The sequence below is a fragment of the Zwartia hollandica genome (assembly GCF_019923725.1).
Taxonomy (GTDB): domain Bacteria; phylum Pseudomonadota; class Gammaproteobacteria; order Burkholderiales; family Burkholderiaceae_B; genus Zwartia; species Zwartia hollandica.
In genome coordinates, this window is record NZ_JAHXRI010000004.1 from 1 (window position 1) to 55628 (window position 55628).

Annotated in this window: 58 protein-coding genes, 1 other RNA gene and 1 pseudogene (1 of these 60 running past the window's edge); 40 read left to right on the forward strand and 20 right to left on the reverse strand. The window is 52.3% G+C overall.

From position 1 onward, the window contains the following. Positions 1 to 934 (forward strand): thioesterase domain-containing protein (locus KZZ10_RS02005; RefSeq protein WP_259659833.1); only part of this gene is annotated, 934 nt, incomplete at its 5' end. 55 nt (positions 935 to 989) lie between these two features. Here KZZ10_RS02005 and KZZ10_RS02010 read toward each other — a convergent pair. Together KZZ10_RS02010 and KZZ10_RS02015 are read right to left on the reverse strand one after the other, a co-directional pair. Next, positions 990 to 1895, reverse strand: a complete 906-nt coding sequence (locus KZZ10_RS02010; RefSeq protein WP_259659834.1) for a phytanoyl-CoA dioxygenase family protein — start codon at positions 1893 to 1895, stop codon at positions 990 to 992. A 128-nt stretch (positions 1896 to 2023) separates the two neighbouring features. Further along, positions 2024 to 3442 carry an amidase gene (locus KZZ10_RS02015; RefSeq protein WP_259659835.1) on the reverse strand — a complete coding sequence of 473 codons (1419 nt, stop codon included), beginning with the start codon at positions 3440 to 3442 and terminating at the stop codon, positions 2024 to 2026. A gap of 172 nt (positions 3443 to 3614) precedes the next feature. Between KZZ10_RS02015 and KZZ10_RS02020 the strand changes: the two genes are divergently transcribed. Further along, positions 3615 to 4841, forward strand: a complete 1227-nt coding sequence (locus KZZ10_RS02020; protein WP_259659836.1) for an MFS transporter — start codon at positions 3615 to 3617, stop codon at positions 4839 to 4841. On the opposite strand, the gene KZZ10_RS02025 is transcribed toward KZZ10_RS02020, so the two are convergent. Genes KZZ10_RS02025 through KZZ10_RS02040 form a run of 4 tightly spaced genes read right to left on the reverse strand, consistent with a single transcriptional unit; the run spans position 4838 to position 8958 of the window. After that, positions 4838 to 6022: a CaiB/BaiF CoA transferase family protein gene (locus tag KZZ10_RS02025; protein WP_259659837.1), complete on the reverse strand. Its 1185-nt coding sequence runs from the start codon at positions 6020 to 6022 to the stop codon at positions 4838 to 4840. The genes KZZ10_RS02020 and KZZ10_RS02025 overlap by 4 nt on opposite strands. A 44-nt stretch (positions 6023 to 6066) precedes the next feature. Next, positions 6067 to 7053, reverse strand: a complete 987-nt coding sequence (locus tag KZZ10_RS02030; protein WP_259659838.1) for an NAD-dependent epimerase/dehydratase family protein — start codon at positions 7051 to 7053, stop codon at positions 6067 to 6069. Next, a complete protein-coding gene (locus KZZ10_RS02035) occupies positions 7053 to 8072 on the reverse strand; it encodes a Bug family tripartite tricarboxylate transporter substrate binding protein (RefSeq protein ID WP_259659839.1) in 1020 nt (339 codons plus the stop codon). Before KZZ10_RS02035 ends, KZZ10_RS02030 begins: the two co-directional genes overlap by 1 nt. 1 nt (position 8073) lies before the next feature. Next, the gene (locus KZZ10_RS02040; RefSeq protein ID WP_259659840.1) at positions 8074 to 8958 is read right to left on the reverse strand and encodes an ABC transporter substrate-binding protein; all 885 of its coding nucleotides are present in this window, start codon (positions 8956 to 8958) and stop codon (positions 8074 to 8076) included. A gap of 277 nt (positions 8959 to 9235) precedes the next feature. On the opposite strand from KZZ10_RS02040, the gene KZZ10_RS02045 reads away from it, so the two are divergent. From KZZ10_RS02045 to KZZ10_RS02055, 3 genes are all read left to right on the forward strand, one after another. Beyond that, positions 9236 to 9616 carry a hypothetical protein gene (locus tag KZZ10_RS02045; RefSeq protein ID WP_259659841.1) on the forward strand — a complete coding sequence of 127 codons (381 nt, stop codon included), beginning with the start codon at positions 9236 to 9238 and terminating at the stop codon, positions 9614 to 9616. Positions 9617 to 9763: 147 nt separating this feature from the next. Further along, entirely contained in the window at positions 9764 to 10108 is a 345-nt protein-coding gene (locus KZZ10_RS02050; RefSeq protein WP_259659842.1) for a hypothetical protein, read from the forward strand. Between the two features lie 13 nt (positions 10109 to 10121). After that, a complete protein-coding gene (locus tag KZZ10_RS02055) occupies positions 10122 to 10535 on the forward strand; it encodes a DUF2306 domain-containing protein (RefSeq protein WP_259659843.1) in 414 nt (137 codons plus the stop codon). Between the two features lie 2 nt (positions 10536 to 10537). On the opposite strand, the gene KZZ10_RS02060 is transcribed toward KZZ10_RS02055, so the two are convergent. Beyond that, positions 10538 to 10786 carry a hypothetical protein gene (locus KZZ10_RS02060; protein WP_259659844.1) on the reverse strand — a complete coding sequence of 83 codons (249 nt, stop codon included), beginning with the start codon at positions 10784 to 10786 and terminating at the stop codon, positions 10538 to 10540. Between the two features lie 132 nt (positions 10787 to 10918). Between KZZ10_RS02060 and KZZ10_RS02065 the strand changes: the two genes are divergently transcribed. The 4 genes and pseudogenes from KZZ10_RS02065 (at position 10919) to KZZ10_RS02080 (ending at position 14381) form a co-directional block, all read left to right on the forward strand. Then, entirely contained in the window at positions 10919 to 11248 is a 330-nt protein-coding gene (locus tag KZZ10_RS02065) for a catalase family protein (protein ID WP_259659845.1), read from the forward strand. A 436-nt stretch (positions 11249 to 11684) separates the two neighbouring features. Then, positions 11685 to 12779, forward strand: coding sequence for a Fic family protein (locus tag KZZ10_RS02070; RefSeq protein WP_259659846.1), 1095 nt, complete (start codon positions 11685 to 11687; stop codon positions 12777 to 12779). A gap of 190 nt (positions 12780 to 12969) precedes the next feature. Further along, positions 12970 to 13107 (forward strand): annotated as a pseudogene (locus tag KZZ10_RS02075) (recombinase family protein); the annotation flags it as partial. Between the two features lie 1001 nt (positions 13108 to 14108). Beyond that, the gene (locus KZZ10_RS02080; protein WP_259659847.1) at positions 14109 to 14381 is read left to right on the forward strand and encodes an AraC family transcriptional regulator; all 273 of its coding nucleotides are present in this window, start codon (positions 14109 to 14111) and stop codon (positions 14379 to 14381) included. A gap of 34 nt (positions 14382 to 14415) precedes the next feature. On the opposite strand, the gene KZZ10_RS02085 is transcribed toward KZZ10_RS02080, so the two are convergent. Next, entirely contained in the window at positions 14416 to 15279 is an 864-nt protein-coding gene (locus KZZ10_RS02085; protein ID WP_259659848.1) for a DMT family transporter, read from the reverse strand. 361 nt (positions 15280 to 15640) lie between these two features. On the opposite strand from KZZ10_RS02085, the gene KZZ10_RS02090 reads away from it, so the two are divergent. The 6 genes from KZZ10_RS02090 to KZZ10_RS02115 all read left to right on the forward strand — a co-directional run bounded on the left by KZZ10_RS02090 (position 15641) and on the right by KZZ10_RS02115 (position 18601). Continuing rightward, positions 15641 to 15931: a type II toxin-antitoxin system RelE/ParE family toxin gene (locus KZZ10_RS02090; RefSeq protein ID WP_259659849.1), complete on the forward strand. Its 291-nt coding sequence runs from the start codon at positions 15641 to 15643 to the stop codon at positions 15929 to 15931. Beyond that, positions 15928 to 16215 carry a helix-turn-helix domain-containing protein gene (locus tag KZZ10_RS02095; RefSeq protein WP_259659850.1) on the forward strand — a complete coding sequence of 96 codons (288 nt, stop codon included), beginning with the start codon at positions 15928 to 15930 and terminating at the stop codon, positions 16213 to 16215. Before KZZ10_RS02090 ends, KZZ10_RS02095 begins: the two co-directional genes overlap by 4 nt. A 245-nt stretch (positions 16216 to 16460) precedes the next feature. Continuing rightward, entirely contained in the window at positions 16461 to 16655 is a 195-nt protein-coding gene (locus KZZ10_RS02100) for a hypothetical protein (RefSeq protein ID WP_259659851.1), read from the forward strand. After that, complete coding sequence (locus tag KZZ10_RS02105) at positions 16652 to 17095, forward strand: LacI family transcriptional regulator (RefSeq protein ID WP_259659852.1); 444 nt, start codon at positions 16652 to 16654, stop codon at positions 17093 to 17095. The genes KZZ10_RS02100 and KZZ10_RS02105 overlap by 4 nt, the downstream gene beginning before the upstream one ends. A gap of 230 nt (positions 17096 to 17325) precedes the next feature. Continuing rightward, the gene (locus tag KZZ10_RS02110; RefSeq protein WP_259659853.1) at positions 17326 to 17733 is read left to right on the forward strand and encodes a GNAT family N-acetyltransferase; all 408 of its coding nucleotides are present in this window, start codon (positions 17326 to 17328) and stop codon (positions 17731 to 17733) included. Positions 17734 to 17902: 169 nt separating this feature from the next. Then, positions 17903 to 18601 (forward strand): glutathione S-transferase family protein, encoded by a 699-nt coding sequence (locus KZZ10_RS02115; RefSeq protein ID WP_259659854.1) that lies wholly within the window; start codon positions 17903 to 17905, stop codon positions 18599 to 18601. Positions 18602 to 18941: 340 nt separating this feature from the next. Here the strand turns inward: KZZ10_RS02115 and ssrA are convergent. The 4 genes from ssrA to ompA form a co-directional block, all read right to left on the reverse strand. Continuing rightward, positions 18942 to 19304, reverse strand: a transfer-messenger RNA (tmRNA) gene (gene ssrA, locus KZZ10_RS02120). A 68-nt stretch (positions 19305 to 19372) separates the two neighbouring features. Beyond that, positions 19373 to 20038, reverse strand: coding sequence for a phosphoglycolate phosphatase (gph, locus tag KZZ10_RS02125; RefSeq protein WP_259659855.1), 666 nt, complete (start codon positions 20036 to 20038; stop codon positions 19373 to 19375). Beyond that, entirely contained in the window at positions 20035 to 20754 is a 720-nt protein-coding gene (gene ubiG, locus KZZ10_RS02130; RefSeq protein ID WP_259659856.1) for a bifunctional 2-polyprenyl-6-hydroxyphenol methylase/3-demethylubiquinol 3-O-methyltransferase UbiG, read from the reverse strand. The genes gph and ubiG overlap by 4 nt, the downstream gene beginning before the upstream one ends. Positions 20755 to 20865: 111 nt before the next feature. Then, complete coding sequence (gene ompA, locus KZZ10_RS02135; protein WP_259659857.1) at positions 20866 to 21432, reverse strand: outer membrane protein OmpA; 567 nt, start codon at positions 21430 to 21432, stop codon at positions 20866 to 20868. 462 nt (positions 21433 to 21894) lie between these two features. On the opposite strand from ompA, the gene gyrA reads away from it, so the two are divergent. The 15 genes from gyrA (at position 21895) to cysM (ending at position 38049) form a co-directional block, all read left to right on the forward strand. Beyond that, positions 21895 to 24555: a DNA gyrase subunit A gene (gyrA, locus tag KZZ10_RS02140; RefSeq protein WP_259659858.1), complete on the forward strand. Its 2661-nt coding sequence runs from the start codon at positions 21895 to 21897 to the stop codon at positions 24553 to 24555. Position 24556: 1 nt separating this feature from the next. Next, on the forward strand, positions 24557 to 25687 hold the full coding sequence (gene serC, locus KZZ10_RS02145; protein WP_259659859.1) for a 3-phosphoserine/phosphohydroxythreonine transaminase: 1131 nt from the start codon (positions 24557 to 24559) through the stop codon (positions 25685 to 25687). Then, positions 25680 to 26768, forward strand: a complete 1089-nt coding sequence (gene pheA / locus KZZ10_RS02150) for a prephenate dehydratase (RefSeq protein ID WP_259659860.1) — start codon at positions 25680 to 25682, stop codon at positions 26766 to 26768. Before serC ends, pheA begins: the two co-directional genes overlap by 8 nt. Before the next feature lie 39 nt (positions 26769 to 26807). After that, positions 26808 to 27935, forward strand: coding sequence for a histidinol-phosphate transaminase (gene hisC / locus KZZ10_RS02155; RefSeq protein ID WP_259659861.1), 1128 nt, complete (start codon positions 26808 to 26810; stop codon positions 27933 to 27935). 2 nt (positions 27936 to 27937) lie between these two features. Next, entirely contained in the window at positions 27938 to 28813 is an 876-nt protein-coding gene (locus KZZ10_RS02160) for a prephenate dehydrogenase (protein ID WP_259659862.1), read from the forward strand. Beyond that, entirely contained in the window at positions 28810 to 30126 is a 1317-nt protein-coding gene (gene aroA / locus KZZ10_RS02165; protein WP_259659863.1) for a 3-phosphoshikimate 1-carboxyvinyltransferase, read from the forward strand. The genes KZZ10_RS02160 and aroA overlap by 4 nt, the downstream gene beginning before the upstream one ends. After that, entirely contained in the window at positions 30123 to 30809 is a 687-nt protein-coding gene (gene cmk / locus KZZ10_RS02170; protein WP_259659864.1) for a (d)CMP kinase, read from the forward strand. The genes aroA and cmk overlap by 4 nt, the downstream gene beginning before the upstream one ends. Positions 30810 to 30841: 32 nt before the next feature. After that, positions 30842 to 32554 (forward strand): 30S ribosomal protein S1, encoded by a 1713-nt coding sequence (rpsA, locus tag KZZ10_RS02175; RefSeq protein WP_259659865.1) that lies wholly within the window; start codon positions 30842 to 30844, stop codon positions 32552 to 32554. A 5-nt stretch (positions 32555 to 32559) separates the two neighbouring features. After that, entirely contained in the window at positions 32560 to 32883 is a 324-nt protein-coding gene (locus KZZ10_RS02180; RefSeq protein ID WP_259659866.1) for an integration host factor subunit beta, read from the forward strand. A gap of 71 nt (positions 32884 to 32954) precedes the next feature. After that, a complete protein-coding gene (locus KZZ10_RS02185; protein WP_259659867.1) occupies positions 32955 to 33272 on the forward strand; it encodes a LapA family protein in 318 nt (105 codons plus the stop codon). Between the two features lie 44 nt (positions 33273 to 33316). Then, complete coding sequence (lapB, locus tag KZZ10_RS02190) at positions 33317 to 34549, forward strand: lipopolysaccharide assembly protein LapB (RefSeq protein ID WP_259659868.1); 1233 nt, start codon at positions 33317 to 33319, stop codon at positions 34547 to 34549. Beyond that, positions 34546 to 35475 (forward strand): D-glycero-beta-D-manno-heptose-7-phosphate kinase, encoded by a 930-nt coding sequence (gene rfaE1, locus KZZ10_RS02195; protein WP_259659869.1) that lies wholly within the window; start codon positions 34546 to 34548, stop codon positions 35473 to 35475. The genes lapB and rfaE1 overlap by 4 nt, the downstream gene beginning before the upstream one ends. Continuing rightward, the gene (gene rfaD / locus KZZ10_RS02200; RefSeq protein WP_259659870.1) at positions 35472 to 36461 is read left to right on the forward strand and encodes an ADP-glyceromanno-heptose 6-epimerase; all 990 of its coding nucleotides are present in this window, start codon (positions 35472 to 35474) and stop codon (positions 36459 to 36461) included. Before rfaE1 ends, rfaD begins: the two co-directional genes overlap by 4 nt. Positions 36462 to 36581: 120 nt before the next feature. Continuing rightward, positions 36582 to 37094, forward strand: coding sequence for a ComEA family DNA-binding protein (locus tag KZZ10_RS02205; RefSeq protein WP_259659871.1), 513 nt, complete (start codon positions 36582 to 36584; stop codon positions 37092 to 37094). 40 nt (positions 37095 to 37134) lie between these two features. Further along, a complete protein-coding gene (gene cysM, locus KZZ10_RS02210) occupies positions 37135 to 38049 on the forward strand; it encodes a cysteine synthase CysM (protein WP_259659872.1) in 915 nt (304 codons plus the stop codon). A gap of 15 nt (positions 38050 to 38064) precedes the next feature. Here the strand turns inward: cysM and mltB are convergent, their stop codons facing one another. Beyond that, positions 38065 to 39201, reverse strand: a complete 1137-nt coding sequence (mltB, locus tag KZZ10_RS02215; RefSeq protein ID WP_259659873.1) for a lytic murein transglycosylase B — start codon at positions 39199 to 39201, stop codon at positions 38065 to 38067. 143 nt (positions 39202 to 39344) lie between these two features. Between mltB and KZZ10_RS02220 the strand changes: the two genes are divergently transcribed. The 3 genes from KZZ10_RS02220 (at position 39345) to KZZ10_RS02230 (ending at position 42932) form a co-directional block, all read left to right on the forward strand. Further along, complete coding sequence (locus KZZ10_RS02220) at positions 39345 to 40094, forward strand: electron transfer flavoprotein subunit beta/FixA family protein (RefSeq protein ID WP_259659874.1); 750 nt, start codon at positions 39345 to 39347, stop codon at positions 40092 to 40094. A 2-nt stretch (positions 40095 to 40096) separates the two neighbouring features. Then, a complete protein-coding gene (locus tag KZZ10_RS02225; RefSeq protein ID WP_259659875.1) occupies positions 40097 to 41023 on the forward strand; it encodes an electron transfer flavoprotein subunit alpha/FixB family protein in 927 nt (308 codons plus the stop codon). A gap of 79 nt (positions 41024 to 41102) precedes the next feature. Next, complete coding sequence (locus tag KZZ10_RS02230) at positions 41103 to 42932, forward strand: acyl-CoA dehydrogenase (protein WP_259659876.1); 1830 nt, start codon at positions 41103 to 41105, stop codon at positions 42930 to 42932. Between the two features lie 13 nt (positions 42933 to 42945). On the opposite strand, the gene KZZ10_RS02235 is transcribed toward KZZ10_RS02230, so the two are convergent. Next, positions 42946 to 44577, reverse strand: a complete 1632-nt coding sequence (locus KZZ10_RS02235; protein ID WP_259659877.1) for a thiamine pyrophosphate-dependent enzyme — start codon at positions 44575 to 44577, stop codon at positions 42946 to 42948. Positions 44578 to 44763: 186 nt separating this feature from the next. Between KZZ10_RS02235 and KZZ10_RS02240 the strand changes: the two genes are divergently transcribed. Beyond that, on the forward strand, positions 44764 to 44922 hold the full coding sequence (locus KZZ10_RS02240; RefSeq protein WP_259659878.1) for a hypothetical protein: 159 nt from the start codon (positions 44764 to 44766) through the stop codon (positions 44920 to 44922). A gap of 44 nt (positions 44923 to 44966) precedes the next feature. Here KZZ10_RS02240 and KZZ10_RS02245 read toward each other — a convergent pair whose 3' ends face one another. Continuing rightward, positions 44967 to 45839 carry an EamA family transporter gene (locus tag KZZ10_RS02245; protein WP_259659879.1) on the reverse strand — a complete coding sequence of 291 codons (873 nt, stop codon included), beginning with the start codon at positions 45837 to 45839 and terminating at the stop codon, positions 44967 to 44969. A gap of 221 nt (positions 45840 to 46060) precedes the next feature. On the opposite strand from KZZ10_RS02245, the gene rplS reads away from it, so the two are divergent. Next, positions 46061 to 46438, forward strand: coding sequence for a 50S ribosomal protein L19 (gene rplS, locus KZZ10_RS02250; RefSeq protein ID WP_259659880.1), 378 nt, complete (start codon positions 46061 to 46063; stop codon positions 46436 to 46438). Positions 46439 to 46515: 77 nt separating this feature from the next. Further along, on the forward strand, positions 46516 to 47253 hold the full coding sequence (locus KZZ10_RS02255; protein ID WP_259659881.1) for a CoA pyrophosphatase: 738 nt from the start codon (positions 46516 to 46518) through the stop codon (positions 47251 to 47253). 9 nt (positions 47254 to 47262) lie between these two features. Here the strand turns inward: KZZ10_RS02255 and rsgA are convergent, their stop codons facing one another. Both rsgA and KZZ10_RS02265 read right to left on the reverse strand, forming a co-directional pair. Beyond that, entirely contained in the window at positions 47263 to 48162 is a 900-nt protein-coding gene (gene rsgA / locus KZZ10_RS02260) for a ribosome small subunit-dependent GTPase A (protein ID WP_259659882.1), read from the reverse strand. Then, positions 48159 to 49403, reverse strand: coding sequence for a M48 family metallopeptidase (locus KZZ10_RS02265; protein ID WP_259659883.1), 1245 nt, complete (start codon positions 49401 to 49403; stop codon positions 48159 to 48161). Before KZZ10_RS02265 ends, rsgA begins: the two co-directional genes overlap by 4 nt. A gap of 58 nt (positions 49404 to 49461) precedes the next feature. Between KZZ10_RS02265 and orn the strand changes: the two genes are divergently transcribed. Beyond that, entirely contained in the window at positions 49462 to 50052 is a 591-nt protein-coding gene (orn, locus tag KZZ10_RS02270; RefSeq protein WP_259659884.1) for an oligoribonuclease, read from the forward strand. Here orn and KZZ10_RS02275 read toward each other — a convergent pair. The 3 genes from KZZ10_RS02275 to KZZ10_RS02285 form a co-directional block, all read right to left on the reverse strand. Beyond that, positions 50042 to 51454, reverse strand: a complete 1413-nt coding sequence (locus tag KZZ10_RS02275; RefSeq protein ID WP_259659885.1) for an MATE family efflux transporter — start codon at positions 51452 to 51454, stop codon at positions 50042 to 50044. The two genes, orn and KZZ10_RS02275, sit on opposite strands and share 11 nt — an antisense overlap. Then, the gene (locus tag KZZ10_RS02280; RefSeq protein ID WP_259659886.1) at positions 51451 to 53187 is read right to left on the reverse strand and encodes an ArnT family glycosyltransferase; all 1737 of its coding nucleotides are present in this window, start codon (positions 53185 to 53187) and stop codon (positions 51451 to 51453) included. The genes KZZ10_RS02275 and KZZ10_RS02280 overlap by 4 nt, the downstream gene beginning before the upstream one ends. A 97-nt stretch (positions 53188 to 53284) precedes the next feature. Beyond that, positions 53285 to 53551, reverse strand: coding sequence for a type B 50S ribosomal protein L31 (locus tag KZZ10_RS02285; protein WP_259659887.1), 267 nt, complete (start codon positions 53549 to 53551; stop codon positions 53285 to 53287). A gap of 170 nt (positions 53552 to 53721) precedes the next feature. Between KZZ10_RS02285 and KZZ10_RS02290 the strand changes: the two genes are divergently transcribed. The 3 genes from KZZ10_RS02290 to KZZ10_RS02300 form a co-directional block, all read left to right on the forward strand. Then, the gene (locus KZZ10_RS02290; RefSeq protein WP_259659888.1) at positions 53722 to 54477 is read left to right on the forward strand and encodes a class I SAM-dependent methyltransferase; all 756 of its coding nucleotides are present in this window, start codon (positions 53722 to 53724) and stop codon (positions 54475 to 54477) included. A 6-nt stretch (positions 54478 to 54483) separates the two neighbouring features. Then, positions 54484 to 55461: an ABC transporter substrate-binding protein gene (locus KZZ10_RS02295; protein WP_259659889.1), complete on the forward strand. Its 978-nt coding sequence runs from the start codon at positions 54484 to 54486 to the stop codon at positions 55459 to 55461. A 79-nt stretch (positions 55462 to 55540) separates the two neighbouring features. Beyond that, positions 55541 to 55628, forward strand: partial view of a pyridoxine 5'-phosphate synthase gene (locus KZZ10_RS02300; protein WP_259659890.1) — the 5' portion only. It continues 677 nt past the right edge of the window; only the first 88 of its 765 coding nucleotides appear in the window; it begins with the start codon at positions 55541 to 55543; the stop codon falls past the right edge of the window.

A 55628-nucleotide genomic window follows, 5' to 3' on the forward strand; every position in this document is an offset into this window, starting at 1 on the left:
CCAGATTGAGTATTGCCACTTGGCGCATGATGAGCAGAGTATTGCGATGCTGGCACGCGCGTTTGAAAAGAATCTCGCTGAACTGGCCGAGCACTGCTTGAATGATCCGCTGGCCGTCACGTATTCGCCTACGGATGCGGTCGATAATTATGATCCGATGCTGCCACTACGGGTCACGGGCTCTAAGCTGCCGCTGTTCTGTGTTCATGCGGGAAGTGGAAGCGGTACGGTTTTCCGACCGTTGGCAGAGTCGCTTGGAAATGATCAACCTGTATGGGCACTCCACGCTAAAGGACAAGAGCCAGGTGAGTCTCCACATAGGTCGATGGATGAGATTGTTGAGTGTTATATCAAGGCAATCTTGCGCGTTCAGCCAAAGGGTCCGTATCAATTGCTAGGCTGGTCTTTTGGTGGATGGATTGTTCAAGAGATCGCGCGACGGCTCGAGCTGCAAGGGCACGAGGTTCGTCTTTTAGCCATACTTGATACGCAAATTAGACCGCCAAGTACTTGGACAGACCGTAGTTTGGTTGGTAAGCATGGCCAAGTGTTATGCATGGCGAAGGATAATCGTATTGACTTATGCGGCGCACCCAACAACTATGAGGGTCACTTGCAGGCGGTACACCAGTGGATGCAAGAGCATGGGGAGATACCACCAACTGCGACCGTAGCCTGGTTTGAAGATGCGCTAGAGCAAGTCGCAATCAGACAAAATTTAATTGTTCAGCACACAATCAAGCCCTGTACGGCTTCAATTCTTTTATTCCGAGCCGCGAGAGAACCCAGTCCAGAATATAAGGACGCCTTTGACTGGTCTCGTTATACGCACGGGGCTTTGTCGTCGATTGATATGGATGTAGAGCACGGAAAGATGGCAGATGCAGCGGCTTCTGTGGAGATCGCACAATTGTTGCAACAGAAGCTTAAATAAAAAGCGGAGCCTTGGCTCCGCTTTTTATTTGGTTAAACGTAAACGCTCAGCTCAATTATGTTTCTTCTACTGTGTTAATGAACGTTTCGGGAGGCACCCAACTAATAATGTGGCTTTTCTGTTTAAGGTATAGGCCTTCTGCAGTGTCTTGCATGGGCAGCTTCAGAGCGAGCTTTTCATCGAGTCGACCATAATTCAAAAAGTAGTTGTGCTGATCGAACGCAACACTGTTATTGGCAGCCCAGTGTGAAATCAAGCTCTGACGGGTGCGCGATACATCGTTAACGGGGCTGCCGCCGTGCACCATCCATTGATGCCAAATGACGACATCGCCTTTTTTTATACAAAATCTTTGACGGCCTTCGCGGTTTGTCCACTCCAGTTGGCACTGCTCAGCAACACGCTTTGATAAGTCCCAACAAGCGGGATCTGTACTAGCGGAGATATTCTTTGCACGAAACGCTAAGACCTCTGCATACAGTTCAGGATTCTTCTTGAGGGCACCTTCTACGTCCAGGGCATTTTTGTGGGTGCCCGGAATTAAGAAAAGCGGTCCCGAATCTTCATGCACGTCTTCCAGGGCAGTCCATACCCCAGCCATCGAGCCATAGGGTTCAACAAAAAACCAGGGTGCATCGGTGTGAGCAATTTGTTCGCTGCCTTGATCAAAAAGTAAGGTTCCCCAAAGCACGGGTTTTGCTGAGAACAATTGAGTTAAGACATTGTTCAATGCTGGATTTAGTAATGCTTTTTGAATACCAGGGCTGCCCGCATGAACATGAAGAACTCTATTCGCGCGACCCGATGGATCGTATGCCTCATCCCCAGCTTCGGCGCGAAAACGTTCAATATTTTCGATAATGTTATCGATGAACTCGTGGGAATAAAACTTAGGCAGGTGCAGGTAACCATCTTGCGCCCATTTATTCATGTCCACTTTAAAAGTGGTGTCGTGACCCATAGGGACTCCATTCCAGCGTTTGGCTAAGAAATTAATGATTCTGACCGTATTGTAGGCAGGGCAAGGGAGCTGGACTTTGCTTAAACGCAACGTTTGTGCGCATTTGCGAGATTTTTAGTGCTATTGCCTTATGCGCTCCAAAGGGACGGTTTCGTCTGGGGTCCTATTAACCCTTCAAAATGCTTTGCCACCTGCAATACGAGAGGGTCCTTATACCTTGGGCCGACAATTTGCAGGCCGACCGGAAGTCCACGGGCAAGCCCCGCTGGAACGGTACAGGCTGGTGCTTGGCAGTAGTTAAATAATGGGGTGTAAACGGCATGTCCCCGAGGCCCCGCTTCGCGTCCACCGATAATCTTTGGGCCAAGCTCATCGACCGGCCAGGATACGGTTGGGGTAGTCGGGCAAAGCAGCACATCAAACTCTTCGAAGAACTTTGCATAAGCGGCATAGATATGTTCGCGCAGTATCAATACGTCGGCGATCTCTACCGCCGAATAGGTTCTGCCCAAGATAATTTGGGCCGCGATATCGGGATCGATCTGCGACGGATCTGCGTCATAGGCTTTGCCATGTAGTGCGGCTAAGCCAGCCTGCTGAAGCTTGAGTAGTGGGTATGTGTGAACGCCTTGTGGCCATGCGGGTGCTGCAACCTCAACCGAGTAGCCATCTCTTTCCAGTGACTGGACGGCGCTTTCTACAACTTCTCTCACGTCAGCGTCAATGGCAAAGTTACAGCCGATGTCGTGGCTGTAGGCGATACGTAACTTTTTGGAAGGCGCTTCATCGAGCTTGACCTGCGCCTCAGCGTTTGTGTGCCATTGCGAACCCCAGTCGCTGTGCTTGAACTCCACCAAGTGTTTCCACATCAGTGCGACATCTTCTACGGTTCTTCCAAGCTGTCCGTTGACAGATAGACCAAAATTCGGCTCGTCAAATCCGGGGCCGCAAGGCACGAGTCCAAACGTTGGTTTCATACCCACCAGGCCACAATGTGCCGCTGGGCGACGAATGGAGCCACCCGCGTCGGTGCCAAGTGCTAGTGCACCCACGCCTGCGGCTAAGGCGCTGACTGCGCCGCCCGAAGACCCGCCTGGCGTGCGCTCAAGATCCCAGGGCGAGCGTGTCTTGCCGTAAACCAAGTTATTCGACACACCTTTACAGGCGAACTCTGAACAGTTCGTGATGCCGATGATCACGGCTCCTAACTCTTTTAGTCGTGCGACGGCCCAGGCGTCTTTTGGCGCAACAAAATCCTTGAAAAGCAGCGACCCCTGCGTAATGACTTGGCCCTCGACCCAAATATTGTCTTTGACCGTAATCGGTACACCAGCCAAGGGAAGTACTTCTCCCTTCGCGATGCGTTGATCTACTGCTTGGGCCTGACTAAGTGTCCACTGGTCGTCCTGCTGCACGACTGCGTTGAGTTTTGCATTCACTGCGTGAAGCCGCTCTAAGGCGCTACGAGCCACTTCTGTTGCGCTGACAGCTTTGCTATTTGTTTGCGCAGCGATTTCGCTTGCGGTGAATTGCCAGAGCTTAGTCATCTTGTGTGAGCCTATTCTACTTTGCTACCCGCTTTATACCTCAGTACGGATAGCATGGGCGGGCAGGCTTTTTCTAGTTATTCTTGCTTACCTATGAACGTCGTTAAAGTAGTAATCTCAGGGGTTCATTTTCCTCGACCGTAAGTTAGATTACAAAAGTGAGACTTTGTCCTTGAAGCACACCGAAACTGCGCGTTGGTACTTTGGCTGGAATATTGTGGCAGCCTCGTCTCTGCTGACGCTACTCACCGTTGGTATGCGGTTGGGGATCGGTCCGTTTTTTCTCCCCATGGTCGAAGATCTAGGTTTTAGTCGCAGCCTGCTTGCTGGAATCGTCGCAATCGGTATGTTGTTTTACGGAATCGGCATGCCCTTGGGGGGCTATCTTGTCGCTAGGCGAGGCACGAGATTTGTCTTGCTGCTCGGAGCGGCAATTGTGTTGGGTTCGACCATTTGGGCGATTTACGCGCGCACCCCACTTGGCTTCTTATTGTCCTTTGGCGTTTTTCTCTCGATCGGACTTGCCTTTACGAGCCCCGTTACGGTGACTCCGTTAATTAGCCGCTGGTTTAGTCGGCAGCGTGGTATGGCGTTGTTTTTCTTGTCCACCGGCTCAATGGCTGGCATTGCTGTCGTTACCCCGGTACTGACTGCGAGTATCGATGCCTTTAACTGGCAGATGACCCTTCTCGGTTTTGCACTGATTTTTGTAGTGGTCACCGTGCCACTGGCGATTTTCGTGATGCGCGAAGACGCGCCCGTACATGCCGACTTATTACCTGAGCAACGCGCGGCTGCGGCCGCCAAGCCGGCTTCAAAAGAGGTTCAGCTGACATTCTCGCAGGCTATTTGTACCGCACCGTTCTGGATGATTTGCTTAGGCCTCTTTACCTGTGGCTACAGCATGAATTTGCTGGGCACGCATGGCATGCCGATGTTGATGGACCACGGGTTTGATGCCTCGACCAGTGCAATGGGAATTGGATTGATCGGAGTCGTTGCGATTTTCAGTACGCTGGCACTGGGTCGTCTAGCCGACATTATTCCTCGCCGCTACATTTTGGCGGCGATTTACTTCCTTCGGGGGTTAGGATTCTTTGCCTTGATGATTGTTGGCACGCACTTCGAGTTGTACGCAGCTGCGGCGATTGGCGGACTCGTCTGGGCGGGAAGTATCGCCATGTCTTCTGCAATTTTGGCCGATATCTACGGCGTGCGGCTCGTGGGCTTTCTGTATGGCTGGGCTTACTTTAGTCATCAGATCGGAGCGACGATTAGCTCATGGTTGGGAGGCTGGGGCTACGAAACCTATGGCACGCACTGGATCGCGTTTGGTAGCACAGGTATTTTATTAATACTCGCTGCGCTACTGTCTTTGCGTCTACCAGCAGGCCGTTAGGTTTTCTTGGTCGCCGCTTCCAAGCTTTTCAACTCCGCCAAAATGTCAGCGGTGTGCTCACCCACACGCGGGGCAGGGTAGCGAAAGCCGCCTGGGCTCCCTGAAAGTCTAGGGACGATATTGTGCATCGGCACCGATCCAATATCCTTGTCTTCGAGCTCGACAATCGCCTCGCGCTCTCGAGCATAAGGGTGATCCAGTAAATCAAGTACCGAACAGACTGGGCCAACAGTCACCCCAGCGGCTTCAAAGAGTGCAAGGTTTTCGTCTTGCGTTTTACTGCCGATAAAGGCGCTGATGATGCTGTCAAGTTCGTCGCGATTTTTGACACGACCATCGTTTGTTTCAAAGCGTACATCGGTCTTGAGCTCAGGGCGTCCGATCGTGTCCAGGATGCGCATGGCCATGGACTGCATCGAGCCAGACATTGCAACGTGTTTGCCATCTGAGCAGAGATAGATGTTGCGCGGCGCAGTGTGTGAAGACTGATTGCCTGCGCGCATGGTGGCTTGTCCCGTTAGGCTGGATTTGGCTGCCTCAGAGGAAATCACTGAAAAGATCGGTTCAAAGAGCGATAGGTCAATGACCTGTCCACGACCTTCTTTTTCTGCGACGCGTAATGCGGTCAATACTCCCGCTGCACCGTAAATTCCTGCAATCATGTCGGCGAGCGCTAGCGGCGGGAGTGCAGGTGGGCGATCCGGGAAGCCGTTTAAATAAGCGAAGCCCGACATCGCCTCGACGAGCGTTCCAAAACCAGGCTTGTGTTTGTAAGGACCTGTTTGTCCCCAACCGGATACGCGAACGATCACAAGCGCTGGGTTGATCTCTAACAAGACATCGGGCCCCAGGCCCATTTTTTCGAGACCACCCGGTACAAAGTTCTCTATGAAGATATGAGAGTGCTTGAGCAGTCTCTTGAGTGTTGAAAGCCCTTCATCACTTTTTAGATCAAGTACCAGTGAACGCTTGTTACGTCCGTATACTTTCCAGTAAATATCCCAGCCTTCTTCACGCCAATTGCGTAAATCGTCGCCTTTGCCTTCGCGTTCAACCTTAATGACATCCGCACCGAAGTCAGCCAGATAAGCGGACAGCATATTGCCCGCAACCAGACGGGAGAGATCAATGACGCGTACATCGGCGAGCGGACCACGCAGACTGGGATCAAACGTTTTCAAGTAAAGCCTCCTTAGAGATCACGGGATCATAAGGTAATTTTGCTTTACCGTGCACTCGCAGGGTAAGCCTCTCCCCAGTTGAGGAAGGCGCTAAAAGCAGCGTCTGGCAGGTACGCTGGTTGATAGCCAAAGTCTGCTTGGATGCGCTCAATGCTCATGGGCGAGCGGCTCGGGCTGGAGGTACGCCCTATGGTGCATAGAGCTGGGTCGTCGACCAGTTCATAGTTAAACCCAGGGAACGCTGCGCGCATCCTCTGGCACCAATCGGCGACGTCCCAGCGTAGTCCAGCTGACAAATGGTAGAGCGGCTTGGGGTTGAAGTGACTATTCAGCGCAGCAATGACTCCAAAAGCGACGTCTACTGAGTAAACCCAGTCATCTGCGCACTCTCTTAACAGCACCGCTGCTTGACCGGCTTGCGCAGACCTGAGCAGTTGCAGAGGAATACTCAGCGTATCGCGTAAGCCTGTATCGTATTCCCAGCGTCCGAAGACGGTGCCTAACCGGAGAGCGGTTACGTTCATGCCTCGCTTCGTTGCGTAGCGTATGCAAGTGCGTTCGGCGGCGAACTTACTGATGCCGTAGAGGGATTCGGGTAGAGCAGGGCTCGAGCCCTCGTCGAGCCAAGCGCTGCTGCGACCTTGCTCGCCAAACACCGAACCCGTACTGAGTTGTACCACGCGTGGTATTCGATGCCGAAGACACGCTTCGAGCAATTCAACGGTGCCAAGTAAGTTGACCTCGAAGATTCGACGCGCCGATGATTTCTCGCGATCGAGGCCTGCTGTGATGGCCGCAGCGTTCACTACACGGTCGGGCTTGAAGGTCACGAACGCATGCTCAAGGTCAGCGGCTTGAGATACATCACCGTCCATGATGATGAGTTCACCAGGTAATTCTTTTAGTGCACGCTTAAAGCTTGGCGGAGCACTGTTCGGCCCAAACAGTGCGACCGCATGCCCTTGCGCGAGTAATTGCTCAGCAAGATTCAGTCCGACGAAGCCTTGCCCACCGGCAATCAGGACGCGCATTAGTTCAACTCAATTTTAGCTTTGGTAGCGATGTCGCGCCACTTGGCCGTCTCTGCTGCGATAAAGGCAGTCGCTTCGGCTGGAGTCATCAGAATAGGGTCGATTGCCATCTCAGCGAGCTTGCTCACGTAGGCAGGGTCGCGGATAATTTGATCATTCCAGGCCTGCAACTTTTTCTGGATATCGCTAGGTGTCTTGACGGGAACGGCAATGCCCCACCAAGTACTCGACATAATTTGCGGATAACCTAGTTCGGCAAAAGTTGGGACATCAGGTAGAGGTTTGAGACGCGTCTTGTTGGCCACAGCAATTGCACGCACTTTCCCACCCTCAATGTTGCCCTTGAGTGTTGTGAGGTCGTTGACAGTCATGTCAATTTCACCAGAAAGTAGTGCCAACGTCGCAGGACCGCCACCTTTATAGGGCACATGCAAGACATCGATATTCGCGCCCACCTTAACGATCTCAGACCCCATTTGCACGATCGATCCCATTCCTGCTGATCCGAATGTGAGTGTGCCAGGCTTAGCCTTAGCCAAAGCAACGAATTCGGCAAAGTTTTTTGCTTGAACCTTTGGGCTGACCACCATAACGTGCGGGGCATTGGCGATCAGGCCAATCTGTGCAAAATCTCTTTGGAAGTTATAAGGCAGGTTCTTCATGAGAACCTCGTTGATGGCCATCGTGCTGGTGGTACCAAAAAGAATGGTGTAGCCGTTGGGCTCAGCACGCGCGACGTTATTGGTGCCGATCGACCCAGCGGCACCCACGACGTTCTCTACGACGATAGGTTGGCCAGACAGCTTATTGAGATGCAGCGCATACAGACGTCCAACGATGTCGGCTGGGCCACCCGCCGGGAATGGAACCACCATCTTGATCGGGCGGCTAGGGTAATTATCTGCGGTCTGAGCATGTGCGCTTAGGCAGGTGACTGACGCTAGTGCAGCGCCGGCCACGGCGAGAGTGAGTCGCCGTAGTGTGTTGATTTGTCCCCAGGATTGCGTAGAGTGTGGCATATCAGTGATCTCCAAAGTTGAACACGCAACTTTCATAATTTGCGGGTGCCCGGATGGCGCCCCCTCTAAAAAAACTTTCGCTCAAGCGTTCAAATCCCGCTCGGTTGATGCTTGTACTGTGCGACCAGACGCTGCCTGCCAGGTAACGTGTAGCTGCATTGGCCAACTGCGCATGGCTGAGTTCGGGAAAATATCCGTTGACCAGTCTTGCGGTCTCGTCAGGGCCCGCGTCGTGCATCCAACGCAGCGTTGTTGCAAGAGCCGTATCGAGCGCCGCCAGTTCACTCTGGCGCGCTTTGAGCGTCGCGCGAGAGGTGATAAAGCCTGTATAGACGGTAGGACCTCGTTCGCTGGCCTCATAAAGCAGGTGAGCACCGCCGAGTAGGGCTTGGCTAACAAAGGGCTCAAAGGCCTGAATCACCTCCACCTCGTTGCGAGCTAACGCGTCGAGCTGTTCCTGCATGCTCCAGTTAGTCACGAGTTGCCGCGGGATGCTAAGACCCCTGTCGGCCAAGTCGGCTTGAAGGCACAACCAAGGTGTTGGAACCTCCCTGACTACCGATAGCCTCAGGTTGGGCAGGTCGGTGAGCGAGAGATTTTCCTGATTGGAGAGCAGACAGAAGGGGTCTCTGCCTACCGCTTCGGATAGACTGAGCAGTCGATGTTCGTCATCGGCCGAGGTGTCATGGTCGATCATGACACGCATCGGACCACCCCAAGTTAGATCGATTTTGCCTGACTTGACATCATGAATAGCGCCACCTGGTGAGCCCGGTGGTAACCATTCAATATCGAGCCCATGCTCTTGCGCCAGCGAAAGCTCTCGCAAGGCATAGTAGGGGACATAAAAGAGGCCACGGAAGTTCTCCGCGATGGTGAGTTTCACTGTATTCGTGTGGCTAAGAGCCAGATATGAGACAAAAAAACAGTCTAGATGGGTAGGTGACCTCACGCAACAAATACTTAAGGCTCTGCTAATTAAGGAGAGGTGAATTGCTCATTTGGCTAACCATAACTTTATATTTTGCTGCGATGTTCGCTGTGCGCGCGACGCGCCTATTCCTACGATCGTAGGGTTGTTTTCAGTCTGGTTCTAAAGAATACTTCTGATGCAAGTTGGCACTATATAAGAAGCGATGAGGCAACTATGCAGGAGCGAGCGATTGAATAGTGCGATTCTTGCGACTAAATCCAGTAACTCAACCGTATTTGGCTACACCCGCAGTTATCAGCCAACTTCGCTCGGGTACAACATCGTTTATCGAAGCCAGAGATCTACTCCTTCTGACCCAACTAATCCAGGTGGTGATTCGACGAGTTCTTCTCTGTCTAATGAGACGACTTCTACCGGTACGCTCACACCTACCGACCCGCTTATCCCTCCGGTTGTTGTCATTCCCAAGCAGAAGGTGGCAAATCCTGCGGATGACGAGTGCACGCTGATCAATACGTTTGAGAGTCTCCCGTCTCCAGGTAAAGCTTCATATTTACCTGCCAAGTCAAATCTATCGTGTCGCGCAACCACGAGTACTGACGTGCTTTAAGGTCTGACCGAGTAACGAGGCTTAATCCCGCCTTTTGTCGGGTACCCAGCCAAGAATTTGTTTGCTAAAAACGACCTGCAGCAGTAAGGACGAGTGTTCACTTGTACCTGTAGCTTGTGGCGGTATTTCCTTTAAGGTGAGCCATAGATGGAGCCTTTCGAAGTTTTTCGTGCTTACTTGGTCAGGCGCGTGGCGCTGCAACTAGGTATTCCGATCGAGAGCCGTACCATATGGGAAATATGGGTTGCTCTACTTGAGGAGTTCCCAGAGGTGGCCTATATTGCTAGCGACCAATGGCTTAAGCGAGACTTGCTTGTCGAGCATTTGCATTATGCTGACTGCGTGCATAATTTAAATAAGACTGAAACCTCCGTGATTCAGCAAGCCCACGAATCTCCGGAGGTTGCTCGCTATGTTGATAAGTGGCAGCAATTTAATCTGCGGATCCAGACGGCGGCTGCTAAGCGCCGAAAGGTCGACGCTTTTTCATGAAGCTTGATCAACAATGAATTTTTCACCCTTAAGTCTCTCTACCCCAGCTATTCTGATTCACTTGCTGTTTGCACTTGCGGCATTCGCTCTAGGGGGTATTCAGCTTGTTACCAAAAAAGGTACACGTACCCACCGAGCCTTGGGATATGTCTGGGTCACAGCAATGGTCGTTATTTGCGTGACATCTTTCGGTATTAAAGAAGTCATGCCAGACAGCATTTTTGGTGGATACTCACCGATCCATCTTTTAAGTCTATACACTTTAGTTCAGTTGGGCCGGGGCATCTATTTCGCCAGACATAAAAATATCAAGATGCATCGGCGCTGTATGCTGCAAACCTACATTGGCGGACTTGTTATTGCCGGCCTCTTTACATTTATGCCAGGCCGCTTGCTCTACAACGTCGTTATAGCGCCCTGGCTATAAAATCAAACCGTCTGATCTTTGACGGACGCAACTCGCTTGCGCCGATAATAAAAGAACACGGACAAAGACAATCCGAGCCATAGCAGATCGAATGGTAAAAACTCCAAAAAATAGTCGTAGCCATCTGCGAAGTAATTTCTTGCCATACAGGCCGAAGTGATTAGAGCGGAAAGGCACGCTGCCAGCGTACGCAATATTGGGAGCAACACCATAAAGCCGATTGTGCCGTTCAAGATATTCGCTGTATTCATCAGCCCAACAGAAAGAGGGTCAGAGCTTACTGGACGCAGTGAGCCGAAAGCGCATAAAAATTGGCAAAAAGAGAGTGATAGTGTTGGCGATTTGTGCCTCAAGCGGGAGTCGTTCGGCTAACCGATGCTGAAATGACTATGGTACCTAACCGTTTCCTGGATGCCGATTTATTGAATCGACTTAAACAAGGTCCGATCAAATGGGACATGGTTTTGACAATTGGTAAGAGCGGAGACGAAGAAATTAATCCGACCGTGTATTGGCCAGCCGATCGTCAAAGCGTACAAGCCGGAACACGCACCATTACCGATGTGAAGCCGCAAAAGGGCGCAAGTTGCGAAAAAAAGATGTTTAGTCCCACAGTCTTGAGCAATGGCTTTGCTCCTTCCGCGGACCCTATCCTTAATTTTCGCCAAGGCGTATACGGCGTGTCGTTTTCTAAACGCATGACCAATCAATAATCCTCAATGTATTTGTCAGTTGGCAGCGATGATGACTTCATGAAAAGAATTATTCAGTCACTTGCTAACGCCAACTTTCTGCCAAACGGAGGATCGTCTGTCGTCTAGGCCCACACACCCGCACATACCCAAACCTATAGCCAAAAAAAAGACCAACCCCGAAAGGTTGGTATGTGCGGTAATGGTGGTGGGGAGGGGGCCGGCTTATAAATATTGTCTCTGAGGAGGGTACGGCAGCTAATGCATCCTTGGAAGTCATCGTGACTTACTCGATTTATTTGGATCAGCGGGAATAGCCATTTAATCTGTATAAAAAAATGGATTTTCTGTACAGACCAAAAGCGTTATGTATAGAAAATAGAGTTTCCTATACATGATAAGTATATAATGTATAAGAAATCGAATTTTCTATATATTTTTAACAAAAAACTTGGCCATGCCTCAGATCCGCCCTCTTGAACAGTTAAATCCCTCGCGTTTTGAGACTTCCGCCATTCTTAAAAAGCTGGCAAGCAGTAGCCGCAAACTAGCAGAGCTGAAGGGTGTTGCGGCATCGATTCCCAATCAGGGCATTCTCATCAACACGCTAGGCCTTCAAGAGGCAAAAGACAGCTCTGAGATTGAAAACATTGTCACTACCCATGACGAGTTGTTCAAGGACGACGTGTTGCCTGCAAGTTTTACCAACCCAGCGGCCAAAGAGGTTCTGCGGTACCGGCAGGCTTTGCGGGTGGGGTTTGACCAGGTACGTGCGAATGGCCTGCTTACCTCCCGCCACATCATCGAAATTCAGAGCGAGCTAGAGCGCAACAACGCCGGATTTCGCAAGCTGCCCGGCACAGCTCTCAAAAATGGTGCCGGACAAACCATCTATACGCCTCCGCAAAATCCGGATGAAATTTTTGCACTAATGAGCGATCTTGAGCGATTTATCAACGAGCAGAGCCTGTTTGACGCAGATCCGTTGATCAAGATGGCGTTGATTCACCACCAATTTGAGAGCATCCACCCGTTTTACGATGGGAATGGCCGCACTGGGCGTATTCTGAATGTGCTGTATCTGGTGAAGGAAGGTTTGCTCGATATTCCAGTGCTGTACCTCAGCAACCATATTGTGCGCACCAAGTCCGAGTACTACCGCCTGCTACAAACCGTGCGCGAGCATGACAATTGGGAGGACTGGGTGCTTTACCTGTTAGAGGCTGTGGAGCAGACTGCGGGACAAACTATTGCAACCATCCATGCGATCAAGTCGGCGCTGTATGACTATAAGCAGCGCATTCGTGCCAGCTATAAGTTCTATAGCCAGGACCTAATCAATAACCTTTTTATGCACCCCTATACCAAGATCGAGTTTGTGCAACGTGACTTACAGGTATCTCGTCTGACAGCGACAAAGTATATCGACGCGCTAGTGGCTGGCGGATTTTTGCAAAAACAAAAGGTTGGTCGCAGTAACTATTACATTAACGTAGCGTTGAATGCTGTACTGCAGGGTGAGTCAAAGCACCTAGGCGTGCACCCTGCGTAAACCTAACCCTGTAAGCAAAAAAAAGATAACCCTCGAACGTGGAATCTACTACGTAAGAGGTTAAGTACTCGTATTGTGCCAATGAAGCGTCTTTTAAAACTACGCTTCATGAACACCATTTACTAATAATGCGAATACATCTTTTCTTTTGAATTCATGGGCATGTCACTTTTTTTGCTTATTTGATGGCTCCAAAGCCTGGACTACCCAGGATGGGCGAGTCAGAGAGGGTAAGCCGATTGACAAAGGGCTGATCCATAAACTGCTTCACAACCGAACCTACCTAGATGGGTTACGCCATAAAGAGCAGTGGTATCCAGCGGAGCATTTGCTGAATACAAATCCGACCCCTTCAGTGTATTCATGACAAAGACGTTTCGGTATTCCCACGAGGATTTAATTATGTAGCCAAGGCTCCCAAACCACTTTGAAGAGCAAGCGGCCGGGCATAAAAGTAAAGACACCGGCAATAAGCAGCCCGCCTATGTAGGTGAACAACATACAGCGACGATGCATCTTTATATTTCTATTTTTAGCGAAATAGATGCCTCTGGCTAATTGCACCCGTAGACTTCCGTGACATTCGAAAATGGCGCTTCCCTTACACATCCGTACAGCAGGCGGCATTCGTTGTATGTAGTTGATAGCTCACCAGATGCCACATCTCCACAGTCCGTAACAGTTCCCACAGACCGGCATGAACCCAAACCTGTAGGCAAAAAAATACCAACCCCGAAGGGTTGGTATGTGCGGTACTGGTGGTGGGGTGAAGCCTGAGTAAAAAGATTTGTAGTTCAAAAAGATAGGGCTACTGATAACGGCTGAGGAATGTTGTGGCTACTTCATTGAGCGACGCGACGTAAGCGACTAAGACGACGTGCGAGACGTTCAAGCGGCGCGCGCTCGTCAACGCAAGTTGTCTTATGACATTGCGGGTTGACCGAGAGTCCATTCAGATGCGACCGTCTCTTATTTCGACAATGCGCACATCCGGTTAACGATGCACGCGAACACCACCAGAAGAGCCTGGCGGTAACTAATGAATATCGAGTCCTAGCTTCCGAGCGAAGACCCGCTCACGCAGGGTATAACAGGAGCCATAAAAGAGGCCACGGAAGTTCTCCGCGATGGTGAGTTTCACTGTATTCGTGTGGCTAAGAGCCAGATATGAGACAAAAAAACAGTCTAGATGTCCAAGGGACAACACGCAACAAAAACTTTTATCTAATCTTTTCTAGATAGCCCTGTTGTACCAGAAAATTACTGCTTATCCTTCGATTCCATATGGGTTAATCTGTACGTTCTAAGCTGGCCTTTAAGTGATTAAAGATGATGACTTTCGACACATTTAAGCAAGAGGCGCTTGACGCAGGCTTTGATGAAGTGGTGGAGCGGCAGTGGGATGCTGACGTGTTCTTGGACACACACACGCACCCAGTGTCTGTGAGTGTTTTGGTGGTCAAAGGTGAAATGTGGTTAGGTATGCATGGCAATACCCGCCACATGACGCCGGGCTCCACATTTGAAGTGGGATACGAAGAGCCTCATTCAGAACGTTACGGTCCTGAAGGCGCGACGTACTGGGTTGCAAGAAAAAAATAAAGTCTTTTTTGGATTGATGTAGTCCTTCGCCTAATCAATTCGCGTACTTTTTAGCTCCAGCTACGCAAACGACTGCTCCCAGTGTCATCGCTATCATTTGCCAACTGACTGTTTCATGTAAAAGTGCGGCAGAAATTGCTAGCCCTATAAACGGCTGAAACAGTTGCAGTTGCCCAACTGCAGCAATGCCTCCTTGGGCTAAGCCACGATACCAAAACACGAAACCAATCAACATGCTGAACAAAGATACGTAAGTAAAACCAATCCACCCCGAAGCCGTTACATGGCTAAACGTTTCTGGCATGGTAAATAAAGCAAGTGGCAGCATGATTGGAAGAGATATCAGCAGTGCCCAACTAATGACCTGCCATCCACCTAATTTACGCGAAAGATGGCCACCCTCTGCATAGCCAAGTCCGCAAACAACAACGGCGGCTAGCATAAACAAATTGCCTTCAAAAGAGCCTTCCATTTTTCCGATGGCGGTGTAACCGATTACGAAGCTACTTCCAAGTATTGCGAATAACCAAAATGCTGGACGAGGGCGTTCACCTGCGCGTAGCACCGCAAAGATCGCAGTGCAAAGAGGCAACAAACCTAAAAAAACAATTGAATGTGCAGATGTGACGTATTGCAGAGCTAATGCGGTTAACAGGGGGAATCCAACCACAACGCCTATTGCAGTGATGACTAGAGATTTGATGTCGCTTAGTTGCGGTCTGGGCTGCCTTAGTAATAAAAGAAGAATCGTGCCAGCGATGCCAGCGATACTTGCTCGAGCTGTGGTTAAAAACATTGGATTGAAGTCAAGGACGGCAACCCGTGTCGCAGGTAAAGAGCCAGCAAAAATGACGATTCCAATAAAACCGTATATCCATCCACTGGTAGAACGCTTCAAGCATGACTCCTATGTTTTAGTTCTGTGCTCACGTTGGTAGAAAGTACCATGTGTCACTGTGTCTTCAAGCAAAAAAAGACCACCCTCGAAAGGATGGTCTTGTGCGGTTTGGTGGTGGGGTCGGGACCAACCTATAAACTTAGTCTCTGAGAGGGTTAGTGTGGCTGATAACGTTTATGTGAAGACGCATACAAGTGTTGCGCCCGCTGTTCGGATGGCGTTCGAAGTCGAGTAGCACTCTAAAGTTGGTTAAATATTAGACTTGTAAATCGTACCAATTTTGGTACAATAGCTCATAGAGAAAAAAGCAACGCCAACCTTAGCAGCTCGTTTTTACAGGTCGGATGTCGGTGGTGAACCAGTGCGCGATTGGTTGAAGGCTTTGCCTGTCGCTGAGCGCAAGATCATTGGTGAAGATATAAAGACCGTTCAGTTCGGTTGGCCCTTGGGCATGCCATTGGTCGCACATCTCGAAAGTGGGATCTGGGAAGTACGTACAAGGTTAAGTACACGGATTGCGCGAGTGTTATTTGTGCTTGATAGAGACGTGATGGTTCTATTACATGGTTTCATCAAGAAAGAGCAGAAGACCCCAAAGCCAGAATTGGATTTGGCAAAAGAACGGCTCAAACTATTGAAGAGGCATAAATGAAGAATAAAAATATCGGTAGTGATTTTGATGACTTCCTCACGGATGAGGGCATGCTTGAGGAAGTGACTGCCGTGGCGGTCAAACGGGTGATCGCTTGGCAAATTGAGCAAGAAATGTCGGCTCAAAAGATGACCAAGACAGCTATGGCGAAAAAGATGCGAACCAGTCGTGCCTCACTCAATCGTTTGCTAGATGAGAACGATACCAGCCTAACTTTGACGACGTTGGCAGGTGCGGCCGCTGTTCTCGGTCGACGGATCAAACTTGAGTTAACGCCGGTCTGAATACGCGGTCAATCGAGTCATATTGATCCGTTCCGTTCCACAAAAAAGGGCGGACGATGCTATCGGTATTACATCCCGCAGCGAGATGTCAAAGAGTACGCAGGCGCATCGGGCCTGCCAAGAATGCCGGCAGCAGGGCTTGAGCAATTACGAGGCCTTTTACGCTCACCAGAATTGCTTGCCGAGGTTCTGCCGCATGCGATCAGCTTAGATCCAAGCTTGGCGAGGCTAAAGCCACGGTTGCGATGACCCGCCTTGACGAGATTTGGGATCAGCTATTTCCTGCCGAGCAAGCGCGCATTGTGCGCCTCTTGGTCGAGCGCGTAATTGTGTCACCAACTGAGCTAGAGGTACGACTACGCGCCAACGGGCTTGAGAAAATAGTTCTGGAATTGCAAGCCGATCGCCTGCAGGCCAAGAACGAGGAGGTCGCAGCATGAGTGGTTTACACATTCATAAAAATGGCACGCCGGAAGTCATTGAGTCCAGCGATGGACGTCTCACGCTCTCGGTGCCCATTCAGTTCAAGCGACGCGCAGGCCGTAAGCTGATTACGCTGCCCAACGGTGAGCTGGGTGAGCCGAGGCCTTGGGGTATCGCCCCCACGGCGCTGCAACTTGCGTTGGCTAGAGGGCATCGCTGGCTTGCGATGTTGGAATCAGGGCAGGTGAGTTCTTTGCGGGAGATCGCGGCTCAGGAGGGCGTCGACAATAGTTACGTCAGTCGCATGATGAATCTGACGGTGCTTTCGCCTGATATCGTTGAGGCGATTCTAGACGATGCGTTGCCAGACCACCTTACGCTGTTTGACATTGCGGTGGACCCGCCGGCGCTTTGGGAGGGACAGGAGGCCTTAATAAGTAATCGGCATCCAGGCTGATCTCGATTTTTGCTTAAGTATGCTTGTCTTTTATCCCTCATTTAGGGGGTGGACAAATCGTAACAAATATGAGAACGTCAAAGTAATGGATAAACATTATCTGGGCACTTGAATCGTGACATGTAATAACTCATGGCAACGTGACATTTACTTGGAGGCTTTATGAAACAACCGGGCTTAGATGGTCGTCATCACGATTAAGATTTATGCAATTTACATAAGAGGTAAGAATGTCAGTTGTGATCTCGGTGCACGACGCCATAGAGCAAGAGGAAGTCATTGCACTTTATCGAGCGAACGAATGGTCATCTGCCGATAAGCCAACACAACTAATGGCTGCGCTTCGCAATTCACATAGCCTCGTCACCGCAAGGTTTGATGGTCAGCTTATTGGTCTTGGCAATGCAATTTCTGATGGCTATCTTGTTGTTTACTATCCCCATATGTTGGTACATCCAAAGCATCAAGGGCGAGGGGTAGGAAAGCAAATGATGCAAGCCATGCAACAAAAATACGCAGCCTTTCACCAGAAAATGCTTGTCGCGGATGGCCGCGCGATCGATTTTTATAAATCGCTGGGATTTTCCAGAGCAGGGCACACTGAGCCAATGTGGATATATGCTGGTAGCGAGCATTGATACTAGATCTGTAATGACTCACTGGCTATCTGATTTTTATTTGATTCGTTCAAAAGTACCTATTTAAATTCGCAATGTTAAAAAGGGGCTAGTAATGCGCTGGATCGTTTTCTTTGAAGATACGTCTGAATTATGATAATTTCATTTTCTATCATCAGGAACATTGGCCATGTTTGAGCTTCACATCGCGAATAAAAACTATTCTTCTTGGTCTTTGCGACCTTGGCTACTAATGAGAGCCCTTGATATTCCGTTTGTAGAGAGGCTTCATTATTTTTCATCTCCAGGAACACCTAGTACATTTAGTTCCTTATCCCCAAGCGCCAAGGTGCCGGTTCTGGTGAATAACGAATTTTATATTTGGGACACCCTATCTATTATCGAATATCTAGCGGAAGAGTACCCAGATGTGTGGCCATCTGAGAAAATCAATCGTGCTTGGGCTCGAAGTGCTTGCGCAGAAATGCACTCCAGTTTCTTTGCATTAAGAAGTGAATGTTCGATGAGTGTGGGTGTTCGTGTGCGGCTTCACGAAATGAGTGTTGCCCTTAAATCTGATATTGCTCGAATTGAAATTTTGTGGGCTGACGGATTTGATCGATTTAAAGGCGCATGGCTAACTGGAGACCAGTTCACTGCGGTTGATGCATTTTTTGGTCCAGTTGCCTTTAGATTTCGAACATACGGAATCTTGTTGAACGATCGTTCGCAGGCTTATGTAGAGAAACTATTGAGTCATCCTGCAATGATTGAATGGGAACAGGATGCGCTTAATGAGACTGTGCGTGATAAGGCACACGACATTGAAATTGAACATATGGGTTTAATTGTTCAAGACTTTAGGGCGAGACCTAATGTCAGTTTGTGAGGCAGCATTGCGATCTCCTTTCGTGTATTTGAGAGCTGTTAGGAAATTTTCTGCTACGGTCATCAGTTGCTGTTTCGCTACCCAATGCCACACAAAAACTCGCTCGATCAGTCCGCAAGTAACGCATTGATTTCAAAGAGTTTATAAAAAACCACTCGCGGACTTCGACCCATATCACTGGTACAGACTCACAGAGACTATCCACCCCCAGAGACAAAACCTTCACTTTTACCACCCCGAACCCCAGTCTCCGAAGTCCGCAACACTCCCCACAGATCCGCATGAACCCAAACGTGTACACAAAAAAATACCAACCCCGAAAGGTTGGTATGTGCGGTACTGGTGGAGCCGGGGGGAATTGAACCCCCGTCCGCGAGCCCTCTGCAGGCAGTTCTACATGCGTAGTCGTTTAATTTTTAATTTAACCTCGGACTTTGCCAAACGACAGGCCGGACCTTGGCGATTCACTTGGTTTTAAGAATTTGACGAGTGACCCGGCAAACCCCGATTCTTTGTAAATGACGCTGCTGTGGTTTTACCCACCTGACCCAAAGACAAATCAGTGCAGCGGCTCACCGCTTAAGCGGCCAGAGCGAAACGCTCGTCGTTGGCGTTTATAGTGTTTCCAGTGGATTTACGAGCGAACTGGTGCTCGGCATGCCCTGCACTGTTTCGCGACCCACGTCGAATCCGGATCGGCCCCAGTAGTGCGATTGTAGACGAACAATCTATTGATTCAGACAGATGAGATGTAAAAGAGTTCAGTCTTTGTTACACGTTCATCAATTGTTTGATCATGGGCCACATATCACGTGCAGAATGGGCTGTGTGATTTGCTTGCCAGGTGTCGACCGGATGGTCAGGTCCGCAATAACCATAGGCGGCTGCAATCGATGGCATACCCGCTGCGCGCGCGGCTTGGATGTCGCGGATGTCATCGCCAACATAGAGGCAACGATCCGTGCCAAAACCAGCCTGCTGTGCGGCGTGTAGCAGGGGCAGGGGGTGAGGCTTGGCGTGTGCAGTGGTATCTCCGCATACCAAGACTGCGCAGTCTTTGTCAAGACCGAGTGCCGTGACAATCGGCTGAGCAAGATGCGTCACCTTGTTTGTCACGATGCCCCAGGCGAGACCTTGCGTTGAAATTTGCTCTAGCAGCTCTGGCACGCCGTCGAATAAACAGGTGTCGACTGTCATTGCGGCTTGATAGTCTGCCAGAAATTGCAAACGATGCTGCTCATAGGCCTCGTCTGCTGGGGTGAGATTAAGTGCGCAGCGCAGCAGGCCGCGTGCGCCTGCAGAGGAGTAGGGACGCAGAACGTCTAGTGGCAAGGGTGGTAGACCTGCACGCTCTCGTTGCTTGTTCGCAGCAGCGCCCAGATCGGGTGCTGTATCGGCGATCGTGCCGTCAAAATCAAAGAGGACGAGGGCGGTCATTTACGTGTAGCCATTAAGTAGTTGACGCTCGTGTCGCGGCCGAGCGAATAGGTTTGTGTAAAGGGGTTGTAGCTCATACCCATCAGTTCTTGCGTTGTCAGCCCACAGGTGCGTGCCGAGGTTGCAAGCTCGCTGGGACGTACAAAGCTGCGCCAACTGTGTGTTCCACGTGGCAACAGACGCAAAATGTATTCTGCCCCTACGATGGCAAAAAGAAATGATTTGGGATTGCGATTGAGCGTTGAAAAAAACACCCAGCCACCAGGTTTAACGAGCGTTGAGCAAGCGCGCACAATTGAGCCCGGGTCAGGCACGTGTTCTAACATTTCCATACAGGCGACGACATCAAACGTTTGTGGTTGCTCAAGAGCCATGTCTTCCGCGCTAATGCTGCGATAGGTGACAGGTACGCCAGATTCCAGGCCATGTAGCTTTGCAACGCGCAGCGACTTGTCTGCTAAGTCAATACCGGTGACTTTAGCGCCCGCACGCGCCATGCCTTCGGCAAGAATGCCGCCGCCACAGCCTACATCGAGGACTGTTTTGTCGTGTAGCCCGCCCACAAGCCCCTTGATCCACTCGAGTCTGAGCGGATTAATTGCATGCAGAGGTTTAAATTCGCTATTGGGATCCCACCAGCGCGAGGCAAGCGCGCTGAACTTGTCTAGCTCTGCCTGATCAACATTAGAGGAGGGGCGTGAGGCATCAGAAGACATAGGACTATTCGCCAATAAAACAGCATAATGAAAAAAAGGCCCCGCAAGCGAGGCCTTTTTGAGTCGGAATAAGCACTGGCAGAGCCAGTCTTACCCAATCAACATCAAGAATTACTTCTTGCTGCCGATGATTTCGACGTCTACGCGACGGTTCTGTGCGCGACCAGCTGCTGTACGGTTGTCAGCAACAGGATTCGACTTGCCTTTACCTGAAGCGGTGATGCGGTTAGCAGCAACGCCTTTGGTAACCAAGTAAGCTTTGACAGCTTCTGCACGGCGAACCGACAGGGCTTGGTTGTAAGCATCAGAACCGATCGAGTCAGTGTGACCGATGGCGATGATTGTCTCGAGGTTGATGGCGCTTGAGCGCTGAACAACTTGGTCAAGCAGCTTGCGGCCTTCTGGTTTGACGATTGCTTTGTCAAAATCAAACAGAGCTTCGGCTTTGATCGAAACTTTGTCTGCCATTGGCTGAGTAGCGGCTTTCTTAACGCACTCGGCGGCAGCTGTTGCTGGTGTCCAGAAGTTGTTCTGCCAGCAGAGCTCATTGGAACCGTTCTTCCAAATGAGCTCGTTAGAGCCGTTCTTCCAATTGTCTACTGTTTGTGCGGAAGCGACGCCGGTTGCCGAAATAGCAGCAAAGGCGAGTGCTAGAGCGAATTTGGAGGGCTTGTTCATGTTTCTCCTCGATTGAGCTTGAAGCTGGATAAGTGACTCGCAGCGAACTCCCGCCGCAAATGTAAAAAAAATACATCAGGTAACCATTATAACAAAGCAGCGAGCACGTTCAAAAGAGCTTACTCACTGGGTTTCCTGCGTGCTGATTCGAATCTTACGGCATTTGGGGAACTTTGGCGAAGTTAATGCATCACTTGAACCTCTGAAGTGCGTATTTCTACCTTCCGACCCCCTTCGCTGTTGGTTTTTGGCAACAGCGAAAGCTATTTTTGATTTTTTTCTCGCCTGGCGGGGTTGAAGTTGCATTTTTCGCCCTAGAACGCTGCACTGGCAATCCTCGCTCGAGCATAGCCTAAAAGAAAGTATCGCTAACTAATAAGGGGTGGCAGCGGTGTAGAATCCAAGGTTTACCTTTAGACCCAGTTTTTGGGGTCTCAACCGCTGTCTTTTGTTGCGAAATTTATGGATTCCTTTGCCAAGGAAACTCTTCCGATATCACTCGAAGAAGAAATGCGCCGGAGTTATCTCGACTACGCGATGAGCGTAATCGTGGGGCGCGCCCTCCCGGATGTCCGGGATGGTCTTAAGCCGGTGCATCGCCGTGTCTTATTCGCGATGCATGAACTCAACAACGATTGGAACCGCGCTTATAAAAAGTCTGCGCGTATCGTTGGTGATGTCATTGGTAAGTATCACCCGCACGGAGACCAAGCGGTCTATGACACGATTGTGCGTATGGCGCAAGACTTCTCCTTGCGCTATATGTTGGTGGATGGGCAGGGTAACTTTGGCTCGATCGACGGCGATAACGCTGCGGCGATGCGGTATACCGAAATTCGCTTGTCCAAGATCGCGCATGAACTGCTTGCCGATATTGACCAAGAGACAGTCGACTTTGGACCAAACTACGACGGTAGCGAAAACGAGCCGTTGCTCTTGCCCTCGCGTTTGCCTAACCTCTTAGTTAACGGCAGCTCCGGTATTGCGGTTGGTATGGCGACGAACATCCCGCCACACAACTTGGCTGAGGTGGTAGATGGCTGTTTATATTGTTTGCGCAATCCTGACTGTACGATTGATGAGCTTATCGAGCTGATTCCTGCACCAGATTTTCCGACCGGTGGCATTATTTACGGCATTGTCGGTGTGCGCGAAGGCTATCGTACGGGACGTGGTCGCGTCATTATGCGGGCCAAGACTCACTTTGAAGATATGGAGAAGGGTAACCGGCAGTCGATCGTGGTCGATGCCTTGCCCTACCAAGTCAACAAAAAGACTCTGCAAGAGCGTATCGCCGAACTCGTTAACGAAAAGAAAATCGAAGGTATTTCTGATATCCGCGATGAGTCAGATAAAGACGGTATGCGTCTGGTGATCGAACTTAAGCGCGGCGAAGTGCCCGAGGTCATCTTAAATAACCTGTACAAGCACACCCAACTGCAAGACACCTTCGGAATGAACTTGGTGGCGTTGGTGGATGGTCAGCCACGACTGCTTAACTTAAAGCAGATGGTGGAGTACTTCTTGTCGCATCGCCGTGAAGTCGTCACGCGTCGTACCGTATTCCAACTGCGCAAAGCGCGTGAGCGCGGTCATGTGCTAGAAGGCCTTGCCGTTGCGTTGGCAAATATCGATGAGTTTATTGCGATCATCAAGGCTGCGCCTACGCCGCCTGTTGCGCGTCAAGACTTGATGGATAAGTCTTGGGATTCCTCTCTTGTTCGTGAAATGCTCTCGCGTGCGGATACCGAGGCTGTTGGTGGTCGTGCTGCCTACCGCCCAGATAATCTGCCGGATACCTTCGGTTTGCAAGCCGATGGGCTCTACCGCTTAAGTGAAACGCAAGCGCAAGAAATCTTGAACATGCGCTTGCAGCGCTTGACCGGACTTGAGCAAGACAAGATTGTCAGCGAATACAAGTCTGTCATGGACACGATTTCTGATTTGCTCGATATTTTGGCCCGCCCTGAACGCATCACCGTCATCATTAGTGAAGAGCTCCAGGCAATCAAGACGGAGTTCTCGATCAACGCTAAAGATGCGCGTCGCTCCGATATCGAGCTCAATGCAACAGAACTTGATACAGAAGACTTGATTACACCAGCCGATATGGTGGTGACACTCTCCAACGGTGGCTATATCAAGAGTCAGCCTTTGTCCGAGTACCGCGCACAGCGCCGTGGTGGCCGCGGCAAACAAGCGACTGCAACAAAAGAAAATGACTGGGTCGATCAGTTGTTTATTGCGAACACCCATGATTACTTGCTGTGTTTCTCAGATCGTGGTCGGGTGTACTGGCTCAAGGTCTGGGAAGTTCCCCAGGGTACGCGCACATCCCGTGGAAAACCAATCGTCAACATGTTCCCGTTGATTGACGGCGAGAAAATCACTGTTGTATTACCTATTAAAGCGTTTAGCGATGATCAGACTGTGTTCATGGCGACCTCACGCGGTACGGTCAAAAAGACACCGTTGTCTGATTTTTCGAACCCACGCAAGGCCGGCATTATCGCGGTCGATCTCGATGAGGGCGACTTCCTGATTGGCGCAGAACTGACAGACGGCAAGCATGATGTCATGTTGTTCTCTGATTCCGGTAAAGCTGTGCGCTTTGACGAAAACGATGTTCGCCCGATGGGCCGTAATGCGCGCGGTGTGCGCGGCATGATGCTAGAAGACGGCCAGAATGTTATTGCGATGTTGGTGTCAGGCGATGAGTCTCAGACTGTCCTGACTGCGACACAAAATGGTTTTGGCAAGCGTACGCCGATTGCCGAGTACACCCGTCATGGGCGTGGCACAAAAGGCATGATTGCGATCCAAACTTCCGCTCGTAATGGCAAGGTGGTGGGTGCCGTTCTGGCGAATGCGACTGACGAGATTATGTTGATCACGACAGGTGGCGTGCTTGTGCGTACACGCGTTGCTGAGATCCGTGAAATGGGTCGTGCAACGCAGGGCGTGACCCTAATTAGCGTAGATGATGGAAGCATGCTGTCTGGTGTACGGCGTGTTGTTGAAAGTGATGCAGACGATGATGGCGAAGACATCGCCGACGTATCGGACATCGCAACACCAGATGCGTCGCCGAACACAACAGACGGGGCCGATTCGGCGACTTAACATGGCGCGTCCCTGGAATTTTTCAGCAGGGCCGTCTGCGATGCCGGAGCCCGTACTTGCTCAGGCTGCCGCTGAAATGCTTGACTGGCAGGGCTCGGGTATGTCTGTCATGGAGATGTCGCATCGCGGCGAGCACTTCATACAGATCTGTTCGCAAGCCGAGGCTGATTTGCGTGAGTTGCTGGCAGTGTCAGACGACTATGCTGTGTTGTTCATGCAGGGCGGTGCGACAGCTGAAAATGCCATTGTGCCCATGAATTTGTTGGGGCGAGTGTCGCAACCCAAAGCCGACTTCGTTATCAGTGGTATCTGGGCGACCAAGTCACATCAAGAATGTCAGCGCTATGGTGACGCGCAGATCGCTGCAACAAATGCCGTAGCGACCACGATTGATGGCGTTCACCAAGCTCCCTTTACCTGGCTGCCAAAGGCCGATACGTGGCGCGTGCGCAAAGATGCCGCCTATCTTCACCTTTGCAGCAATGAGACCATTGGTGGCGTAGAGACTGTCGATTGGCCCGACATGCAGGCGCTTGGTGCGCCAGACGTCCCACTGGTTGTGGATGCATCGTCGCACTTTCTCTCTAGGCCGATGCAGATTAATCGTGCTGGGATGATTTTTGCTGGTGCGCAAAAGAATGCTGGACCCGCTGGCTTGACGATGGTGATTGTGCGTCGGGAATTAATTGGTCATGCCTTGGCGATCTGCCCCTCAGCATTCGACTATAAAAATGTCGATGCGCAACATTCGATGTACAACACACCTCCAACGTATGCAATCTATATCGCTGGATTAGTGTTTAAGTGGCTTAAGCAACAGGGCGGCCTAGCGGCGATTGAGCAACGTAATATCGTGAAAGCGCGCACGCTCTACGATTATTTCGACCAGAGCGCTTTTTATACTTTGCCCGTTCATCCATCGGTGCGCTCGCGCATGAATGTTCCGTTTTTCTTGTGCAATACGTCGCTGGACAGTGCTTTTTTAAAAGGTGCGCAGGAACGAGGTTTGATGCAATTGAAAGGACATAAAAGTGTTGGTGGAATGCGCGCGTCAATCTATAACGCAATGCCATTGGAGGGCGTAGAGGCCCTTATAGACTATCTCAAGGATTTTGAACGCACTCATGGATAAGTCATTGCAAGACCAGTTGCTGCCTTTACGCCAGCGTATCGATCAGATTGATGCTGAAATTCTGGATCTATTGAATAGACGCGCCTTCACCGCGCAAGAGGTGGGTGAGGTCAAGCACAAGCACAATGCAACCGGACCGGTGCTGCGCCCCGAGCGCGAGTCTCAAGTCATTCGTCAGCTACAAGAGCTCAATCGCGGTCCATTTCCCTCCGACGGAATCGCCTCAGTGTGGACGGAGATTATTTCTTCTTGTCGCTCGCTTGAGCAATCGCTCACCGTGGCCTATTTAGGGCCGGCCGGTTCCTTCTCCGAGCAAGCGGCGTTTGAACATTTTGGACACGCTGTTACGGGGTTGCCTTGTGCCTCGTTTGATGAAGTGTTTCGTGCAGTTGAAGGCGGTGCAGCGCAAGTGGGTATGGTGCCGGTTGAAAACTCGACGGAAGGCGCGGTAAACCGTAGCCTGGATTTGTTGTTGGGTTCTCCAGTCAAAATATTGGGTGAGCGCTCTTTGTTGATACGCCATTGCTTGCTGTCTAAAGCGGGGGATATGAAGAACATCACGAAAATCATGGCGCATCCGCAGGCGCTTGCACAGTGCCAAAACTGGTTGAATCGAGAATACCCAGGGATTCCCCGTGAGTCTGTCTCAAGCAACTCCGAGGCGGCTCGGTTGGCGTCGCTTGATCCAACCTGTGCGGCAATCGCAAGTGATATTGCAGCCCACGCTTGGGGATTAAAGATTGTCGCGCCAGGCATTCAAGACGATTCGCAAAATCGCACACGCTTTTTGGCAATCGGACACATTGAGAACTTGCCGAGTGGTCAGGACAAGACCAGCTTGATCCTCGCAGTGCCGAATCGAGCGGGGGCGGTTTATCAGATGCTCGCGCCTTTGTCTGAGCATGGCGTGTCAATGACGCGCTTTGAGTCCCGCCCAGCGCGCAATGGCCAGTGGGAATACTATTTCTATGTCGATGTCGAAGGTCATGCGCACGATGAGCGGGTCAAGAAAGCGCTCGCTGTGCTTGCCTCGCATTGCGCGTTTTTCAAGCTACTGGGTTCATATCCTGCGCAGTCATAAGTCTTATTCATTTGACCTCATTTTGTTGGTACCTTCCTTATGTCTGTAAAAGATTCTGTGTTAAGTGCACCTAAGCATATTGCTGCGATCGCTCCTTACCAGGCCGGCAAGCCGATTGAAGAACTCGCGCGAGAGTTTGGTCTTGATGCATCAAAGATCGTGAAGCTCGCTTCGAATGAAAATCCATTGGGCATGCCAGAGTCGGCCAAACAAGCATTGAGCGCTGCTGTGGCGAACCTTGGTCGCTATCCCGACCCCGCTGGCTTTGATTTAAAGAAAGCGATTTCGCAGCGTTTTGGCGTGGATCAAACTTGGCTCACTCTAGGTAATGGTTCGAACGATATTCTTGAGCTTGTGGCGTCTGCGTTGATTGAGCCAGGCAGTGCAGTGGTGTATTCGCAATTTGCGTTTGTGGTCTATCGCCTAGCGACGCAAGCGCGAGGCGCGAAACACCTTGTCGTGCCAGCCAAAGACCATGGACATGATTTGCCAGCAATGCTTGAGGCGATTACGCCCGAGACAAAAATTGTGTACGTGGCGAACCCCAATAATCCAACCGGCACGTATTTGTCGATCGAGGCGATTGAAACTTTCTTGGCAGGAGTCGCTGCGCGGCATGGAACACGTGTCACGGTGGTCTTAGACGAAGCCTACAACGAGTTTCTGGAACCTGCTCTGCGCGTGGATGGTGTGGCACTCGTCAAACGCTACCCCAATTTAATCGTGTCCCGTAGTTTTTCAAAGGCCTACGGCCTAGCGGGCTTGCGCGTCGGTTTTGCGATGGCACAACCTGTGCTCACAGATCTGCTAAATCGGGTGCGCCAGCCTTTCAATGTGAACTCGTTGGCGCAAGCCGCTGCCATTGCGGCGTTAAATGATAAAGAGTTCTTGGTCAAAAGTTTTGCGGTCAATCGCGATGGAAAGGAACAGCTGCAGAAGGCCTTTGAAACACTCGGCTTGCAGTTTGTTCCCAGCTACGCCAATTTCGTTTTAGTGAAGGTGGGTGATGCGGCACGCATTAATCTCGAGTTGCTCAAGCGCGGCGTCATCGTGCGTCCCGTTGCTGGTGATGGCCTGCCTGAATGGTTGCGCGTCTCGATCGGTCTGCCCCATGAGAATCAGACTTTTATCGACGCGTTGACGGCGGTACTGAAAACGGCGCCTTGACGATGACTACGCTAAAAATTGGTACGCTCGCGGTAATCGGCGTTGGTTTAATCGGCGGTTCTTTTGCCGCTGCGTTGCGACGTGCCGGTAGTGTGGGGCGAGTGCTAGGTGCAGGACGGCGCCCTGAAACGCTTGCGCAGGCGGTAACGTTAGGTTTGATCGACGAAGCCGTTACGCTTAAAGAGGCTGCGACACGTGCCGATTTGATTTTCATTGCGGCACCTGTAGGAGCCTTCGAGGCTATCTTCGCCGAGATCGCCCCCCATCTCGGATCCAAGACGATCGTCACGGATGGCGGCAGCACCAAGCGCAATGTGATCGAGGCTGCACGCACGGGCTTGGGTTCGCGCATTGCACAGTTTGTGCCAGGGCACCCGATGGCGGGTTCCCACGAAAAAGGGCCGCAAGCAGCTAATCCTGATCTCTACCAAGGGCGGCGTGTCATGCTTACGCCACTTGTTGAAAATCATCCACAAGATATTGCGACTGTTCAGGCTGCTTGGCAGCAATGCGGCGCCAATGTTGTTTGTATTGATCCGAGTCAACACGATGGTGCAGTTGCGGCTGTGAGCCATTTGCCGCATTGGGTCGCTGCGCTCTTTATGCAGTACATCATCGGTGGGGATGATGCGATGCTAAAGCTAGAAACTGCGGGGACTGGCTTCAGGGATTTTACCCGCGTGGCACAGGGCTCACCAGAGATGTGGCGCGACATATTTATGGCGAACCGCGACGCCGTGTTGGCTGAGCTCGTAGCGCTGCGTCAAGTAATGGACCGTGCTGAACACGCATTGCGTGAGCATGATGCCGTTTGGCTTGAGGATATGCTGGATCGCGCGGCCAAGGCTCGCGCTGAGTGGCCAGGCGGGACTAAATGAGTGGTGTCCCGAGCCTTGAATTAGGACACTGTGTTGCAGCACAAGGCACGGTGCATTTGCCTGGTTCAAAAAGTATCTCGAATCGGGTGTTGCTCTTGTCTGCGCTGGCCGCTGGTGCGACTCGCATAGATGGCTTACTGCAGTCCGATGATACGCACGTCATGCTGACTGCCTTAGCTGCGCTTGGCATAAAAATTACGACCCACGCGCCCGACTCTGTCTCCGTCCAGGGTGTGTCGCGTTTTCCTGTGGAGCGCGCCGAGCTCTTCATGGGGAACGCCGGGACAGCGATTCGACCATTGACTGCGGCGCTCGCCATGATGGGTGGGCATTACTCCCTGTCAGGTGTGCCTCGTATGCATGAGCGCCCGATTGGCGATTTGGTCGATGGCCTACGCGGAATGGGCGCGCGTATCAACTATCTTGGTCAAGAGGGTTACCCACCCCTGCACATTGAACCCTCTGGGGCGCTCTCAGATCGTGTTGCTGTGCAAGGCTCAGTATCCAGTCAGTTTTTAACGGCCGTGTTGATGGCGGCGCCACTTGCGGTTGCGCGCTCTAGCAAGGCCTTAGTGATAGATGTTGTTGGCGAGCTGATCTCTAAGCCCTATATCGATATCACTCTCAATTTGATGGCGCGCTTTGGCGTGACCGTGCAGCGCCATGGTTGGCAGCAGTTCGTGGTTCCGGTTGGTGCGGCTTATCGTTCGCCCGAACATATTTATGTAGAAGGCGATGCTTCGTCCGCTTCCTACTTTTTGGCGCTCGGTGCGATCGGCGGTGGTCCCGTCAAAATTGTCGGGGTAGGAGCGCAAAGCATTCAGGGCGATGTGGCATTTGCCGATACAGTGCAGGCGATGGGTGCTCTGGTCAAGCGCGATGCAGCTTCGATCGAAGTTACCGGGATTCAGGTTGCTCGCGGCGAAAAGCTCAAGGCCTTTGATACCGACTTTAATTTGATTCCGGATGCAGCGATGACCGCTGCGGCGCTCGCCTTGTTTGCAGACGGCCCATGCACTCTACGTAATATTGGGAGCTGGCGTGTCAAAGAAACCGACCGTATCGATGCGATGCAAACTGAGCTGCGCAAGCTCGGTGCGCAAGTTGAGAGTGGTCCGGACTGGCTGCGGGTTTTTCCAATTGCACAGGGCGGCTGGCGCGACGCAAGTATCCACACCTACGATGACCATCGCATGGCGATGTGTTTCTCACTAGCCGCGTTTGGTCAAAGCCGCGTCACAATTTTGGATCCGGGGTGTGTGAGCAAAACGTTTCCGACCTACTTCGATGTGTATGGTGGGCTGATTTCATGAGCGGGACAATCCCGGTCATCACGATCGACGGACCAACCGCGTCCGGCAAAGGCACTGTCGCGCAACGTGTGGCTTCGGCGCTTGGTTGGACGGTGCTGGATAGCGGGGCACTTTATCGGTTAACGGCACTTGCAGTGCTGCAACAAGGGATTGATCCGGCAGACGAAGCAGCGGTTGCCGACATCGCAACCCGTCTGGACGTCCAGTTTCGGCCTGGTGAGGTTTGGCTGAGTGGCGAGAGTGTGGCCGAGGTCATTCGCCAGGAGCATGTTGGAAATCTGGCGTCTCGACTAGCCCCAAATCCTAAGTTACGCGCAGCCCTGTTGGGTCGTCAGCGCGCCTTTCGCCAAGCCCCGGGGCTTGTCGCGGATGGCAGGGATATGGGGACAATTGTGTTCCCAGATGCCGAGCTTAAGATATTTTTAATTGCTGATGTGCGGGCGCGAGCCGAGCGACGTGCTAAGCAATTGATCGAAAAGGGAATTTCTGCTAATCTAGAAGACCTTCTTGCAGATATGCGTGCCCGCGACGCCCGAGATACTGAACGCTCGGTTGCGCCACTTGTCGCTGCAAAGGACGCACACGTGGTGGATTCGTCGACGCTGACGATTGATCAAACGGTGCAAAGCATCCTTGACCTGTGGTCAAGGTTTTTATCCACTCCACCCAAAGCGGGTGTGTAACCGGCTCCAAAGGCCATCTGGACTTCCTCTACATGTCAACTCAACAAACCTCAACCCAAGCCGGCGAAAGTTTTGCCGCGCTGTTTGCAGAAAGTATCCAAAAGCAGGACATGAAATCCGGCGAGGTTATTTCCGCCGAAGTCGTACGCATTGATCACAACTTTGTGGTCGTGAACGCAGGTCTCAAGTCTGAGGCGCTGATTCCGCTCGAAGAATTCCTCAACGATCAGGGCGAGCTCGAAGTCAAACCAGGCGACTTTGTGTCGGTGGCGATTGATTCGCTCGAAAATGGCTACGGCGATACCGTGCTGTCCCGCGATCGCGCCAAGCGCTTGTCTGCTTGGTTGTCGCTCGAGCAGTCGCTCGACAAGAATGAACTCGTCACTGGCACGATTACAGGCAAGGTAAAGGGCGGTCTGACCGTCATGACCGCCGGTATTCGCGCGTTCTTGCCAGGTTCGTTGGTCGATCTGCGTCCTGTCAAGGACACAACGCCTTTCGAAGGCAAGACCATGGAGTTCAAAGTTATCAAGCTCGACCGCAAGCGCAACAACGTTGTGTTGTCGCGTCGTGCTGTGCTCGAAGCCAGCATGGGCGAAGAGCGTCAGAAGCTCCTCGAGAACCTGCAAGAAGGCTCGATCGTTAAAGGCGTGGTTAAGAACATCACTGACTACGGCGCGTTCGTTGACCTCGGCGGTATCGATGGCTTGCTGCACATTACCGATATGGCATGGCGTCGCGTGCGTCACCCTTCGGAAGTACTGACTGTTGGTCAGGAAGTCGAAGCAAAAGTGCTCAAGTTCGATCAAGAGAAGAGTCGCGTTTCTCTCGGCGTCAAACAGCTTGGCGAAGATCCATGGGTGGGTCTGGCACGTCGTTACCCACAGGGTACGCGTCTGTTCGGTAAGGTCACGAACCTCACCGACTACGGTTCATTCGTTGAAGTTGAGGCTGGTATTGAAGGCTTGGTCCACGTTTCTGAAATGGATTGGACCAACAAGAACGTTGATCCACGCAAGGTTGTGACACTCGGCGAAGAAGTCGAAGTCATGGTTCTTGAGATCGACGAAGACCGCCGCCGTATCTCGTTGGGTATGAAGCAGTGCCGTCAGAATCCATGGGAAGAATTCGCAGCAAACTTCAAGCGTGGCGACAAGGTTCGTGGCGCCATCAAGTCGATCACCGACTTCGGTGTGTTTGTTGGTTTGGCCGGTGGAATCGATGGCTTGGTTCATCTGTCGGATCTGTCCTGGGCTGAGACTGGCGAAGAGGCCGTGCGCAACTTCAAGAAGGGCGACGAGCTCGACGCAGTTGTGCTTGGAATCGATACCGATAAAGAGCGTATTTCTCTGGGCGTGAAGCAACTGGAGGGCGATCCCTTCAATAACTTCGTGGGGACCTACGACAAAGGTGCTGTCGTTCCTGGCACCGTGAAGTCGGTGGATGCGAAAGGCGCAACCGTGACTCTGTCACTGGATGTTGAAGGCTACCTGCGTGCCTCCGAAATGGCTTCAGGTCGTGTCGACGATGCAACAACCGTCATGAAGGTTGGGGACAACATCGAAACCATGATTATCAACGTTGATCGCAAAACGCGTTCGATTCAGTTGTCGATTAAGGCGCGTGACAGCGCTGACACGGCTGACACGATGCAGCGTATGACTGAAGCAAGCGCTTCGTCGGGCACAACCAATTTGGGCGCATTGCTCAAGGCCAAGCTCGACCAGGCGCGTGACACTGAATAACTTCAGTGACTAAGTCAGAGCTTATCGCAGCGCTTGCGGCCCGTTATTCTCAACTGGCCGCACGCGACACAGATTACGCAGTCAAGACCGTCCTTGATGCGATGACCCAGGCACTTGCCGAAGGCCAACGTATCGAGATTCGCGGTTTTGGCAGCTTCTCTTTGTCTGAGCGTGCGCCGCGTGTAGGCCGCAATCCGAAGTCTGGTGAACAAGTGTTGGTACCTGGCAAGCAGGTGCCTCACTTTAAAGCAGGCAAAGAGTTGCGAGAGCGCGTTGATTTAGCAGATGAGCAGCCAGTAGCTGAAGCTGCAAATCGAAAAACCGCCTAATTGGCGGTTTTTTTATGAACTCGAGCGGCAGGACGCTTACAATCTTCTTTTGCATATAAGGAGCATCAGTCATGCGTTACATCGTCTGGGCTTTGCGTTTAATCGTATTTTTAGCGGTTCTGCTGTTTGCCCTTAAAAACACTGATCCGGTGGGCGTGACATTTTATGGCGATTGGGCCGTACAAGGCGTGCCTCTGATTGTCGTGATGCTGACCACCTTTGTTTTGGGTACGGTGTTTGGATTGTTGTTGACCGTTCCGGGCTCTCTGCGTCGCCGCCGAGAAGTTGCGCGTTTGCGAAAAGAGCTTGAGCGAATTCAGGCAGCTGTAAATCCTGATTCGGGTGCGCAGACGCCCCCAGAGTTGTTGATGCCGATGTCACCGCTTTAAAGCGTGTCGGTGTAATGTGTATTTACTTGCTTTAGGAATGACACGTGGATTTTGAAGCCTGGTGGCTGATATTTGTGCCGTTGCTGTTTGGCTTGGGCTGGCTGGCTGCGCGCTTTGATATCAAGCAAATGCTGTCTGAAACCCGCAATTTGCCCGACTCCTATTTCAAGGGGCTTAATTTTCTTCTCAATGAAGAGCCCGATCGTGCGATTGACGCCTTCGTTGAAGTCGCCAAGCTTGACTCCGAGACGACTGAGCTGCATTTTGCTTTGGGAAGTCTCTTTAGACGGCGCGGCGAAATGGAGCGTGCAATCCGGGTCCATCAAAGCTTGTTGTTTCGTTCGGACCTGCCTATTGCCCAGCGTGAACATGCCCAGCATGAGCTTGCACAAGACTATCTGAAAGCAGGGATGCTTGATCGTGCAGAAGAAGCTTTCGCGGTCCTTAAGGAAACCTCTTTTGCCTTGCCGGCTTTGCGTGCACTGATCCGCATCTATGAATCAGAGCATGATTGGGGGCGGGCGATCGAGGCGGTGGATAGTCTGCGTAAGTTGGTCGATGAACCTGTGCCACAACTCGTGCACTACTATTGTGAACAGGCGCAGGCTGCGCTCGCGCTTAAACCGACTGCGGATGTGCACGCGGCTCAGAAGGCGTTAACCCAAGCTGTTCATGCAGCGCAGGCAGCCCAAGTCGCTCCCGGATCTCCCTCGTTGGTGCGTGTGGCTATGATTCGCGCTGGGATCGCTGGCTCTTTGCAAGACGAAGTGGCCAAGCGACAACATTTAGAGTCGATCCTGAAACAATCCCCCGAGTTTGCCGGTTTAATTGCGCAAGACTTGCTTGCTGGCTACATCGCCTCGGGAGAATCGGCCGCGGGTTTAGCGTTACTTCTTGCGCATTACGAACAATACCCTTCGCTTGATTTGTTTAACGTGGTGTTTCGCGCCATGCGTGCGCAGCAAAGTGCAGCAAGCGCCTGGGCGTTTGCACGCAACTCGCTCCAGAATCATCCTTCGCTGCTTGGCTTAGACCGCTTCCTAGAGGCTGAGCTTGCGCAAGTCGAGCAAGAAGGCAAGGGCGCAGAACCGAAACAGGTCGCGGTGCCAGGTGCAGACTTAGCCTTACTGCGCACGCTGATCAATCGCCACACGCAGCGCCTTGACCGTTACGTTTGCCGCAGTTGCGGTTTTCAGGCGCGACGCTATTACTGGCAGTGTCCGGGTTGCAATGCTTGGGAAACCTACAAGCCCCGCCGATTGGAAGAAATTGAATGAAGCCATTTCCAAAAGCAGCAATTGAAAAAGCGCGCGTTCTCGTAGTGGGTGATGTCATGCTCGACCGCTATTGGTTTGGCGAGGTGGAACGCATTTCTCCAGAAGCGCCTGTGCCCGTTGTTCATGTCGCTAAGCGCGAAGATCGATTAGGCGGTGCAGCCAACGTCGCGCGTAACGCAGTCGCCTTAGGGGCGCAGGTAACACTGGTAGGCCTGGTCGGACAAGATGAGGCGGCAACCCGTGTCAGGTCCTTATTAGGTGAGGCGGGCGTCCAAGCGCATTTAGTCACTGATGCCCACCATCCGACGACACTCAAAATGCGCGTATTGGGTCGTCAGCAGCAGTTACTACGTATCGACTTTGAAGAAAAGCCAACACCCGCGTTGTTGGAGTCGCTGGCTGAGCATGTTGCCCCATTGTTGGCACAACACGATGTTGTTGTGTTCTCAGACTACGCAAAAGGCGCTTTGGCGCAGGTTGAGGCCTTGATCGCTCTTGCGCGTGCAAAAGGCCTTCCAATTTTGGTCGACCCCAAAGGCAGTAACTATCAACGCTATCGCGGCGCAACGCTTGTGACGCCTAACCGCAGCGAAATGCAGCAGGCTGTTGGTCTATGGCATTCGGAGTCTGAGCTCAGCGAGCGCGCACAAGCGCTGCGTAATGAGCTTGAGTTGGAAGCCTTGCTTGTGACCCGCTCTGAACAAGGGATGACCTTGTTTACGGACGCAGGTAGTGACCACGTCGACGCACAGGCACACGAGGTGTTTGACGTGTCTGGTGCGGGGGATACAGTATTGGCAACCCTTGCGGTCATGCGTGCAGCGGGTGTGCCGTGGGCCGAGTCGATGCGTTGGGCGAACCGAGCCGGTGGTATTGTTGTGGGTAAGTTAGGAACCTCTATTGTGACCGCAGGAGAACTCGCATGATTGTCGTAACAGGCGCAGCCGGCTTTATTGGCAGTAACATCGTGCGTGGTTTGAACCGTCGCGGACACACCAATATTCTTGCGGTAGATGATCTGACCGATGGAGACAAGTTCGTCAACCTGGTGGGTGGGCAAATTGCCGACTACATGCACAAAGATGAATTTCGGCGGGGCGTGCTTGACGGATTTTTACCAGGTGTGAGAGCGGTTTTTCATCAAGGCGCTTGCTCCGATACGACTGAACGTAACGGTCAGTTCATGATGGACAACAATTATCGGGTCACTCTTGAGCTATTCGAGTATTGTCAGTCGCACAAAATCCCTTTCATTTACGCATCGTCGGCTGCCGTGTATGGCGCCGGCCCCGTCTATGTTGAAGACCTCGCCAATGAGCGCCCCTTGAACGTCTATGGCTATTCAAAGTTTTTATTTGATCAGGTTTTGCGTGCGCGGATGACCTCGCTCACCGCCCAAGTAGTCGGGTTGCGCTACTTCAATGTGTATGGCCCGCAAGAGCAGCATAAAGGACGAATGGCTTCTGTTGCGTTTCACAACATGAATCAGTTCTTGGCTGAAGGTCATGTTCGCCTGTTCGGTGGATGGGATGGGTACGCGGATGGCGGGCAGATGCGTGACTTTATCTCCGTCGATGATGTGGTGGATGTCAATTTGCATTTTCTGGAACATCCCAAAGTGTCCGGCATTTTCAATTGCGGTACCGGCCGAGCCCAGCCTTTCAATGATGTGGCGAGTGCCGTTGTCAATGCAATGCGTGGCATACAAGGCAAGCCAGCGCTCTCTCTAGAAGATCTGGTCAAGCAGGGCATGCTGCGTTACGTTGAGTTCCCTGAAGATCTCAAAGGTCGCTATCAGAGCTACACCCAAGCTGACATAAGCGCTTTGCGTAAGGCAGGCTTCACAGCACCGCTGCGTGATGTTCAGACCGGCGTGGCGCAGTACGTTCAGGCATTGCACGCACCGAGGTAAATTCCGAATGGCTTGGGCCGTTCACACGCGGTCCTCCGCGACGGCAGCTCAAGCAACATAGCGCAACGTAAACAAGATTCATGTCGAATCTTGTTTGATCGTTTCTCCCTAGGATGCGCTATGAACCCTTTTCTTGTTGATCCCGTCGCCCGGCCGATTGCAAACCCACTCGCTGTCGAATGGAATGACGTGATGTCTCCGCGACGCTCAGCTCGACCGTTTCGGTATCGTGCCGGCAGGTTGGCCGTAGCCGCAGCGGGCCTGGGGGCTGGTTTGAGTGGTGGGTTCGCTGCGTATGCGCTCGATGTCAACGTCGCGTCAGTCGCAGAGTTAGAACGACTGCGTGGGATCGGTCCGCGCACTGCACAGATGATCATTCAAGAGCGCACAAGGGCCGGTGCCTTTGAGTCGTTGTCTGACTTATCTGACCGGGTACGCGGGTTGGGTGCGCAGCGTGTGAGGGTGTTACAGGGTCTGGGGCTACGTGCGGGAAGCGCTGGCTCTAGTTCGCCAGAAAATCCGTTAGGTGTCACGCAGGAGCCGCGGGATCGGAGGGCATCGCGACTACCTGTGCGCGACACCGTCACGCCCGAGTTACTGCCAGGACGAATAATCCCTGCAGAGCATAAGTAATCGTGTCTCTGGCCGAGACATTTTCGGTATGATCGATCTTATGAAAACCTATCCTACTGTTGAAAATGCCGTCGGTCAGACGCCTCTTGTTCGACTCCAGCGCTTGCCTGGTGCCATCGCGACAGCGCGTGGCAACATTGTTTTGGGTAAGCTCGAAGGCAATAATCCTGCTGGCTCGGTGAAAGATCGTCCGGCCTTGTCCATGATTCTCGGGGCGGAGGCGCGGGGCGAAATAAAGCCCGGTGACACGCTGATTGAGGCCACAAGCGGCAATACGGGCATTGCCTTGGCAATGACCGCCGCGATGCGTGGCTACAAAATGATCTTGATCATGCCGGATAACCTGTCGGTTGAGCGACGCGCCTCTATGGCGGCTTACGGGGCTAAGCTAATCCTGACACCTGCCAGCCAAGGGGGAATGGAGTTTGCGCGGGATCTTGCAGGAAAAATGCAGGCAGAGGGTCAGGGTAAGGTGTTAGATCAGTTCTCAAACCCTGATAATCCGCTCGCTCACTTTAAAACGACGGGCCCCGAGCTCTGGGATCAGACGGCCGGACAGATCACACATTTCGTTAGCGCCATGGGGACCACAGGTACGATTATGGGTGTTGGACGCTATCTGAAGTTAAAAAATCCGGATATAAAAATTGTTGGTGCACAGCCCGCAGAGGGTTCGCAAATTGCTGGTATCCGGAAATGGCCTGAGGCATATCTTCCTGCGATTTATGACCCAAGCCTAGTGGATCAGTTTGAATTGATTGAGCAAAAGGACGCAGAGGCAATGGCGCGGCGTCTCGCCGCAGAGGAAGGGATTTGTGCGGGTGTTTCCGCGGCGGGTGCTTTAGTTGCAGCACTGCGGGTAGCCCATCAGGCTCAAAACGCCACAATCGCTTTTATTGTTTGCGACCGTGGCGATAGGTATTTATCAACAGGCTTGTTTGACGAGCAAGCCTAAGTGGGGCCGATTGAGCTAGGGCTTTGCGAGTTCAGCAGCGAGGTCTGCAACCGAGGCTGCGTAAAAATAGCTTCGGTTGTATTGCGTGATGGTGAAAAAGTTCTGCGTCGCGGTGCGTAACTCGACGGTTCCTGCGGCCTCTTCGGGCAGATCAATGACGCCAAGCGCTGTGCGCGTCCAGGCACCCTCTTTGGCGCCGGGGGCCAACCTAGCGCCAGCGGCACGCAGCTGTGGCCAGTCTACTGTTGGTTTGAGCCCGCCATCCACCAGCTTACCCGCCGAGGCCGGCAATATGACGGGTGCAAAGATCGGCAGCCCACGCTGCCAACCATGTTCGACTAAAAAGTTTGCGACGGACACGATCGCATCGGGCACACTGCTCGACAGATTGATCTGTGTCGCACCACTTGCGCTCACTGCAAAGCGTTTGATGCTCCCTGGCATGAACTGTGGGATCCCAATCGCACCTGCGTAGGAAGCCTTAACCGAACGCGCATCTACGCGGCCGGTTAAATCGAGCTCAATTAAGTCGGCAAGCTGATTGCGAAACATTTCTGCGCGGTCTGGCCTTTTGGGGTCGGGATAGTCAAACGCCAGTGAAGTCAGTGCATCTAGCGCTCGGAAGTTACCTTGGCTGCGCCCATACAGAGTCTCTACCCCGATAATGGCCGCGATAACGTTCGCGGGTACTCCATAGCGTTCAGAAGCTCGATTGAGTTCTGTGCTGTATTGCTCCATGAAGGCGCGACCTTGGTTGATTCGGATGGGTTCGACGAAACGTCCGCGGTACTGTTTCCAGCTCCGCGGCGCTCGGGGCTGTCCTGCGGCGGGTGGAGATACGATACGGATGACTGTTTCGCTATAGCGCGCATCGGCCAGTAGAGCGAGTACCGCCGGTTCTGAGAGCTTGCGTGTCGCAGCAAGCTCGATCCCGAAGCGTTGAATCGCTGCGCGACGCGTGGTTGGTGTGTAGCCGCCGCTTGGTGGTAACAGGCTTACGCTTGAGCCGGCCTCTGTCGGCTTAGACGGGCTGGTTGGCGTATTCGCGGATGCATTGTTGTTGGCATCTGCGGGCGGACGGGCAGGACCCGCGCAGGCACTAAGAAGCGCGGCGCAGCCCACTAGCAAGGCGAGGCGATACATCGGCAGCATAAATATCCCTTATGTTGTGATATGCCTATGATACCCGCCCAGCCTAGGCGCTTTAGGGCTATCTGAGTAGATTCCGCATATCCGGTAAAATCATCAAAGAATCGGAGTTTACCGAGCTGTTTTTTATCTCTGGAGATCGCTGGATGAAGGTGCTTGTGCCTGTAAAACGCGTCGTGGACTACAACGTCAAAGTACGCGTCAAGTCGGACCAGTCGGGTGTCGATATTGCGAACGTCAAAATGTCGATGAATCCTTTCGATGAAATCGCGGTCGAAGAAGCGACGCGCTTGAAAGAAAAGGGTGTTGTGACCGAGGTTATCGCCGTATCGTGTGGTGTCGCGCAGTGCCAAGAGACGCTGCGCACGGCAATGGCTATTGGTGCAGACCGTGGAATTCTGGTCCAGACAGATGCCGAACTACAGCCACTCGCGGTCGCAAAACTCTTGAAAGTCTTGGCCGAAAAAGAGCAGCCACAGCTGATGATTTTAGGCAAGCAGGCCATTGACGATGATGCAAATCAGACCGGACAGATGTTAGCGGCGTTATTGGGTTGGTCGCAGGCCACGTTTGCAAGCAAGATTGAGTTGCTCGATGGCATCGCGCGTGTCACGCGTGAAGTTGATGGTGGTCTTGAAACCATTGATCTGAAGTTGCCAGCGATTGTCACAACCGATTTGCGCTTGAACGAGCCACGATACGTGACTTTGCCCAACATCATGAAAGCCAAGAAGAAGCAGCTTGATACGGTGACGCCCGAAGAATTGGGTGTTGATGTTGCGCCGCGTCTCAAGACGCTTAAAGTATGTGAGCCAGCGGGTCGCTCAGCTGGTGTCAAAGTGCCTGATGTTGCGGCACTGGTCGATAAACTCAAGAATGAAGCCAAGGTGGTCTGATTATGTCGATACTTGTCATCGCTGAACACGATAACGTTCAACTCAAGGGTGCCACACACAACGTTGTGGCTGCAGCGACCAAAATCGGTGGAGACATCCATGTGTTGGTTGCGGGTGCGAATGCCCGTGCGGTAGCAGACCATGCTGCCAAGCTTGCAGGTGTATCTAAGGTCTTGCTTGCCGAGTCGCCTACTTTGGCTGATGGGTTAGCAGAGAACGTTGCCGAGCAGGTGCTCGCGTTAGCCCCGGGCTATAGCCACATTCTGTTTGCTGCAACGGCTTCGGGCAAAAACGTCGCACCACGCGTTGCGGCTCGCCTTGATGTCGCTCAGATTTCTGAAATCCAAGCTGTGGATTCAGCCGATACATTCCAGCGCGCAATTTATGCCGGCAACGCGGTGGCAACCGTGCAGTCGACAGATGCCACGAAAGTGATCACGGTGCGCACAACTGGATTTGACGCAGTCGCTGAATCGGGTAGCGGCACAGTTGAAGCAGTGCCTGCAGCCGCAGGTGCAGGTCTGTCGACCTTCGTGAGCCGTGAGGTTGCGAAAAGCGATCGCCCTGAACTGGCTGGTGCAAAAGTGGTTGTGTCGGGTGGCCGGGGCATGGGCAGCGCTGAGAACTTCAAGATCCTAGATCCGCTTGCGGATAAGCTCGGCGCCGCGCTTGGTGCCTCGCGTGCGGCGGTCGACGCCGGCTATGCTCCAAACGACTGGCAGGTCGGCCAAACTGGCAAGATCGTGGCGCCACAGCTCTATGTTGCGATCGGTATTTCTGGTGCGATTCAGCATTTGGCTGGGATGAAAGATTCCAAAGTCATCGTGGCTGTGAATAAAGACGCTGAAGCACCTATTTTTGGTGTGGCCGATTATGGTTTAGTTGCGGACTTGTTTCAGGCTGTCCCAGAGTTAGTGACGACCCTTTAATGGGACGCAACTTGACTAAGTAGCCTTAAAATCCCGTCTGTCTTGACGGGATTTTTTTTACCTCTACGGTTGATTGAACATGACATTTCGTGCACCGCTTGAAGATTTCCAATTTGTGTTTAAACACTTGTCGGGCTTGCCACAACTATTGGCCTTGCCGGTTTTTGCTGAAGCGCAGTTCGATTTGATCGATGCGGTCTTAGAGGAAAACGCAAAATTTACTGAGGAGGTTGTCGCGCCGACCAATCGAATTGGTGATTGCCAACCGCCGGTTTGTCAGAACGGTATCGTAACGATGCCGGTTTCATTTAAGCAAGCGTTCGAGCACTTCACGCAAGGCGGGTGGCAAGGTCTACGTCATCCGCAGCAGTGGGGCGGACAGGGCTTACCTAGGGCACTTGCCACGGCGACAACTGAAAATCTGTACGCTGCGAATGTTGCTTTTTCATTATGTCCAATGTTGACGGACGGTGTGATTGAAGCGCTACTGTTATCAGGAACCGACGCTCAGAAGCAAACCTATATCGAGCCTCTCGTTGCGGGTAAGTGGACGGGCACGATGAATCTAACGGAATCACAAGCCGGCTCGGATCTATCAATGGTGACGACGCGTGCGCAACCCCAGTCCGATGGTACATACCGTTTGTTTGGTCAAAAAATATACATTACGTATGGTGAGCACGATCTGGCCGAGAATATCATTCACTTGGTGCTGGCACGCACAGCGGATGCACCTCCTGGAGTAAAGGGCTTGTCGTTGTTTGTTGTGCCGAAATATCTTGTCAATGCAGACGGATCGCTTGGTCAACGCAACGATGTCTGGTGTGCTTCCCTTGAACACAAGCTTGGTATTCACAGCAGCCCGACCGCCGTATTGTTGTTTGGCGATCAAAAAGGGGAGGTCGGTGCTGGTGCGATTGGCACGCTCGTTGGCCAAGAAAATCGCGGACTCGAGTATATGTTCATCATGATGAATGCTGCGCGCTTTGCGGTTGGCGTCCAAGGCATCGGTGTTAGTGAAGCTGCTACGCAGAAGGCGCTCGCCTATGCACGGGACCGGGTGCAGAGCCGGGCGATTGAAGGCTCTGCAGCGCCTGTGGCAATTGTACAGCACCCGGATGTGCAGAGAATGTTGTCTACGATGCGTGCGCTCACGCAAGCCGCACGCGCGATCGCTTGTGCAGCGGCTGTCGCGGATGACCTCAGTGTGGAGCATCCTGATGCGCAGGTACGGCAAACGAATAAAGCCCTCTATGACTATCTTGTACCGGTGGTAAAAGGTTTTTCGACAGAGTGTTCGCTTGAGGTCAGTTCGCTGGGTGTTCAAGTGCATGGTGGCATGGGCTTTATTGAAGAGACCGGGGCCGCGCAGTTTTACCGGGATGCACGGATCTTGACTATTTATGAAGGGACCACCGCGATTCAGTCTAATGATTTAGTGGGACGCAAGACTTTACGTGACGGCGGTGCCGTAGCGCTTTCGTTGATTGCAGAGATACGCCACGTCATTGAGCAGGTGGGCCGTACCGCTGCTGGAGCTGCGCCAACCCAGCGCGCAGGATTCAAGCTTATTGCCGAGCAGTTGTCTGTTGCGGTGGATGCCTATGCGCGTGCAGTTCAGTATGTACTTGATCAGGCAAAAGACAATATTCGTGCAGTCTATGCAGGAAGTGTTCCTTACCTGATGCTGACGGGCTATGTTCTGGGTGGGTGGCACTTGGCACGTGCGGCACTCGTGTGCGCTGATGCTCAGGGTAATGCGGTAGACGAGGGGTTTGCTCGCGATAAGTTTGCAACGGCTGTATTTTATGCAGGGACAATATTGCCGCGCGTCCAAGCCTTGAGTTCTGCAATGCTGCAGGGAGCGACGTTGGACGATGTCTTAAGTCGTTCGGCCCTGCAGCAATAACGCGGTCTGATGCTTAAGGCAGAATTGCGTCCAGACTTGTGTTGACTTCGATCAGGATCGGGCTGCGTTGCCCCAACGCAGCCTGAATCGCGGCATCAATCTCGTCTTTGCGTGTGATCCGGACCGACTGCATGCCAAAGCTCTTGGCTAGATCATGAAAGTCAGGGTTGAACAGCGACGTGCCACTGACGCGACCTGGGTAGCTTCGCTCTTGATGCAGGCGGATGGAACCGTAGCTTGCATTGTTCGACACAATAAAGATGATGGGTAGTTTGCGCTCAACGGCGAGAATCATCTCGTTGCCTGTCATTAAGAAACCACCATCACCCACCATACAAATCGTGGTGCGTGTGGGCTCGCGCAGCGCACAAGCCAGTGCTGCGGGTGTGCCGTAGCCCATTGCGCCTGCCAAGGGCGCCATCAAGCGTTGTCCTGCTTTAAAAGTGAAATGTCGGTACACCGGCGCGGCAAAGGTGCCAGCATCAAGACAAATCGTTGTGTCTACCGGAGCGCGATCCATCACCGCATGGACCACTTCAGTGAAGTTGACGCCTTGTTTTGCCTCGCGGTTGGGCCAGGCAGCCCACTTCTGTGCATGTTGACGTAATGCGGATAGCCATTCTTGGCGCGCCGCATCTGGCTTGGGTGCCTTGGCCTTGCTGAGTTCCGAAACAAAGCCGACTGGATCGCAGACCAATGGGAAGTCGGCAACCGTATCCCAGTTGATGATGCGCGAGTCGGGATAGCAATGCAGCAGTGTTTGAGGCGCTTGGGCATAGCGGGGGAAGGTAAAGTTTTGTGTGGTGATATCACCCAAACGTGTACCCAACGCCAGGATAAAGTCGCTTTGTTGTAACGTCGCCATCTGTGCTGCAGGGTTGGACAGACCCAGGTCGCCGACATACAGGGGGTCGTCATTCGCGAAGATGTCGTGTCGTCTGAACGACACCATGGTGGGGAGTTGCCAGTGGTGGATAAAGGCACTCAAGGCTTCACGACCACCGGGACAATCAAACGATCCACCCACAATCGCGAGAGGGTGTTTGGCTTGACTCAAACGCGTGGTGATCTCTGCCATCGTCGCGGCATCGGGTAGCCCAAACACCTGAGCGTGGTTGCGTAAAGCTGGTTTTTCAACAGCTTGTTGTTGAATATCTTCTGGTATCACGAGAACCACTGGACCCGGTACACCAGAGGTGGCCATCCTGATCGCCTTGAAAGCAGCCTCACCAAGTTGCTCGGGCGTTTGACACTCAAACACCCATTTTGCGATTGAGCCGAACATTTTTTGATAATCGATTTCTTGGAAGGCTTCGCGGCGTAAGTCGCGTGCGGCGATTTGTCCAACAATCAGAATCATAGGCACGGCGTCTTGTTGTGCCGTATGCACAGCAATAGTCGCGTTGGAGGCACCGGGTCCACGGCTGACGAGCGCAACACCCGGTTTGCGCGTGAGTCGGCCGTCTGCAACCGCCATGTAGCCGGCACCGCCCTCATGACGACAGGTCACGACATCGATTTGCGGGAAATCAACAAGGGCATCTAATAGGCCCAGGTAGCTTTCGCCGGGGACTAAAAAAATGCGATCCATACCGTGGTCGGAAAATACTTGGAAGAGGGCGTGACTCGAAGTAAATGTGCTCATGAGGAATCTAAGATTTAATTAGTTTTGATTATTAGGAAATGAGAAGTCTCAGCAGAAAAATAGCATAGCTTGTTGCAAAAACTCTGCAAATACAAAAACTGTATTTGCCAACAGTACTGTTTATGTGTACAGTGCTGTTTAAGCGTACAGCAAGCGTATTTAATTACTTCATTCAGGAGCCCCACCATGACTCGCGAAGTTCGCCACAATTACTCCCCAAGCTTTGTCGCTGCACATAGCACCGCACCCAGTCTAAAAAGCAAGGTCGCTGATGTTTTGCTCCTCGCCTTCTGGGCCGCAATGATCCCCGGTTTCATGTGGGTTGGAAGCGCTGCTGGGTTCTAAACTGCTGGGTTCTAAACTGCGGCGCGCCGTGCACGTCCCCGAACTCAACTCGAGGCCAGCAATACGACCCCCGCGGCAATACTACAGCAACCAAGTAGGCGTCCCCAGCCAACTGGTTCACGCAGTAAGTACAGGCCTGCTAAAGTGACAAGCAGCATAGACATTTCTCTGGCTGGTGCCACCAAACTGACTGGTGCACCATCACGCAGAGCGTACAAAACCAAGATATAGCCTAAGGGGGAAAGCACCCCGATCGCCCATGCGAGGTGCCAGTGCCCTCGCATCGCTTCCCAGGCTTTGATGGGATGACGGGCAGTATGGGGCAGCATAATTAAAGTGCGCGAGGCTGAGGTTGCCCAATCAAATAAAACGGGTGCGATGGCTAAGGTTTTGACGCCGTACGCATCCACTAGGGTATACGCCGCTATAAAGAGCCCGACCAGGAAACCCCAGCGTACTCCGACCATAGCCGCGGGTTGCATCAGTCTCCTTATTTGTCCTTGCGTCGCGATCAGCATCACGCCGAGGACGACGCAGAGCATGCCTCCCACACCCGCAACGCTCGCCGGCTCATGCATGAAAAGCAGGGCGCCAATCGTCGATAAGAAGGGCCCAGTGCCCCGGGCGATTGGGTACACGACTGACAAATCTGCGAGTTGGTAGCCTCGCTGCAGACAAAGGCTATAGGCCAAATGCAGGATTCCTGACAGCACAATGCATCCAGCGATCAGCCAGCTCCACTCGTTTTGCTCAAATATCAGGATCCAGATGACCCAGGGTGCATAAACGATTGTGCAGCACAGGCCATAGGCGAAGACAAATGGAGACCCCACGTGTGCAGCACGCTTGGCCAAGAGGTTCCAGGAGGCGTGTGCAATCGCCGCAGCGATCACTAACAATAGGGTCGAGGTGGTCATGCAGAGTGTTTTTTAATATTTGATGAGTCGGATGGTAGATTAGCTTGGATTGACTCTGCTTGCTCTAGGTGGTCAGAAATGGGCATAAATCTAAAATATGTTGTAGAATCAATGGCTTTGTTAATGCATCCTCTGCCCGGTCGCTGTACCTGAATGGGTCAGGTCACACACAATATCGATCAAAATAAGATCAACCGAGAGCATGATGATATGGAGTTCAAATGAACCTAATCGCTATTCTTGAGCAAGAAGAAATTGCTCGCCTAACTGGCGGCAAACCCCATCCAGAATTCGCACCCGGTGACACTGTCATTGTGAGCGTTAACGTTGTTGAAGGCACACGTAAGCGTGCACAGGCTTTCGAAGGCGTCGTCATTGCACGTCGTAATCGTGGCTTGAATTCGGCTTTCACTGTTCGCAAAATTTCTTCAGGCGAAGCAGTCGAGCGTACCTTCCAACTGTATTCACCTCAGATCGCAAGCATCGAAGTTAAGCGTCGTGGCGATGTACGTCGCGCTAAGCTCTACTACCTGCGTGATCGTTCCGGCAAGTCGGCTCGTATTAAAGAGAAGCTTGTTCGTAAAACTGTTGCAGCCTAATACTGCGACACAAATTAAAAAGCACCTTCGGGTGCTTTTTAATTTTGCAGTCTTACCCTTACGCTTTCTAGGCGCTTATGGCCGCTGATAAACCTGACGCAGTACGTCCACGACGCGCACCTGTGCGCCCGTCGTTTGATCCGATGACGCAGCCTTGGGTCCCATCCGTATTGCCGTTTGGCCCTGTACCTGAAAAATTTCTCACCCCGAGTTGGCTCAAACAGGTATTGGCTGGCTCTATCCAGCGTCCTTTGAATATTCCCGACGAGTCTTTACGCAGAGCACCAGGCCGTGAGGGTACGCCCGTTGAGGCGGCTGTGCTTGTGCCTATTGTGATGCGTCCGGAGGGTTTGACGGTCTTGCTCACGCAGCGCACCGCACATTTAAATGACCATGCAGGGCAAATCAGTTTCCCCGGTGGGCGCGTCGAAGCCAGTGATGTCGATGTACGTGCAACCGCTCTACGTGAGACAGAGGAAGAGACGGGCCTGTCGAGAAGTTTTGTAGAGTGTTTGGGCGGCTTACCACGCTACATCACGGGGACGGGTTTCTCTGTAAGCCCGGTAACGGCGTTGGTGCAACCTGGCTTTACCTTAAGCCCAGATGCATTTGAGGTCGCAGAAGTTTTTGAAGTACCGTTGAGCTTTTTGACCAACACAGCAAATTATCGGTTCCATCAGGTCAAGCTCGCCGATGGTGCGCAACGCCAGTACTACTCTGTGCCATGGAAGCAGTTCTTTATCTGGGGTGCCACGGCGGCGATGCTGTTAGGGATGTGCCAGATCTTATCGGAAGCTGCCTCAGCGCAGGCTTAATTAATCCTACTAATAGCTTTCGTGCGCGGTTTTAGCGTCGAGCAGACGCACGTATAAAGCGTGTCTCGCTGCATCGATATCCCGACGTTCAAGCGCCGCTAATACGCCACAGGCTGGTTCGTGCTGATGCGTACAGTTATAAAATCTGCATTGTGCGACGTGCTCAGCAAACTCAGGAAAACCGCGCTCGATCTCTTCACGACTAAGATGCAGTAGCCCAAATCCTTGGAAACCCGGTGAGTCAATCAGATCTCCTCCTTGGTCAGGCAAGTGGTAGAGCCGAGTGCTTGTGGTTGTGTGTTTGCCTGCTCCGAGTGCAACAGAGTGTGTTTGAGTTGCTGCCAACGCAAGCGGCACAAGCGTATTGAGAAGCGTTGATTTTCCCATCGCGCTTTGCCCAAGTAGTAGCGAGGTTTTGCCCTTGAGAATTGGCAGCAAGACTTCGTTTACGCTCTCGATATCCCGCGCACATAACTCAAGTACTTGCACCCCAAGTTTACGAAAGGGGGCGAGTTTTAATTGTGCTGCAGGCAACCCTTCGGTCAGATCCACTTTATTAAGCAGAATGATCGGGGTGATGTCGGCCGACCAGGCGCCGGCAAGAGCGCGACCAAGGAGATCATCTGAAAAAGCTGGCTCCACTGCGATCACAATGAGCAGCTGATCAACATTTGCTGCAAACTGCTTGCTTCGAGATTCATCCGAGCGAAACAAAAGGTTTTTGCGAGGCTGGATAGATTCCAGCGCGCCTTCTTCCTGCCCTTGACGGGTGATTTCCACATAGTCACCCACAGCGGCTTCATTTTTTTTACCGCGCGGGTAGCATTTCAGTAGTGTTTGATCAGAAAGCTCTACGGTGTAGTGTCGCCCGTGCGCGGCAATGACTCGGCCCTGTGTCTGTTGGCTCATGCGGCGGTCAGTTGCCGAATCCGAATTGCGGCGGGTGGATGACTATCGTAAAAAGCAGAATGCACTGGGTCTGGGGTGAGCGTCGATGCGTTGTCATCCATTAGCTTGACGAGTGCATTAATAAGTTCGTCTGCGGAGCTTTGGTCTCTGGCAAAACGGTCTGCTTCAAACTCATCGCGCCTTGATAGCCAACTTTTTAAGGGTGTTAACCCAAAGGTGAAGATGGGTACGACAAGAAAAAATAACAGTAAGGCCATGGCATCATTTCGTGTGCCCATTTGGGGAATCACCCCCAGGTCTGTATAAAACCAACTCTGTGTGGCGAGCCAACCTAATAGTGCGAAGAAAATAAGTGATCCGATAAACATCGTGATCATGCGCTTCAGAATGTGCCGATGCTTGAAGTGACCTAGTTCATGAGCTAGCACGGCGATAATTTCATTAGGCGTTAGGCGTGCGAGCAAGGTGTCAAAAAAAACAATTCTGCGTGCACGACCAAATCCAGTGAAGTAAGCGTTACCGTGTGCCGAGCGCTTGGAACCATCCATCACAAATAGACCGCTGAGTGTGAACCCACAACGACCAGCGAGCTCTTGAATGCGTTGCGCCAGCGCAGCATCCTCTAGCGGCGTAAATTTATTGAAGACGGGGGCGATCCAGGTTGGGTAAATAAAAGCCAGTAATAGCGAGAAAGCGGACCAAAGTGCCCACGCCCAAAGCCACCAAAGGTTGCCGGCTTCCGACATGAGCCATAACACTGCAGCAATCAGTGGGATACCTAACAGAGCACCGACGAGCGTCTCTTTGATCGTATCGCTAACGAACATTTTTAGCGTCATGCGATTAAAACCAAAGTGGGCCTCAAGTTTGAATTGTCTGTAAAGCGTAAAGGGGATGCCCAGTACGCCCAAGAACAAGAACACGCTCAGCACTAAGAGTACTTGCCTCAGCAATGCGTGAGAGGTGACGCTGCTTGTGAGCGTGTCGAGGTACTGCAGCCCACCCAATAAGGTCAAGCCGATCAGTACAGCAGCATCAAAAAGCATTTCCAACATTCTTAGCCGTACTTTGGCAACGGTGTAGTCTGCTGCGCGCTGATGACTCGGGAGCCCGATTTTTGCAGCGAACTCTTTTGGTACGACATCGCGGTGGGCTAAGACATGTCGGATCTGCCGGGTTGACAGCCAAATTCGGACGCCGAGCATGACAAGTAACAGCACAACAAAAAGAATAGTGAGCATAGGACCTAACTGCCTTTAGACGGCATGTGAGAAAATCGTGTTTTAACCGGATGATTATATGACTAAGACTTCCTCGAAAACCGCAATTCCATCAGCTGTTAAGACCGTACCGAATGAATTTCGTTTGGTGTGGCTTGACATGGAAATGACGGGGCTCGACCCTGAGCGGGAGCGCATCATTGAGGTGGCGGTCGTCGTCACTGAGCCAGATCTAACGGTAGTGGCCGAAGGTCCTGTTCTCGTCATTCATCAGCCAGATAGCTTGTTGGACGCCATGGATAGCTGGAACCGTTCGACCCACAGTAAAAGCGGGTTGACAGCGAAGGTTAAGGCGTCAGCCATGACCGAAGAGCAGGCGCAGGAGGAGTTAATTACCTTTTTGTCGCAGTACGTGCCTGCCGGCAAGTCGCCACTCTGTGGCAACACGGTCAGTCAGGATCGCCGTTTCATGTTCAAGTACATGCCCAAACTCGAGCAATTCTTTCACTACCGAACGGTTGATGTGAGTACGCTCAAAGAACTTGCCCGGCGTTGGAAGCCAGAACTATTAAAAGGCTTTGAAAAACGTAGTAAGCACGAAGCACTGGCTGATATCTACGAGTCGATTGATGAGCTCAAATACTACCGCGAAGTGTTTATCAAACTTTAACGGTTGGGTATTTGTTTCGGATAATGTAGCGATACCAGCTATGTAAAAGAATGGCTGAGGTGCTCAAGCCTACCGTGGCCATGAGCCACATGCTGCCCGCACCAACGGGTGATCCAGCTAAAAGCTGATTGCGTAGTGGTTCGATTAAACCTTTGCCTGGTCCAAACCCAAGCCACCAGCCTCCTAGTAGGCCAATCGCCATCAGAGCCACAATTTGCAATAGCAGCGGAACGACAGCAACCTTGTGTGCGCGCAACAGATAACTGTTGATGCATTGCATTGCGTCAACAACATGAAAGAATGGCAGGAGAGCGAGCAGGGATAACGCAACGGCGGCGACAGCAAGATCGCTTGTATAAGTGGCTACGATGAAGTCTCGGCCAAAATACAAAAAACAAGCTGTGATCAACGCTCCAAAGAGACCGACTACCAAACCCATCATGCTTGTCCGATGTGCCTGCTGTATTTGACCGGCGCCGATTGCTTGCGCGGTGAGGGCGGCCGTCGCCACGCCAATGGACATTGGCATCATGTAGGCGAGTGCAGCCAGGTTAGCTGTGATCTGATGCCCGCCGATGACCGCGTTTCCTTCCTGCGCCACAAGTAAAGACATGAAGGTGAAGGCGCATACCTCAACTAAGTAAGAGCCACCCATCGGTATACCGAGGCGCAAGATGCTCCAGAGTGCTTTCATATCCGGCAAACCGAGCTTGAGCCCAAACTGTTTATAAAACGGCGTGTGATGAATGAACCAAAGGCCGACCCCAAGATTGACCCACATAACAATCGCTGAGGAGATGCCGGCTCCCGTTGCGCCTAGCGCTGGCATGCCCCAATTACCAAAGATGAGCAACCAATTCAAAAATATCTTTAGCACAATGCCGCCTAAGTTGATCGCCATGATCAGTTTTGGGCGAGACACCGCGTTGGCAAGCGCATAGACAGTTCGGAACATTAAAGCCGCAGGTAACGCAAAGGTGAGTGCTTGAAGATAGCTTTTCATGCCAGCGCGCACTGCGGGGTCTACATCCCCTGAGTACGACAGCCAAACATCGGGAAACATCATGACCGCACCACCGACGACCGATAGAACTAGCGAGACCCAAACACCCTGGCCCCAAATCTGTCCAACTTTATCGAGCTCTCCAGCGCCAACGTGTTGTGCCTGGATCGGGATCAAGGCATGCATGACTCCCATTAATCCGACAAAAACGGTGATGTAGATGGAGATGGATAGCGCCATGATCGCGAGATCTACTGAGCCAGCATGGCCCGTCATGGCCGTATCCAGCACACCAAAGGCCATGCTGGCCCACTGACTAACCAAGACAGGCCACGACTGCTTGAAGATTGCTCTCAGAGTTTCTGGAATCGACCGTGGTGCAGTATCTACCACGCTCATTTCACAGGCACGCGTAATAGTCGATAACGGTCGAAGCGGTCGGCGCCGCGCGAACCCATCCAGAGAACGGAGGCATTGTCGCTGTAGCCCGCCAGACCCTCGGCGAGCTTTTTACGCGTTGTCTGCTGTAAGACAAAAGGACATTGCGAGTCGTAGGTTATTTGTATGTTGTCAAAGACATAAAGTGATGCTTGAGGCCCCACGCCCAGTGCTTGTGAGCGTAAGCAAGCTTTTTGACCCGGCACGTTCGAAAGGGCTGTCAGCTTGTCGTTGATTTCAGCGGACATCGGACGGTAGCTGCGTACGTAATCAACGGCGGGCATCCAAAGTAAGACAAGCAAGACCCAGGTGATGGTCACACCACTTGCGCAAAGCATGGAGCCTCGCCACAAAACGCTCGGCTTCCAGCGTAGTCGCCAGATCACGATCGCGATCCAGCAAAGTGTCGCGACAAGCGCTGCGATGACTGACCACCAAGTGATATGGGGCTCGTAACCAGTCGTCAGCCTTGCAATGTTGAGAGATATTTGTTTGGGTATCTTAAAGTGCAGGGCAGTCCAGCCGATCCAGACGCAAAGCACTGTCACCGAAAAACACATCAAAGCGAACCAGTCCAGGGTGTTGATGACACCTCGTCGCATGGTCGGGAGTGCGAACGCCGCCAAGACCGCGAGCGGAGTAGCGAACAACATGTACTCGGGCTCTCCAGAGTTGGTTAGCACGGGCAAGGTGAAAAGCACGCCCAGCACAACCGCAAGCGGCAGCCAGATATGCGGCGCGGTGATCCAGCGGCGCCATTGCCATACGGCAAGACAAGCTAGAGGCCAAATTGGCCACAGGAACCAGGGTAGGTCGCGCAAAGGACGCAATGCGGTTTCATAGTCAGGGATGCCAAAATGCGAAACGTTCCAATGGATCCAGGCTTTAAACCAGTCGGGATGTGCGCGTTGGGTAGGTAGCCACCACAGCATCACGAGTAGGGCTGCGATCACCATCGCACTGACGATCCATTTTCTTCTTGACCACAAGCCGCTGCGGGGATGTAAAGCGATCAGGACTGCAAGCAGCACTGGTACAACCCCTGGCCACGCTCGCGTCAGGAATGAGCCTGCGAGGGCGATCGCCAAACACGCCATACCCATTTTTGGTTTGTCGAGCATGCGAGCTAACGCGTAGAACGCAAAAGCTTGAAAAGCCACGTTCGCAGGGACCACGGAGGTCTCGTGTAAGCGTTGCAAAATACCGATTGTTGCAAGCCACAGCAAGGCGGCTGTGTCAGCGAGCAGTCGCCCATAGTCTTTGACGGTGGGCTCCCCGCCAAAAGGTAAAGGCAGGGGTTGTGCCTCGGTCCGGCGCCCGAGCAGATAGGTTCCGTACCAAATGGAAATCATTGTCATACCGAACCATAGGACGTTGACAATGCGTGAGGCGGAGATATCACCTAACCAAGGACCTAAGAGATAAATAGAGAACGCACCCACCCACGTAACGAGTGGCCCATCTTGGGGTAATTCGAGCGTACCGATGTGGGGAATCAGCCAGCCAGCGCCGTCGCCACGTAGGGCGGAGAGCATGGTGGCAAGGTTCAATACATCGTCGGTTTTCCAGGGGTCGCGACCAAAGAGCCCCGCAATGATGTATGCGGCTGCTAGGGCGAACAGCACCAACCTCGGCAACTTTAGTGTTGCCGGGGCGGTCATTCGTGCGGGGGTAGACTGGCTCAGTGGCGACACGTTTGGAGAATAACCTGTACTAAAACAACGAGACAGCGATAAAAAAAGGCAGCCAGTGGCTGCCTCGGCTCATGTGAGATGATCTTGAACGATCAAATCAGGCAGAGGCCTTCTTGGTGCCGCTGGTACGTGCAAAGCGGGCACGGAATTTCTCGACACGGCCCGTTTCGACGATACGTGTTTGTGCACCCGTGTAGAACGGATGTGACTCGGAAGTCACGTCGCACTTAAAAAGAGGGTAGGTCTTACCATCGATTTCCGTAGTTTCACGGCTGTTCAGTGTCGAGCGAGTGACAAATTTATTGCCAGTCTGCAGGTCGACGAACACAACGTCGCGATATTCTGGGTGGATGCCATCTTTCATTGGAAGTCCTTAGGTTTAGGCGGGTCGCCAGCCAAGGTTTTTGGCCACGTATCCTGAGTCAAGCCCACAATTCTACAGGGGATGGGGAAGTTTTGCAACGCGACAATGCTATTCTTCGCGTAGGCAATCGGTAAAAAATGTCTTTTTAAACAAAGCCTTGGGAGAGTGTGTTGTCTGTAAGGTATGAAATCCCCACTATTTCTGAAAGTGGCGGTGTCCGATACCTTCACTTTGGTACGGAGTGGGTGCAGGGCGCAATGTGGGTAGATCGCCCAGCCGAGTTTGTACTGGAGTACACCGCGCAAATGATGGCGTGGCTCGTGTTTCTTGAGCCCGCTAGGCAGCAGACCCTGGGTCTCTTTGGTCTAGGCGCCGGTTCTATGGTGCGATTCTGCCTCAAGCACACCTCTCATCCGCTGAGGGTGGTCGAGCACAATCCCTTAGTGACCTCGGCTTGCGAGATGTACTTCAAGCTTCCTCGACCCTCCCGCCTAGTGATTGAGCACCAAGATGCGGGGACGTGGGTCGAGTCAAGCAGAAACTGGGGCCTTTGTAGCGCCCTAATGGTCGATATTTACGATGGCCAGGCGCAAGGGCCCGTGCGTGATTCCTTGGGGTTCTATAAAGGCTGCCATGCGTCATTGGCCGATATTGGTGTCATGAGCGTGAATTTGTTCGGAGCGCATGCAAGCTTTGCGCGCAATATTCGCAATATCAGCCAAGCTTTCGATGGGCGTATTTTGACGCTTCCTCAAATTGATGCGGGCAATCAAGTGGTGTTAGCCTTCAAAGGCCCGCCCATAGAGGTAGGTGTTGAGCAGCTCTTAGCACGCGCTGAGGTTGTCGAGTCGAAGTATGGGTTGCCAGCCAGAAAATGGGTGCGCTCGATGATGGGGCGACTGCACCAAGGTTTGTTGACGATTTGAATGAAAATGAACTTGATTTTTTTTAGCCGCTGCGTGACCACTCTATTGCTTTATTTGGGCGTGGGTTTTTTACCGTTAGCGGCCTTTGCCCAAACGAAGTCCTTGGTGATTCTGACACTCGAAGAGAGTGAAGACACCGATCAGATGCGCGCCAGCATCCGGGAGGTGCTCAGGGCGGCTGGGCTACAGGAGGGGCGTCAGTACAAAGTACAAAGCGCAGACGCGCAAGGCAGCCCTGAAACAGCCTCGAAACAGGCGTTAGAGCTTATGCGTGGCAAGCCCGATGTCATTTTGGCTTTGTCGCAGCCCAGTGCACAAGCGGCCGCGGCACACACAACCACGATGCCGATTGTTTTTGTTGGTGTCACGGATCCTGTTGAGGCGGGGCTAGTGCCGAGCTGGGGGCCGTCAGGAACCAATATCACTGGCATCTCAGATGTGCTGCCTCTAAGCAGAAGGGTGACCCTGATCCGACAAATCGTACCCGCGGCTAAACGGGTGGGTGTGATTTACAACGCCACCGATGCAAGCTCGCTGGCTCAAGTGCGTGAGTTCCAAACGCTACTTGGTGAGGCGGGTCTGGTGATGGTCGAGGCCACTGCAACACGACCCATTGATGTGGCCTCAGCCGCACGCAGCATGGTGGGTAAAGTCGACTTGATTTATACGCTGCAGGATGCGACGGTGCTTAAGGCATATGCACAACTTGTCGTGACTGCAAATCAGACACGCTTGCCCTTGCTCGCTTCAGACGTGGCACATGTCAGGCAGGGCGCTGTCGCTGCGATGGACATCACGGGGCGGGACTTGGGCTTAGCGGCCGGTCGGATTACTTTGAGGGTGCTGCGTGGCGTCAAGCCGGGAACGATCCCAATCGAAGTCATGCAAAAGCCTCCCGTTTATCTCAATGCGCAGGCGGCGCAGCGTCAGGGCGTTGTTTTGTCCGATGCCCTATTAAAGAGTGCGAGTCAGGTGTTGAAGTAGGTCTGAGCATGATAATCTGCATGGAAGATTATCGATCCATTCCATTTGGGCGGTCGTAGCGTAAGGAACAAAAGAAACCATGATTGATCTAGGTGTCAATATTGATCACGTCGCAACCTTGCGTCAGCAGCGGCACACCAAATATCCCGATCCCATCGCGGCAGCCT

What these genes read in the sequence shown, in the direction of transcription:
- KZZ10_RS02295 (WP_259659889.1), top strand. Translation starts at nt 54,484, where the DNA reads ATGAACTTGATTTTTTTTAGCCGCTGCGTGACCACTCTATTGCTTTAT.
- KZZ10_RS02065 (WP_259659845.1), top strand. Translation starts at nt 10,919, where the DNA reads ATGACTATGGTACCTAACCGTTTCCTGGATGCCGATTTATTGAATCGA.
- KZZ10_RS02070 (WP_259659846.1), top strand. Translation starts at nt 11,685, where the DNA reads ATGCCTCAGATCCGCCCTCTTGAACAGTTAAATCCCTCGCGTTTTGAG.
- KZZ10_RS02220 (WP_259659874.1), top strand. Translation starts at nt 39,345, where the DNA reads ATGAAGGTGCTTGTGCCTGTAAAACGCGTCGTGGACTACAACGTCAAA.
- KZZ10_RS02030 (WP_259659838.1), bottom strand. Translation starts at nt 7,053, where the DNA reads ATGCGCGTCCTGATTGCCGGTGGGCAAGGCTTCGTCGGACTGAATCTT.
- cmk (WP_259659864.1), top strand. Translation starts at nt 30,123, where the DNA reads ATGAGCGGGACAATCCCGGTCATCACGATCGACGGACCAACCGCGTCC.
- KZZ10_RS02010 (WP_259659834.1), bottom strand. Translation starts at nt 1,895, where the DNA reads ATGGGTCACGACACCACTTTTAAAGTGGACATGAATAAATGGGCGCAA.
- aroA (WP_259659863.1), top strand. Translation starts at nt 28,810, where the DNA reads ATGAGTGGTGTCCCGAGCCTTGAATTAGGACACTGTGTTGCAGCACAA.
- KZZ10_RS02235 (WP_259659877.1), bottom strand. Translation starts at nt 44,577, where the DNA reads ATGAGCACATTTACTTCGAGTCACGCCCTCTTCCAAGTATTTTCCGAC.
- KZZ10_RS02050 (WP_259659842.1), top strand. Translation starts at nt 9,764, where the DNA reads ATGGAGCCTTTCGAAGTTTTTCGTGCTTACTTGGTCAGGCGCGTGGCG.
- KZZ10_RS02115 (WP_259659854.1), top strand. Translation starts at nt 17,903, where the DNA reads ATGTTTGAGCTTCACATCGCGAATAAAAACTATTCTTCTTGGTCTTTG.
- KZZ10_RS02095 (WP_259659850.1), top strand. Translation starts at nt 15,928, where the DNA reads ATGAAGAATAAAAATATCGGTAGTGATTTTGATGACTTCCTCACGGAT.
- KZZ10_RS02245 (WP_259659879.1), bottom strand. Translation starts at nt 45,839, where the DNA reads ATGACCACCTCGACCCTATTGTTAGTGATCGCTGCGGCGATTGCACAC.
- KZZ10_RS02035 (WP_259659839.1), bottom strand. Translation starts at nt 8,072, where the DNA reads ATGCCACACTCTACGCAATCCTGGGGACAAATCAACACACTACGGCGA.
- KZZ10_RS02110 (WP_259659853.1), top strand. Translation starts at nt 17,326, where the DNA reads ATGTCAGTTGTGATCTCGGTGCACGACGCCATAGAGCAAGAGGAAGTC.
- ompA (WP_259659857.1), bottom strand. Translation starts at nt 21,432, where the DNA reads ATGAACAAGCCCTCCAAATTCGCTCTAGCACTCGCCTTTGCTGCTATT.
- KZZ10_RS02055 (WP_259659843.1), top strand. Translation starts at nt 10,122, where the DNA reads ATGAATTTTTCACCCTTAAGTCTCTCTACCCCAGCTATTCTGATTCAC.
- mltB (WP_259659873.1), bottom strand. Translation starts at nt 39,201, where the DNA reads ATGCTGCCGATGTATCGCCTCGCCTTGCTAGTGGGCTGCGCCGCGCTT.
- serC (WP_259659859.1), top strand. Translation starts at nt 24,557, where the DNA reads ATGGCGCGTCCCTGGAATTTTTCAGCAGGGCCGTCTGCGATGCCGGAG.
- gph (WP_259659855.1), bottom strand. Translation starts at nt 20,038, where the DNA reads ATGACCGCCCTCGTCCTCTTTGATTTTGACGGCACGATCGCCGATACA.
- KZZ10_RS02255 (WP_259659881.1), top strand. Translation starts at nt 46,516, where the DNA reads ATGGCCGCTGATAAACCTGACGCAGTACGTCCACGACGCGCACCTGTG.
- KZZ10_RS02060 (WP_259659844.1), bottom strand. Translation starts at nt 10,786, where the DNA reads ATGAATACAGCGAATATCTTGAACGGCACAATCGGCTTTATGGTGTTG.
- ubiG (WP_259659856.1), bottom strand. Translation starts at nt 20,754, where the DNA reads ATGTCTTCTGATGCCTCACGCCCCTCCTCTAATGTTGATCAGGCAGAG.
- KZZ10_RS02275 (WP_259659885.1), bottom strand. Translation starts at nt 51,454, where the DNA reads ATGAGCGTGGTAGATACTGCACCACGGTCGATTCCAGAAACTCTGAGA.
- KZZ10_RS02265 (WP_259659883.1), bottom strand. Translation starts at nt 49,403, where the DNA reads ATGCTCACTATTCTTTTTGTTGTGCTGTTACTTGTCATGCTCGGCGTC.
- pheA (WP_259659860.1), top strand. Translation starts at nt 25,680, where the DNA reads ATGGATAAGTCATTGCAAGACCAGTTGCTGCCTTTACGCCAGCGTATC.
- rsgA (WP_259659882.1), bottom strand. Translation starts at nt 48,162, where the DNA reads ATGAGCCAACAGACACAGGGCCGAGTCATTGCCGCGCACGGGCGACAC.
- KZZ10_RS02080 (WP_259659847.1), top strand. Translation starts at nt 14,109, where the DNA reads ATGATGACTTTCGACACATTTAAGCAAGAGGCGCTTGACGCAGGCTTT.
- hisC (WP_259659861.1), top strand. Translation starts at nt 26,808, where the DNA reads ATGTCTGTAAAAGATTCTGTGTTAAGTGCACCTAAGCATATTGCTGCG.
- KZZ10_RS02225 (WP_259659875.1), top strand. Translation starts at nt 40,097, where the DNA reads ATGTCGATACTTGTCATCGCTGAACACGATAACGTTCAACTCAAGGGT.
- KZZ10_RS02285 (WP_259659887.1), bottom strand. Translation starts at nt 53,551, where the DNA reads ATGAAAGATGGCATCCACCCAGAATATCGCGACGTTGTGTTCGTCGAC.
- rpsA (WP_259659865.1), top strand. Translation starts at nt 30,842, where the DNA reads ATGTCAACTCAACAAACCTCAACCCAAGCCGGCGAAAGTTTTGCCGCG.
- KZZ10_RS02100 (WP_259659851.1), top strand. Translation starts at nt 16,461, where the DNA reads ATGACCCGCCTTGACGAGATTTGGGATCAGCTATTTCCTGCCGAGCAA.
- KZZ10_RS02160 (WP_259659862.1), top strand. Translation starts at nt 27,938, where the DNA reads ATGACTACGCTAAAAATTGGTACGCTCGCGGTAATCGGCGTTGGTTTA.
- rfaE1 (WP_259659869.1), top strand. Translation starts at nt 34,546, where the DNA reads ATGAAGCCATTTCCAAAAGCAGCAATTGAAAAAGCGCGCGTTCTCGTA.
- KZZ10_RS02185 (WP_259659867.1), top strand. Translation starts at nt 32,955, where the DNA reads ATGCGTTACATCGTCTGGGCTTTGCGTTTAATCGTATTTTTAGCGGTT.
- rplS (WP_259659880.1), top strand. Translation starts at nt 46,061, where the DNA reads ATGAACCTAATCGCTATTCTTGAGCAAGAAGAAATTGCTCGCCTAACT.
- gyrA (WP_259659858.1), top strand. Translation starts at nt 21,895, where the DNA reads ATGGATTCCTTTGCCAAGGAAACTCTTCCGATATCACTCGAAGAAGAA.
- rfaD (WP_259659870.1), top strand. Translation starts at nt 35,472, where the DNA reads ATGATTGTCGTAACAGGCGCAGCCGGCTTTATTGGCAGTAACATCGTG.
- KZZ10_RS02205 (WP_259659871.1), top strand. Translation starts at nt 36,582, where the DNA reads ATGAACCCTTTTCTTGTTGATCCCGTCGCCCGGCCGATTGCAAACCCA.
- orn (WP_259659884.1), top strand. Translation starts at nt 49,462, where the DNA reads ATGACTAAGACTTCCTCGAAAACCGCAATTCCATCAGCTGTTAAGACC.
- KZZ10_RS02230 (WP_259659876.1), top strand. Translation starts at nt 41,103, where the DNA reads ATGACATTTCGTGCACCGCTTGAAGATTTCCAATTTGTGTTTAAACAC.
- cysM (WP_259659872.1), top strand. Translation starts at nt 37,135, where the DNA reads ATGAAAACCTATCCTACTGTTGAAAATGCCGTCGGTCAGACGCCTCTT.
- KZZ10_RS02015 (WP_259659835.1), bottom strand. Translation starts at nt 3,442, where the DNA reads ATGACTAAGCTCTGGCAATTCACCGCAAGCGAAATCGCTGCGCAAACA.
- KZZ10_RS02240 (WP_259659878.1), top strand. Translation starts at nt 44,764, where the DNA reads ATGACTCGCGAAGTTCGCCACAATTACTCCCCAAGCTTTGTCGCTGCA.
- KZZ10_RS02105 (WP_259659852.1), top strand. Translation starts at nt 16,652, where the DNA reads ATGAGTGGTTTACACATTCATAAAAATGGCACGCCGGAAGTCATTGAG.